Raw genomic sequence first — 56,655 nt, forward strand, 5'->3', positions numbered from 1 at the left:
CGACGCCATCTGGTCCGGGGTTAACCCCGGACCAGATGGCCAACAGCAACGCCGTCAGAAGGGCGGCATAACAACAACCGGGTATAGCTTATCAAGCCCACAAAACTGTCCGAACGGACGGGACCACCTCAAGGCGACCATGATATTGGCGGGCATGCCACTTATATGGGCCTGCGCAATGACCGGCATGGACTGGCGCGCCGTGGCTTCCATGAAGGAATAGATGTCACGGTCCGCCAGCAGCACACGCAGCGCGCAGGCCATCCGGACCGGCTGCGACAGGCGGCGGAAGCTGCTTTCAGCTTCCCGCACCGTATCGGCAATGACCACGCCGGAACCGCCCCAGCTGCGGTCACGCTTGAGCACCCACGGACCGGGCGTGGTCGCGCACCACTGCCGCACATCTTCCACCGTGGCCATGCTGGCGGCGGCCGGGGTCGGGATACCGCGCGCGCGAAGCGCATCGATCAGCCTGAGCCGGGTCCGGGCATAGGCAAAGCAGTCCGGCTGGCCCAGTGAGGTTTCGATGATGGCCCGGCACGCCCGGCCCGCCTGCGTCGTGGGGTCGGCAGCGTCATGGACCTGATGCAGGGCACCCACGACCCGGTCATCGGCGGGTACGATCAGGTCCGGCCTTATTTCCGTAATGATGGTGGACAATGTGGAAATGGCGGCAACGCAGGGGTAGCCGCGCAGGGAGTCCAGCCCCCGGATGCAGCGCAGCGAATGGCCGGGCGGGCAGATTGCATGCACCCTGACCCCGCTTTCCAGAAATTCCAGCGCCGCCCGCGTAATGGCCGACCACCAGACCGAGGAGATGATGAGAACTGTAAAATCATTTTTCATGGGAAGGGACTTTCCAGTTCAGGCCTGGCTGTCACACCAGGACCGGCGGACTGTTCACTGGGCGAAGGCGGGCTGGGACCGGGGCTGCCGCACGGCCGCCGTCTGCCGCCGCAACCGCGCCGACAGGCGGCGCGCGGCAAAGCGTGCGCCATACGCAAAGCGCAGCAGGGGGCCGAAACTGCCTGCCGCCAGCGGCCCGATGAAATACAGTCCCGGCACGCTGGATTCGAAATGGCGCGAGAGCACGGGCATGCTGCCTTCCGTCTGGATGGCGTGCGCCAATGCGGGGTCCACGAACGGGATGCGCGTCACGTCCACCTGCACCCCGGTGCCCAGGAAGACATGGTCTACATCCATCTCCCGCGTCTTGCCCGTGCTGGTTTCAAGGAATTCCAGATGGATGGCCTGCTGGCGCATGCTGGCGCGCTGCAGGTCCAGATTAAGGCGGATGGGTACCTTCTCGCGCACCACCTGCCCGGTCACCCACCCGGCCGCCGGTCCCAGATGGCCGCGTGTTATGCGCAGGCGCAGGCGTGAGGGCAGCATGTGAAAGACATCGGGCAGGTCACATGCCATGCGTGAGCGCCAGCCCGTGCCCAGCCCGGACAGAGGCTTCCTGATGCGCGTCAGCAGCAGTTTGAGCGGCGGGAGCGTGCGCGGCGGGTGGTTGATCCAGATCCTGGGCCGTCGGGTGCAGATAAAGGTTTCCGCCCCCACTTCATGCAGGAAGCAGGCGGTATCCACAGCCGAGGACCCCGCCCCGATCACCGCCACCCGCCTGCCCGCGAAGCGGGTGAAGGTGGTTTCATCAAATGTATGGCTGACCCGTTCGGGTGGCAGGCTGTGCATGGCGGGGGGAACATGGGCAAAATCCCCGATCCCGATTGCCATGACCACCCTGCGCGCCGTCACGCGCCCGCCATTTTCCAGCTCCAGGGCAAATCCGTCCGCCGTGCGGGACAGTCCGGTGACCCGGTCGGTCTGGATCCGGGGCACATGGGCTTTCTGGAAGGCTTCGCCATATTCCCTGAATACATGGGCGGGAATGGGCACGCCGATATGGGCGTAAGGATAGCCCCGTTCCGCGCAGAACTGCCGGAGGGTGAAGCGCTGCTTCGGGTCGAACAGGTTCATAGCAAAACCTTCCGCCTTCAGGCGCAGTTCATCTGGAACATGGTCACGCCAGAAGGCCATCGGTCGCCCGAAAATACGGAAATCCACCCCTTTTTCACGCAGATGGGCTGCCAGGGAAAGACCGTAGGGGCCTGCCCCGATAATGGCTATGTCGGTATTCATGCGAAATCCACCAGCCAGCACGTCATGAGACGGCGCTTTATTTAATGATATTAAGGAAACACACGGTTATTCATTCAGGGTTTTAACTGAATCCACACATGTTGCTTGCTCCATACCAATCAGGAATTGAGGAAACAGGGGGGATGGATGCGTCATCCTGCCACATGTTAACCATACATTTACCTTTGGTCTGACAGCAATCACAAAAAAAACAGTCGTGATGTTGGTGGCGTTATCTTGCAAGAATCACACAGTTTCCTTCATGTGATTTGATATTTGTTTTCAGAAGACGATCTATGTTTAATCAATATCAAAAAGGCATGGAACTTTTTCATCCATATGGAAATCGTTCAGGACACGTTGTGGTTGAATCTGTTTATTTATTGCACGGTTCTGGCGAATGCGTCCGGGTATAGTTCGGCGTGCCTTTATTTTCAAAGTATTTCAGTCCGTTTCATTCAGGCTGTGCCTGTTCGTTTCATACAAAATAAACATCATAGTCATGCGGCGCGTCGGGTGGGGTGGCAATGCGGATTGTGCCGAAGGGCCGCTATCTGGAAGCGCCGCCCCTGCGTGTCGAGGATTTCCGTCACGCCGCCGGTGGCCTGATATTCTTTGGCTTTATTGATGAAAGCCGCATGGGCGTATCGGGTATCTGCGGTGGGGGGATAGGGGGTGAATGCCGCCATGGCCGAACGCTGCTTCAGGGGCACGGTTGCGGCCACCTGTGTGCCGCGAGGATGACCTGACGCCGGGTGCGGCAGGCCGGACCATGAAAGGGGCCTGCTGCCGAAGCCCGTGGCACGGTGCCAGCCACGACCGGCATGCCACTGCCACAGGAGCGGCCCCATCTGGGGGATCAGGGATGTCGATGCGGTTGGTGACCCTGCGGCCCGCGTGGTCATAAGCCCGGTTCTTCCGGCAGGCCACACGCCGTCAGTAGGGGTGAAGCCTTTTTTCAAAAAGGCGGTACCCCCAGGGCCTGCCGCCAGAAGCGGTATCAGGGGCCCTATATTATGATTGCCTGCGGGGGGCCAGCCGGTTCCCTGGAACCGATCGGGCCTGTGTGCTGGTGTCCGCGGCGGGATTCGAACCCACGGCCCCAGGATTCATACCACTTCGGCTTTCACCGCCGCCATGCCGGGCATGACGTTCGTGGTCTGGACTGTCCCTTCACCATAAACCGCGCGCGGTTGACAGGTGCTGCCCATCCAGTCTCTACACCTTGCCGGTCAGGCCGGCCTTGGCTCGGGATTGGCACGGCAACGGATTGCCAGAGCGTTCCCCGAATTTGAGCAGATCCGCCACGCGGTTTCCCATCGTGGCGCCCAATTGAAAACCAGGAATCCTGTGCTCTATCCGGCTGAGCTACGCGGACACACCGGGGTTTTGTAACCGAGCCCACGCGTCGCGGCAAGGGTGTTTCCTGTGGGCCGGGGGGAATATTTTACCGGTCAGCGCCGCCTGCGCGCCTGCTGTGCCAGGCCGCACAGGCGGGCGACATGGCGCAGGCACAGAACGATGTCAGGGCTGCCGGTCTGCCTGCATGCCAGTTCCAGGGCCTGTGTGTCCTGTGCCGCGCGCAGCAGGGCATCGGCCGGCCACAGGCCCAGCGCCTGGCCAAAACTGTCCGTGCGCTTGAAAAAGACCGGCGGCTGCAGCTGGCGCATGGCATCGGCCCGGCTCATGCCCGCATCCATGGCCAGCCGCGCGCGGCGCAGGCGGTGAATGTGGGACATCAGGGCGCGGGTCAGGTTGGAGGGGCTGCTGCCATCCACCGTCAGCGCGCGCTGGGCGGCGGCATCGGCTTCCCGGCGCTGGCCCGCCATGGCGGCAAAGGCCGCGTCCTCCATCGAGACACCGGCCGCATCCCCGACGCAGGCCCGCACGTCCTCCAGCCCCAGCCGCCCGCCACGGCCTGCGAACAGGGCCAGTTTTTCCACCTCGCTGCGGGTCGCAGCCCGGTCGGGGCCCGCGCGTTCGACCATCCAGCCCAGCGCATCGGGGTCTATGCCCACATCCTGCGCGGCCAGCATCTGGCGGATGGCCCCTTCCAGTGCGCGCCCCTCCTCGGGGTAGCAGCCGATCAGGGCGCACTGCGCGTCCTTTTCCACAAAGCCACGCAGCCTGGAGCGGGAGTCAAGCCCCGGTGCCTCCACGATCACCAGCGCATCGGACTGTTGCGCCAGACCGCGCTTCAGCGCTTCCAGCAGGCCCTCATCCGTACCCTCGCGTAGCCAGATCACGCGCCTGCCGCCGGTCAGGGAGAGGGCGGTCATCTCCTCCTCCAGCCGGGCATGGTCCGCACGCCCCAGCATGGCCACGCGGAAGGGGTCGTGCAGGTCGGGGCAGATGGCCTTTGCCGCCGTCGTGGCGCGTTCGCGGATCAGCCCCACATCATCGCCGTGCAGCATGATGACACGCAGGTTGCCCGGTGCCTGAAGCGTGGCGCCGATATTGCGCGGGCTGACTTTCACTGGCTGCCCTGTCCCCCGATGCTGATGCCGGACATGTCGTCCGTGGTGCCGTCACTCTTTTTCGCATCAGGCTGGACATAGCGGGAGGTGGAGGCGGGAATATTGTCGATCGGGCTGCTTTCCGGCGCCGTGTCATCCCCGCCGTGGTTCTGTTCGTTCAACTGCGAATCGGTCCGGCCCGTGGCCATGGCGGGCATGCCATCGGCACCGGGCATCTGGGCGGGCAGCTGGTTGTTGGGATTGACGATGCTGTTGGGGTCGGTATAGCGCGGCTGGTTCTGCCCCGCGACCGATCCGTCCACCGCGGGCTTGGCATGGGTGCGGAACCATACGGCTACCTGCTGGGTGATCTGTTCGGCCAGGTTCCTGGCCACGCGGCCGCGCACGGTCTCCAGGTTCAGGGTCAGCGCAAAATACTGTTCGTATGTATTGTTCACCCCATCCACAACCGAGGCATCGCCACCGGCCAGAAGCTGCGGGCTGTCACCCAGCGTATAGAGCTGCCAGTGGGCAAAGGCGGTGGTGCGCGTGCGGCCGGAGGTATTGTCCGCGTGGATGTCCACTGCCTCGTTCATGATGTAGCTTTTGATCTGCAGCGCGTAGCGGGTCGGTTTTTCCGGCCCCGCCCCGCTCAGGTCCTGCTGCAGGAACTGCCGTAGCTGCTGGCCGTACCGCTCGGGGATGAGCGGGACATAGACCTGCTTCAGTTCAGCCAGCACGTTCGACACCGTGGGCTGCCCGTCCGCGCCGATATGGGTGCCCGTTGTCTTGTACATGGGTGAAAAGCCACATCCCGCCAGCACAAGCAGGCCGCACAGCACGGCGGTATGGCGGACGGGATGGGCCATGGCCTATTTCGCCACCACGAAATTGACGATCCGGCCCGGCACATGGATGCGCTTTACAATCCGCGCCCCGTCCAGCAGGCGGGCCACGTTCGGCTCGGCTTCCGCCATGGCAATGACCTGATCCGCCGGCAGGTCGGGCGCGACCGCGATCGTGCCGCGCAGCTTGCCCATGATCTGCACCGCAATGGTCAGTTCGCTGGCCTTGAGCAGTTCGGGGGTGGCGGTGGGCCATGCACGCTCCACCACCGGCTGGCCGCCGGGTTCCAGCAGCGCCATCATCGCTTCGGCCTGATGGGGGACCATGGGGGCGACCAGCAGGGAGATGATGGTGGCAGCCTCGCGCCGGGCAAAGGCCATGCCGTCTTCCGCCGCCGCCTTTTCGGCCTCGGCCAGGGCGGAGGTCAGTTCGTGCAGGCGGGCTACCGCCACGTTGGCGCTGAAGCTTTCCAGCGCTTCGGTCACGGCGGCGATGGTCCGGTGGGTGGCGCGGCGCAGCGCATCCGCGCTGCGTGACAGCGTTGCGGGGCATGCCGTGCCAGCCGGGACCTGCTCGGCCACCGTGCGGACAATGCGGAACACGCGCTGGAGGAAGCGGGCGGCAGCCGCCACGCCGGATTCCGTCCATTCCATGTCGCGTTCGGGCGGGCTGTCGGACAGCACGAACCACCGTGCCGTATCCGCGCCGAAGCGCTCGATGATGGCGACGGGCGCCACCGTGTTGCGCTTGGACTTGGACATCTTTTCCACACGCCCGATGGTCACGGCCTGACCGTTGTCGCGGCGCACGGCACTGTCGCCCCGGCGCTCGACTTCCTCGGGGTAGAGCCAGTTGCCCTGCGCGTCACGGTAGCTTTCGTGGTTGACCATGCCCTGGGTGAACAGCCCGTCAAAGGGTTCGTCCACATGCAGGTGCCCGGTCTCGTGCATGGCGCGGGTGAAGAAGCGGGCATAGAGCAGGTGCAGGATCGCGTGCTCGATGCCGCCGATATACTGGTCAACCGGCAGCCAGCCATCGGCGGCGGCGGGAAGCGTGGGCTGGTCGGCATGGGGCGCGGTGAAGCGGGCGAAATACCATGAACTGTCCACAAACGTGTCACAGGTATCGGTCTCGCGCAGGGCGGGACCGCCACATTTCGGGCAGGCCACATGCTTCCATGTCGGGTGATGTTCCAGCGGGTTGCCGGGGCGGTCGAAGGTCACGTCCTCGGGCAGCTTTACGGGCAGCTGGTCATCGGGCACGGGCTGGGCGCCGCAATCGGTGCAGTGGATGACGGGAATGGGGCAGCCCCAGTAGCGCTGGCGCGAAATGCCCCAGTCGCGCAGCCGCCAGTTGACCACGCCCCGGCCAATTCCCATGCCTTCCAGACGGGTGATGGCTTCCTTCTTCGCGGCCTCCGTATCCAGCCCGTCAAGGAAGCCGGAATTGAACAGCGTGCCGTGGCCGTCACAGGCCCTGTCGGTCATGGTGAAGGTGGCGGCCTCAGCCCCCGGCGGCAGGATGACGGGCGTGACGGGCAGGTTGTACCTGCGCGCGAAATCAAGGTCGCGCTGGTCCCCGCACGGGCAACCGAACACCGCCCCCGTGCCGTAATCCATCAGCACGAAATTCGCGATCCAGATCGGGAAGGACCTGTCCGGCATGAACGGGTGGGTGACCCGCAGGCCGGTATCGAACCCGCGCTTTTCTGCTGTTTCGATTGCTTCTTCCGATGTGCCCAGGCGCTGGCATTCGGCAATGAATTCGCCTGCCGCCGCGTTTTTCGCCGCAACCTTGGCCGCCAGCGGATGGTCGGCGGCAATGGCGAGGAAAGACATGCCGAACAGCGTGTCGGGACGGGTGGTGAACACCTCCACCGAATCAAGGTCGGTGTCGAAACCGGCGGGCGGTTCATGCAGGCCGAAGCGGACCTTCGCCCCCTCCGAACGCCCGATCCAGCGTTCCTGCATGGTGCGCACGCGTTCAGGCCAGCGCGGCAGGGTGGACAGGCCATCAAGCAGTTGCGGCGCGAATTTCGTGATTTTCAGGAACCACTGCGACAGCTTTTTCTGCTCGATCAGCGCGCCCGAGCGCCAGCCGCGCCCGTCCACCACCTGTTCGTTGGCCAGCACGGTGTTGTCCACGGGGTCCCAGTTGACCCAGCTTTCGCGCCGCTCGACCAGCCCGCCCCTGAGCATGTCCAGGAACAGCTTCTGCTGCCTGCCATAATATTCGGGCAGGCAGGTCGCGATCTCGCGGTCCCAGTTGAAGGAAAAGCCCAGCCGCTTGAGCGTGGCCCGCATGGCGGCGATGTTGTCCATCGTCCACTGGCCGGGATGCACGCCGCGTTCACGCGCAGCATTTTCCGCCGGCAGGCCAAAGGCATCCCACCCCATCGGGTGCAGCACGCTGAAGCCGCGCGCGCGCTTGTAACGCGCCACCACGTCACCCAGCGTGTAGTTGCGCACATGGCCCATGTGCAGCTGCCCTGACGGGTAGGGAAACATTTCCAGCACATAGTATTTGGGCCGGTCGGCGGGCGGCACGTCGGGAACGTCGAAGATGCCGGACGCGGCCCAGCGTTCCTGCCACTGCGGTTCTGCCGTGCTGAAATCATAGGCGGGAAGGGCGCTGTCCGGTGGGGTGCTGGTTTCGGTCATCTTCTTCTGGTTCGGTGTGCGGGGCAGGCGGCTGGGGCCTGCGGACAGGGGGCGCGGGTGGCTGGTGCCACCCGGCGGGCGGAAAAAAGGATCGGGCAGGGCGGTGCTAGTGCTGGCCGCTATCGGTGCGCAGCTGGCGCGCGCGGGTCAGGATGCGGGCCGTGATGTCGGATACCGTATTGGCCGCGACGGGGGTATCGACCCACTGGTTATCCTCATAGGCCTGGCGGAAGACCGACACCCGCACCGCATCCGAGCGCAGGCTGCGTGAAAGGATGAAGCAGGTGATCTTGAAGCGTTCGTCCTTGGTGGCGGGGGGCGTGTACCAGTCCGTCAGGATCACGCCCGCCACGGCATCGGCGGAGGCAAACGGCATGAAGGACAGCGTATCCAGCGCACCGCGCCACAGGAAGGCATTGACCCCGTTGCTTTCCAGCGGGGTCGAGCCACCATTGGCCCCACGGTCTTCCTTGAGCAGGCGATTCTGCGGAATGGCCAGCCCGCTTCTGTCATGCTGCGGCGCGCTGCCGCAGCCCGCCAGCAGGCCGGCGGCCAGTAGGGCAAGGGTCGCGCGCGGCAGCAGGGGACGGCCCGGGGGCGCTGTGGCCAGGGACGCGGCGGAGGGGACTGGATTGGGCGGGCGAAGGGTCATGATGCCTCTATGGACGCCGGGGATGGCCCCCGCAGGTGGTAATCCGGCCACGTGCCCGATCCGCCGGTGGTGCCGGGCAGGGGGGCGTTGCGGCCTGTCGCGTTGTCCGTTCTTCATATCGCGCCCGGCCTGTCCCGCCAAGTCGCACGGGCACTTTACCCTGCCTTGCGTGACAATCCGGGCATTAGGGCGCAAAAATACCCCCTTCCCGCCACAGCAATGGATCGTGATGAAATACGCAAGCCTCCGGTATGGACTGTCCGCGCTCCGTTGCCTGACCGCCCTGTGCATGGGGGGACTGGTCCTGTCCGCTCTGCCCGTGCAGGCCCGGGCCGCGGCGGGGGGCAGCGCGGGGTCCGCCCATGCGGCGGACATGGCGGCCCGCATGCAGCCCGCCGAGCAGCAGGCCGTGCTGCAGGCCCGTCCCATCGGGGGCGGGGAGGGCGCCACGCAGGCGGCGGCGGATGGCCTGCTGGCCTGGCCGGGCGTGGCCCGGCTGGGCCTGCCCGCGCTGCGCATGCCCGATTTTTCCAGCCCGGCCCGGCCCGCCGACGAAGGGGGGCATCCCATGCTGCCGTGGCTGGCGCTGGCCGCGACATGGGACCCTGACCTTGCCCGCCGCGCGGGCGGCGCGCGTGCCCGTGCCGAATGGGAACAGGGGCGTGCCGTGGTGCGGGTGGGGGGGATTGACCTGCTGCCGTCGGGCCGCCTGCAGGCTGGCGAGGACCAGGTGCTTGCGGGTACCATGGCGGGCATGATCGGCGCGGGCCTGCTGTCGGGCCATGTGCTGCCGGTGTTCGGTTCGGTCGCGGGCGATGAACAGGCCCGTGCCGATGGGGCCGTGCCCGGACGCACCGCGCCGGTCCCCGCCGCGTGGCTGGCCGATGGCAGCCTGCTGGGCGTGGCCATGGCGCTTGAGGTCGCGCATGGCAGGCGCCCTGCTGTGCGGTGGCCTGGCGGTCTGCCAGACGGTGACGGGGCTGGGGGCCATGGTGCATGATGCCTGGCATTTCCCCGGCATGGTCATGGCGACGCCCGGCGGCCTAGGCCCGGCACGCCCCGATGACGCCACGCTGCTGCCCGGCGCTCTGGGCACGGGCGTGGATATGGAACAGGTTTCCAGCCGGGAAGGCGGCCACGACATGTTCGGCGCCCCCCTGCGGCAGGCGGTCAGGGATGGCGCCGTCAGGCCCGCCCAGCTTCAGGCCATGGGCATGCATGTCCTTGCCTCCTTCTACATGGCTGGAAGTCTTGACCATCCGCCGGCCTTTACCCCCGCGCACGCGGCCGCGTCGCCGCCGGTGGCCGATACGCTGGTCAGCGATGTGGAAGCGGAAGGGGCGGTCCTGCTGCAGAATGAAAACCGGGTCCTGCCGTTCGATCCCGCCCTTGGCCCGGTGCTGGTGCTGGTGCGGGCGCCCATGCGGCACGCGGCGGACCTGCTGGCCGATGAACTGCGTCATGCGGGGCTTGGCGTCAGTGTGGTGGTGGCGGCGGATGGCGCGAACGCGCCGGGCACCCTGCCGCCTGCCACGGCGCAGGCCGCGCGCACGCTGGTGCTCAGCGGCACGGATGCGGACAACCGGATGATTTCCACCCTGGCGGATCTGGGTGGCCATGTTGTCGTGGTGCTGACTGGCGATGACCCGGACCGGCAGATGCCCTGGCTTGATATGGTGGACAGCGTGGTGCAGGCTTGGGCCTGGCGTGACGCGCATGCCCGCCCGCTTGCGGCGTTGCTGTCCGGGCAGCAGGAGTTTTCGGGCCACCTGCCCGTGACCCTGACCGGCGGTTTCTATCCGCCCGGCATGGTGGATGCGGATTACCGCGCCTTTGAACGCGCGCATGTCGCGCCACTGTTTCCCTTCGGCTATGGCCTGTCGGCACGCGGGCACCTGACGCTGAGCGACCTGCATGTGGTGCGCGAGGGCACGCATCTGAATGCCAGCTTTTCGGTAACCAACCCCGACGGTACCGCCGTGCGGGCCATACCGCAGCTTTATGTCAGCCCGTCATCCGATCAGGCGGCGCCGCGCAGGCTGGCCGCGTGGCGCAGCATCATGGTAGCGCCGGGGCATACGCTGCGGCTGACCCTGCCGGTCAGCCTGCGGCTGCTGGCGCAGTGGAACGCACCGGCCGCCAACTGGGCGGTGGCGGCAGGGGATTATGCGTTCTCGCTCGGGTTTTCGTCGGTCATGCTGGTGCGGCATGCGGATGTGCGCCTGCCCGCCATGCACCTGCCCGCCGCGCTGGACATGGCGGCAGACTGATGCCCCATGCCCGGGCGGTGGCTACTGGCCCGGCCGTATGACCGTGCAGGGCAGCCCCTGTTCCTTGAGTGTGGCGCAGGCCCCTGTTGCGGCCGCCTGTGACAGGCCGGCCAGACGCGCCCGATAGATCACGCCCGTGGGCCTGCTGACCGGAATGACCATGCTGCGCGCGCCCTGCAGGGCCGCGAAATCACCCTGCCGTGCCATGGAATTGGCGAACCGGGCCTGCCCTTCCGCCGAGAAGGCGCCCACCTGCACCATCCATGCTCCGTACCCTGTCCCGGCGCTGGGGGCGGGGGCCGCCGTGGTACGGGTATCGGTGCGGCAGGTGGTGCCGGTCGGGTCGTAGGCCGCGTTGACGTCCTGCACGCAGGCGGTGCGGCGCTGCACGGGGGCCGGCGGGTTGAGGGTGGCGTACTGGACATAGGTATGCCCCGGCTGGATGGTGGGGGTGGGGCTGCCCGTGCCCAGCGGCGGTGGCGTGGCGCTCACGCGCTGGCTGGAGGAGCCATAGACCGCCAGCGGCCCGCTGAGTGCCACTTCGTTGCCCAGGTTGGGGGTGATGATGCGCAGGTAGCGCACGGTCTGGCTGGGCAGGGGGCGGCCGTTTTCCAGATAGTCATTCACGCGCAGGGTGCCCGCATTGTAGGCGGCCAGGAAGCCCGGCGCGCCATACAGCCCGTACAGGATGCGGATATAGGCGGTGCCCGCGAGGATATTGTTGTGCGGGTCATACGGATCGGAGCCGAGATGGTTGCGGCGCCGCATGTCGGCATAGGTGGGCGGCATGAGCTGCATGAGCCCGATCGCCCCGCTAGCCGAACGGGTCAGGTGGCCGTCAATATATTCATTGCCGCCCGATTCCTTCTGGATGACCGCCCGGATCCACTGCTGCGGCACGGCGAAGCGGGCGGAGGCATCGGCAATATAGGGCTGCCACGGGTCACTGGCCGGTCCCGGCGGGCGGTAGGCGGCCTTGCCCTGATAATAGCGATTGTAGTGGGAGGCACTTCCCCCCCCGCCGCCGGAACCGGCACAGGCGGCCAGTCCCAGTCCCACGACCCCCAGCATGAAAAGGCGCGCCATGTCGGCGCGTGTGGGCAGGCTTGGTCGTTTGTTCAGATCAGGCACAGTTCCGCCAGTTTGTTGCGCAGGGTCTCGGGCAGCACGTCGCCACCGTGGCTGCTGGCCCGCAGGTCGGGGGGCGCGTCCTCGGGGCGGAGGTAGCGCCAGCCCTGGAAGGGGCGCATGGCCCGCGGGCTTACGGGAATGATTTCGGGCGCCATGACCACCAGCGCGCAGGGGGTCCCGTCCTCCCGCGTGTCGGGCTGTATGGCGGTAATGCGCTGGCGGCACAGGATGCGGCCGCCAATCACGCGGTAGATCGAACCCCCATCCAGTATTTCGGCCGCCCGCCGGGGATACATGCGGGTGCGGAACCACGGCAGGCCCGTGGGGTCCGTGCCATCCAGGTCATCGACCGGCGGGGTCTGGTGGGACTGGCGGCGGGCCAGGTCCTCGATGGACCCGATGCCAACCGCCAGTTTGACCATATGCAGCATGAAGCGCGCGGCCCGCTTACTGCCCGTGCGCGGGCAGGTCGCTCCGGGCTTCCTGCGCGAAGGTGTCCCGGAAGCGCTGTTCGTCAATACTGCGCACGATATGCATGCGCTGCATCGGGCTGCCATGGGGCACGAGGGCGTCCGGCACCACGAAGGCATGGCCGTAATGCGGGCCACGGCTGGTGTCGATATCCAGATGCGCATCCACCGCCGAGGTGATGAGCGTGGGGTCCGCCGCGATGGCCGTCGTCATTTCATCCCACATGGGCAGCGGATCGTAATAGCTGCCGATATAGCTGGTCAGTGGCGTTTTCCGGTCCGTCAGCTTCGCCAGGTATTCACGCGACAGCATGAGATCGTTCGAGACGCTGCCCACCACCGTGATCGCCTTCCATGGCGCGGTCAGGGTGATGTGGGCGGCTTCGGGATCGAAGATCATGTTGAAGTCGGAGGCGAAATCCGCGTTGCCGGTAACCGACATCATGCTGGTGTCCAGCATGCCGCCCATGAAGATGAGCTGCCTGGCCGTCTCGGCAAAGGTCGGGTCCTGCCGGATGGCCAGGGCCAGGTTGGTCAGCGGTCCGGCCGCCACGATCGTGACCTGGTGCGGGTGGGCATGCACCTGCTCGATCAGGAACTGCGCCGCACTCTGCGCCACCGGGGCCGTGTGGGGCATGCCTTCCTTCATCGGGCCGATGGCGGGCTGGGTGTCCGTTGCCCTGTCGATCGAACCAAGGCCGCCCCACGCCCCCTTCCATGGTATGGTGCCGTACTGCAGTTCATGCAGGCGCATCTCGGCGCGGGTGTTGACCAGCGGGTAGACCGCGCCATCAGCCACCGGCACGTCCGTGCGGCCGATGATTTCCAGCAGGCGGCGCAGATGGGCCGATTCGGCATTTTCCCACCCGTCGCCGCTGGCTACGGTAAAGCCCAGCACGCGCACATGCGGGTTGAACAGGAGCGGGATGATGGAAAGCTGGTCCGACCCGCCGGGGCCCAGAAAGTCGTTATCCTCGATCACCAGTTCCGGCCCGGCCGTGGCGGGGGCCGGTGCAGGGGCCGCATGGGCGGTGGTGGCCAGAAGTGTCAGGCCCGCGGCGCATGCTGCAAGCCGGCGGGACAGCGAAAGGACGGATGAAAACACGCAGCATGCTCCTTGCCATGAATGCCGTGGCGCCATCGTATTGCCTAAATTCCTAAAGCACCAGCGCGGCAAGCAGGCTTTCCAGCCGCAGGCGGCCTTCCGCCGTGGCGCGCAGGGTCTGGCGCGTGGTATCGTGGACCAGATAGCCTTCCTCCACCGCTGCCCGCATCGTGGCGGGGTCCGTGGCCTCCGTAATGGTCATGCCGGTGCGCCGGGCAAAGCGGGGGGTGGCAATGCCCTCCGCCAGCCGCAGGCCCATCAGCAGCATCTCACGCGCGCGGTCGCGGTTGTCCAGCGGTTCATCGGGGTGGGCGCCGGTGCCAGTGCGCTCCACGCGCTCGGCCCATGGCTCGGGTGCCCGGTGGCGGCGGGTGGCCGACGTGACCCCGTTGCAGGTCAGCCGCCCATGCGCGCCGGGACCGATGCCCATGTAGTCGCCATAGCGCCAGTAGGTCAGGTTATGGCGGCTTTCGGCGCCGGGGCGGGCGTAGTTCGAAATCTCGTAGCCCAGCAGCCCATGCCGGGCCGCCACTTCGGCGGTCAGTTCATACAGCTGCGCCGCGTCATCGCCATCGGGCAGGCGGAAGCGGCCCTGGCGGTACAGGCCCTCGAAGCGGGTGCCGGGTTCGATGGTCAGCTGGTACAGCGAGAGATGGTCGGACACCAGCGCAAGGGCCGCCTCAAGCTCTGCCCGCCAGGCACGCGCATCCTGCCCCGGCCGGGCATAGATCAGGTCGAATGAAATGCGATCGAACAGGCCGCGCGCCGTCTCCAGCGCGGCAATGGCCTGGCCTGCGTCATGTTCGCGGCCCAGGAAGCGCAGGGCCTCGGCATCAAGGCTCTGCACACCGACCGAAATGCGGTTGACCCCGGCGTCACGGAAGGCGCGCAGCAGCCCGGTTTCCACACTGGTGGGATTGGCTTCCAGCGTGATTTCAGCCGTGTCCGTCAGGCCGAACAGCGTGCGCGCATCGGCAATCAGCCCCGCCACGGTTTCCGGCGCCATGAGGGAGGGCGTGCCGCCGCCAAAGAAGATCGAGCCGATGCGGGGCCGCTCGGCCGGGCTGTCGCCCATGCGCGCGGCCTCGAACGCCAGCTCGCGCCTGAGTGCCGCGCCAAAGCGCGCGCGCGGGATCACGTCGCGCACATGGCTGTTGAAGTCACAGTACGGGCATTTGGACAGGCAGAACGGCCAGTGCACGTACAGTGCCAGCGGTTCTGCCCTGCCCGTGTCCGGGTGCATGGGGGTCAGATCCCCAGCCGCACACCCAGTTCAACCACCCGGTCGGGCGGGATGCGGAAGAACTCGGTCGCCGGTGTGGCATTGCGCGCCATGAACAGGAACAGCGACATCCGCCAGCGCGACAGCTTGGGCACCGAGGAGCGGACCAGCAGTTCGCGGCTGGTGAAGTAGGAGGCCTGCAAGGCATCGAAATCAAGGCCGTTGGCCTTCAGGTCCTCCAGCGCGCGCGGCAGGTTGGGCATTTCCATGAAGCCGTAGCGCAGGATGATACGGTAGATGTCGGGCGCCAGTTCCTGCAGCGCCACGCGGTGGCCATGGTCGGCTTCGGGCTGGTCCAGCGTCTGCACGGTCACGAACAGCACATGGTCATGCAGCACCTTGTTGTGCTTGAGGTTGTGCAGCAGGCAGGCAGGCACGAAATCGGGGTTGCCGGTCATGTACACCGCCGTGCCCGGCACGCGGATGATGCGGGACTGCGGCAGGCGCGCCAGGAACGAGTTCATCGGCATGCTGTCCTGCTTCTGCCGGTTCATGATCAGCTGGCGGCCCTTTTTCCACGTCGTCATCATCAGTGTCAGCACGATGCCCAGCAGCACCGGCACCCAGCCGCCCTGCGGGATCTTGAGCGCGTTGGAGGCAAAGAACGTCGTATCAAGCAGGAAGAAGCCGCCAAACGTCGCGATCGCCGCGGGGCGCGACCAGTGGTACAGCCTGCGGAAGACCACCATCGCCAGCACGCAGGTGCACATGAACGTGCCCGTCACCGCAATGCCGTAGGCCGAAGCCAGCGCATCCGAACTGCGGAAGGCCAGCACCAGCAGCAGCGCGCCCACCATAAGGAAGCGGTTGAATTCGGGCAGGTAGATCTGGCCTTCCTCCTCCGCGTTCGTATGGGTCACGCGCATGCGCGGCAGGTAGCCCAGCTGGATGATCTGGCGGCACAGCGAGAACCCGCCCGAAATGCCCGCCTGGCTGGCAATGACGGTCGCCATGGTGGACAGGATGATCATCGGTACCTGCAACCAGTGCGGCCCGAGCAGGAAGAACGGGTTTTCCAGCGCCTTGGGGTCGGCAATGATCAGGGCGCCCTGACCAAGGTAGTTGAGCGCAAGGCACGGCAGCACGCAGAACAGCCACGCATAGCGGATGGGCTGGCGGCCGAAATGCCCCATATCGGCATAAAGCGCTTCCGCCCCCGTAACCGACAGCACGACCGAACCCAGCGCGATGAACGAAAGCCAGCCATGGAAGATGATGAACTGCACCGCATAGGTGGGCGATATGGCCAGCAGCACGGCGGGGTGATGCAGTATCTGCAGCCCCCCCAGTATGCCCAGCAGGCTGAACCAGACCAGCATGATCGGCCCGAATATGGTGCCGACCTTGCCCGTGCCGTAGCTCTGCACCGAGAACAGGCCCACCAGCACCAGAAGTGCTATGGGAATGACCAGGTCGCGCGCGGCGGGGAAGCTGACTTCCAGCCCCTCCACCGCCGAGAGCACGGAAATGGCGGGCGTGATCATGCCATCGCCAAAGAACAGGCAGGCCCCCCCGATTCCCACCATGCCCAGGGCAATGCGCATGCGGTTGCTGGGTGCGACGCGCTGGGCCAGTGACATGAGCGAGATGATGCCGCCTTCGCCATTATGGTCGGCGCGCATGATCAGGATGACGTATTTGACCGTCACGATCAGCAGCAGCGACCAGATGATCAGGCTCAGGACGCCCAGCACCTCCCACGGTTCGATCCGGTGATGCTGCGAGACCACCATGATGGTCGAGCGCAGGGCGTAGATCGGGCTTGTGCCGATATCGCCAAACACCACCCCCAGCAGGGCCGCGAAGCCTACGGGGTTGGCCGCGTGTTCGTGCTGGTCCGCCCCGTATTCGGTAATCTTGGGGGGCGTGCTGGTGGCAGGGCCGGCATGGGTGCTGCCATCCGGGGTCGTCGAGGGTCCGGGGGCATCGGGCCCCGTGGGTTGCGTCATGTCGTGACGGCTCCGCGGCAATGAAGACTGAAAACCGGCATTTCGTCGCGGCCGGATAGTTCCGCATTACCGCCTCGCCCCATGCGCAGCAAGGCCCGTATCCGCTCAGGTGCCATTCGGTGCGGTCTGTGGCGTTGCCGGGCGCGCCCCGAAAATGGCGCTGCCCACCCGTACCAGCGTGGCGCCGCAGGCAATGGCGCGCTCGAAATCGGCCGACATGCCCATCGATACGACATCCAGCCCGTGCCTGTGCGCCATGGTGGCCAGCGTGCGGAAATGCGGCGTCGGGTCCCGGTCATGCGGCGGGATGCACATCAGCCCGCGCACGACGGCGGGGCCGAAGCGCTCCAGGCTTGCGTTGATGAAGGCATCCGCCTCTTCCAGCCGCACACCGGATTTCTGGCCTTCATCACCGGTATTGACCTGCACCAGCAGGCCGGGCAGCCGGCCCGCCCTGTCCGCCGCGCGCGCAAGGGCGTCGGACAGGGCGGGGCGGTCGAGGCTTTCGATCATGTCGGCAATGCGCACCGCCTCCAGCGCCTTGTTGGTCTGCAACCCGCCAATGATGTGCAGCCGCAGGTCGGGCCAGCGGGTGCGCAGGGCGGGGAATTTGGCCGCCGCCTCCTGCACCCGGTTCTCACCGAACAGGCGCTGCCCCGCTTCCAGCGCCGCGATGACGCTGGCCTGCGGATGGAATTTGGATACGGCCACCAGGTCCACGCCGGAAGCGGGTCTTCCCGCCGCCCGGGCGCTGGCTTCGATACGGGTGCGGATGCCCGTCAGGGCCTGTGCTATGGAGGATGATGTTGACATGGCTCTAGGCTTGGCATGAATACCTCCCCGGTCAAGCCCCCGTGTGCCCGTGCGTGCCGCAGTTTTCAGGTCAGGATTACATGAAGTCTTCCCCATCACCTTCCCCCACAGGCCGCAGGGCCAGGACTGGCCGCCCCGCGGGCCGCCCGGACCGTCAGGGCGCCAGCGCGGACCCCACGCGCGATATCGCCTTTGATATTGTCGAGGGGGTGATCGCGCACCGGCGCATGCTCGATACATCGCTTGAACACTCCGCCGCCGCCCGCACGGCCGAACCGCGTGACCGTGCCGCCGCCCACAGGCTGGCCGCCACCGTGCTGCGCCACATGGGCACGGCGAATGAAGTGCTGGCCCCCTTCCTCAAGCGTGAACCGCCCGAGCCGGTGCGCGTGGTGCTGCTGATCGGGGTGGCGCAGCTCCTGTTCCTTGATACGCCGCCGCATGCCGCCGTGGCCACATCCGTGGCCCTGGCACGCAGGCGGGGGCTGGTGCCGTTCGCGGGGCTGGTCAACGCCGTGCTGCGCCGCGTGGCCGCGGGCGGCGCGCAGGCGCTTGAGGGGCTGGACCAGCCACGCCTCGATGTGCCGCCATGGCTGTGGCAGTCCTGGGGGCGGCTGGCGCGGCCCATCGCCACCGCCCTTGGCCATGAACCGCCGCTTGACCTGACCATCCGCCCCGGCGGCGAACCGCCGCCGGGGGGCGAACTGATGCCCGGTGGCAGCGTGCGCTTTGCGGCAGGTACGGCAAAGGTTGCCGACCTGCCCGGCTTTGCCGAGGGGGCATGGTGGGTGCAGGACATGGCGGCCAGCCTGCCCGCGCGCCTGCTGGACGTGAAACCGGGTGAGCGCGTGGCCGACCTGTGCGCGGCGCCGGGTGGCAAGACCGCCCAGCTGGCCTGCGCGGGGGCGGAGGTCTTCGCCATCGAGCGCGAAGGCAGGCGGATCGAGCGCCTGCGCGCCAATCTGGCCCGGCTGGGGCTGGGTGGCGTACATGTGATCCATGCGGATGCCGCCACATGGCGGCCCGAAATGCCGCTGGACGCGATCCTGCTTGATGCCCCGTGCTCGGCCACCGGCACCATCCGCCGTCATCCCGATGCCATGTGGATCAAGCGCCTGCGTGACATTGCCACCATGACCGAAGGGCAGGACCGCCTGCTGGCGGCAGCACGCGACATGCTGCGTCCCGGCGGGCGGCTGGTCTATGCCGTGTGCTCGCTCCAGCCCGAGGAAGGCGAGCAGCGTGCCCGCGCGGCCGAAGCGCTGGGCCTGATTGCCGATCCCTTCACGCCAGATGAACTGGCCTTCCTGCCGCAGGCCCGCACGCCGGAGGGCTGGCTGCGCACCCATCCCGGCATGCTGGGGGCACGGGGGGGCATGGACGGGTTTTTCGCCGCCCGTTTCCGCCGGGCCTGATACGGGGCGGGGGTTTCAGGAAATATTGGCGCAAGTCATGGACTTCTGTTAAAAAACAGGCATGGCTGCTCTCAAGACCCCCCTCATCGCACCGAGCCTGCTGGCTGCGGATTTCTCACGCGCGGCAGATGAAGTCGCCGCCGTCGAACGTGGCGGCGCCGACTGGCTGCACCTGGATGTCATGGACGGGCATTTCGTGCCCAACCTGTCCATGGGGCCGCAACTGGTCCAGGCGCTGCGGCCGAAGTCTAAGCTGGCGTTTGACGTGCATCTCATGATCGCGCCGGTCGACCCGTATATCGAAGCCTTCGCAAAGGCGGGGGCCGACCATATCCACCTGCATGTGGAGGCGGGGCCGCACACGCACCGTTCGCTCCAGCATGTGCGTGACCATGGGGTCAAGCCCGGCATCGCCATCTGCCCCGCCACCCCGCCTGAAGCGGTGGGGGAAGTGCTGGACCTGGTGGACATGATTCTGGTCATGACGGTCAACCCCGGTTTTGGCGGCCAGAAATTCCTGACCAGCCAGCTGCGCAAGATCACCACCCTGCGCCGCATGGCGGATGCCACCGGGCGTGACATCCGCATCGGGGTGGATGGCGGCATTACCGCCCACACCGCGCCGCTGGCGGTGGCGGCGGGCGCGGATGTGCTGATCGCGGGCACGTCCGTCTACGGGCAGGATGACTATGCCGCCGCCATAAGGGATTTACGGAGCGGGGCGCATATCCCGGCGTGAGGGATGGCCCCCCGATACAGCGCAGGGGTGATGCGTCATGCCGCTGAAGCGCCTGAAACGCGGGGCGCGGCTGTCCCTGGCGCGGCTGCCGCTACTGGGTGGTGGCAGGCGCCTGCCGCCGTCGCCGGTCCATAATGTGCGCGACCTGTGGCCGGGTGACCCGGCGGCAGGTGCCCAGCTTGCCCGTGGCAGCCTGACCTGGGCGGGCTATACCCATCCCGTTGGGCCGGGAATGTGGGATTCGCCCGAATTCGAACCGGCTTTCCGTGAGGGGCTGCTCGGTTTCCGCTGGTTGCGCGACCTGCGTGCGGTGGGCACCGATGCCGCGCGGCTGAAGGCGCGCGCACTGGTTGATGACTGGCTGCATCACCCCGCCCAGAGCCCGCAGGCACTGGAGTGCGGGGTGATTGGCGCGCGTGTCGCGGCATGGCTGGGGCATTACGATTTTTTTGCCGCATCCGCCAGCGACGCCTTCCGCCAGCGCCTCATGGCCCGCATTCTGGTGGAAGGACGCACGATCGCGGCCCTGATGCCGCCCGAACAGCATGGCTGGCAGGCGCTGGCCGCCCTGAAGGGGCTGCTGGCGGTGGCGGTGGCCATGCCGGAATATACCGGTTTTCTGGCCCGCTACCGCCGCTATATCGATAGCGTGGTGGAAAGCCAGATCCTGCCTGATGGCTGGCATGTCGAGCGCAGCCCGGAGGTGCAGCTGCGCGCCCTGCGGGAACTGGCGGAAATGCGGGCCATGATGCAGGCGGTCCAGCATGCGCTGCCCCATTCGGTGGCGCTGGCGCTGGACAAGATGAGTCCGGTGCTGCGCGCCATGCGCCATGGCGACGGGGGGCTTGCCCTGTTCAATGGCAGCCACGAGCGCAGTGCGGCGCTGGTCGAGATGGTACTCTCCCAGGCCACGCGCACGCGGGTGGTGGCAAGCAGCATGCCCGACGGAGGATTCGTGCGCGTGCAGGCCGGGCGTTCGCTCATGCTGGTGGATGTGGGCGTTCCCGCCCCGGCCGGCCATGACCGCGATGCGCATGCCGGCACGCTGGCGTTCGAGTTTTCCTGCGCGCGCCAGCGCCTGATCGTCAATTGCGGTGGTGGGGTGCTGCCCATCTGGAAAGAGGCCCTGCGGCAGACGGCGGCCCATTCCGTTGTGGTGGTGGAGGGGATGTCCTCCTCCGAATTCGGGGAAGACGGTTCGGTGCGCCGCAGGCCCACGCATGTGGGGGTGGAACATGCCGTGGCCGAGGGGGCGCACTGGCTCAACCTGTCCCATGACGGCTATCATGCCTCTGCCGGGGTCACGTATTACCGCAGGCTCTACCTTGGCGGCGATGGCGAGATCCTGCGCGGGGAGGAAATGCTGGAAGGCGAGCGGGAACTGGCCTTCGTGCTGCGCCTGCACCTGCATCCATCCGTCACCGCCGTGGAAGGGCCTGACGGTTCGGTCCTGCTGGAAGCGGGTGAGCAGCACTGGCGCTTCCGCGCCATGGGCGGCACGGTGGGGATAGAGGAAAGCGTATACCACGGCGGTCCGGCCCCCCGCCGCGCGCTGCAGATTGTGGTGCGGGTGGACCCGGCGGCGCGGGCGGGGGGGCAGGATGCCACCGCACCGCCAGCGGAGGGGGCGGACACGCACGATGTCACGCTGCGCGGCGCGGGAACGCCGGGCCGGGTGCGGCAGGTGGTGCGCTGGGCACTAAGGCGTGAAAAGCTGCTGCTGCTGGCATGAAGATACTTGAAATCACCAATGTCGATTTCTCGATGCGGCAGTTTCTCTTTCCACTCATGCAGGCGCTGCGCGAACAGGGGCATGACGTAACGGGGGCCTGCGCCGAAGGCCCGCTGCTGGATGCCATGCGCGCGGACGGGCTGCGCGTGGTGGGGGTGCCCCTGTCGCGCACCCTTTCCCCGCGCGCGCAATGGCGGGCGTGGCGGGCGCTCGTGCGCCTGATCCGGGCGGAAAAACCCGATCTTGTGCATGCCCACATGCCCATAAGTGGCCTGCTGGGGCGGTTTGCCGCCTGGCGTTGCGGGGTGCCGTGCGTGGCCTATACCTGCCACGGCTTTCTGTTCAACCAGCCCGGGTCGCGGCTGCGGCGGGTCGCGGCCCTGGTGCTGGAATGGCTGGCGGGGAAAGTGACGGATATCTACCTGACCGTGTCGGAGGAAGAGGCCCGCGATGCCCGCAGGCTGGGCATCCACCGCCACGCCACCGGCATTGGCAACGGGCGTGACCCCGCCACTTTCCACCCCGATCCCGCCGCCCGTGCCCGCCTGCGCGCGCAACAGGGGGTGGGCGAGGAGCAGGTGGTCATTCTGGCGGTCTCCCGTCTGGTGCGCAGCAAGGGTTATCCCGAACTGCTGGAAGCCATGCGCGCGGTGCCGGGCAATGCGGTGCTGTGGATTGTGGGCACGCGCCTGCCCAGTGACCGGGGCGCGGATCTGGCGCCATGCTTTGCCGCCGCCCGCGCGGCGCTGGGGCCAAGGCTGGTTTTCCTGGGCTATCGTGAGGACGTGGCGGCGATCATGGCGGCGGCGGACATGTTCGTGCTGCCCAGTCATTTCGAGGGCCTGCCGATGAGCGTGATCGAGGCCATGCTGTGTGGCCTGCCCGTGATCTCCACCGATATTTCCGGCCCGCGTGAACAGGTGGTGGCGGGGGAAACCGGGCTGCTGGTGCCCCCTGCCAACGTGCCCGACCTGGCGGCGGCACTCGACCGGCTGGTAAGGGATGGCGCCCTGCGTCGGCGCATGGGGGCCGCCGGGCGGGCGCGGGCGCTGGCGCGCTATACGCAGGCCGCCGTCATGGCCCGCACGGTCGCCCTGCTCACCGCCTGCAAATAAAAGAAGTTTCTGGTGAAGCTTTTTTCAAAAAGCTTCAGGGAACGCCGCCTTTCTGAAAAAAAGGCGGCACCGGGAAACTTCTGTTTTTTTCGTCAATACGTTGTTCTGTCAGGCGCCATTAGCGACGCGGCGTGGCCTGGGGCTGCATTTCGGGCTGTTCCACGGTCTGGCTGCCACCGCCTTCGCCCCCCATGGCCTGGATCAGCGCCTGGGTCTGGGCTTCATGCGCCTTGATCAGCCGGACATTGTCGGGGTTGAGCGGGGGCATGGAGCGGCTGTCCTGTGCCGGGTGCTGCATGATGGCGGTGGTCATGCCGAATGTGGTGATGCCCATCACGAACTCACGCGCCGACATGCCATATTTCTTCAGGATCGGCTGGAGCTGCGGCATGGCTTCCGTGCGCTTGATGGTGTCCTCCAGCGACATGTTGGGGGTTTCGGGCGGCGAGATGCGCGACTCGCGGATCTGCTCGATCACGGGCGTCATGCGCGTGAAGAAGTCCTTGGGCAGCCTGTATTGCGCCACTGTCTGCATGTCGCGCTGGATTGCGGCCTGCTGGGCGGCGCTGGGGGCCTGCTGCTGGGTGGCGGGCTGCTGGTCCTGTGCCCGCGCCGGGGTCAGGCCCGCGGGCAGGCAGGCCAGTGCCAGCGCGCAGGTGGAGGCGGCAAGCGCCGTGCGGAGGAAGGAAGCATTCATGGCTGGTGACTCCATTCGCCCTGTCGCATCAGGGGTTCGCGGGTGCCATCATGGTTTATGGCATCCACATCGATCTTGCCGGACCCGATCATCCAGTCAATATGGATGAAACTGCTGTTGGCACCCTGCCGGGCCAGATGCGCCTCGGTCAGGCTGTCGGTATCAAGCATGCACTTGGCATAGGACTGGCCCAGCGCGATGTGGCTGGCCGCGTTCTCGTCAAACAGGGTGTTGCGGAACAGGATGCCGCTTTCGGAAATGGGGGAGGAGGCGGGCACAAGCGCCACTTCACCCAGCCTGCGCGCGCCTTCATCGGTATCAAGGATGCGTTCCAGCACCGCCTGCCCGCTGCTGGCACGGGCTTCGACAATGCGGCCTTCCTCGAAGCGTACGGCAATGTCGTCAATCAGCGTGCCCTGATGGAACAGCGGCTTGGTCGCGCGCACCGTGCCGCTGACCTTGCGGGCATGGGGGGTGGTGAACACTTCCTCGGTGGGGATGTTGGGGTTGCAGACAATGCCGTTGCCCGCGGGCTCGGCCCCGCCCGCCCAGGCATGGCCATCGGCCAGCCCCACGGTCAGGTCCGTATCCGGCCCGGTAAAGTGCAGGGCGGCGAAACGGCGGTCATTGAGCCATGTCGCGCGCCTGTGCAGGCGGGCATTATGGGATTCCCATTCCGCCACCGGGTCATCCACCATCACGCGCGATGCCTGGAAGATCGCATCCCACAGGCGGCTGACGGCGTCATCTTCCGGTATGTCGGGAAAGACCTGCGCCGCCCATGCGGGGGTGGCAAAGGCCACGATGTTCCAGTTGATGGCAAAGCGCGTGATCAGTTCCATCGCCGGACGCCCCGCGCGGGAGGCCGCGCGCGCCACGCGGGAGACGCGCTCGGGGTCCTCATTGGCCAGCAGCACGGGGTTGCCGCCGGTAATCGCCATGCGGGCCGCCCCCTTGCGATAGGCGGTGGCCATGCCGTCCTGCAGCCAGTCGGCGGCGGTATCAAGCGTGTCGTCGGCGGCGTGGTGGAAGCGGGCCAGGGTTGCCGCGTCATCGGCATAGAAGGGCGTGACCAGCGAGGCACCGGCCCGGTAGGCATGTTCCGTAATCCGGCGTACCAGCGGCACGGCGTCCAGTGGTGCGGTGATGAGAAGCTGCTGGCCATGGGCGATGTTCACGCCAACGCGCACGGCCACTTCAGCCAAGCGGTCCAGAAGATGTTCATGCTGGGGGGAAAGAGCCATGCGTCATCATATCCTGTAAGAAGCGGGCCATGTGCCGCATGCCCGCGGGGTTGGTGCAGGATAGACGACACGCCCCCTTTAGGTAAGATGATAACCGAAACCCGGCGGGAGCATGCAGTCAATGAAACAGGTGCCCTCAGGTTCCCGTGCCCTGTGCGCGCTGGAAGCCGCGCGCGAGGCCCCGCAGCGCGTGCTGTGCGATGGCCGGGCGCTGGTGGTGTGGATGGTGGATGAGGATCGGCCAGGCGTGATCGATGACCGCTGCCCCCACGGCAATGCCCGGCTTTCCGCCGGTTACGTGCTGTATGGCCGGATTGTCTGCCCGCTGCATATGTGGACATTCGGCCCCGACGGGCGCGCGCAGGCCCCCGGCGGCCGGACCGAGGCGGCAGGCCCCGCCCCGCGCGCCTATGACTGCTGGATCAGCGGGGATCAGGTCTGGGCGCGGGTGTAGGCGCGGGACGGCTGTCCTCGCGCTTCAGCCATTCCTGTATCACCGCAAGGATACGGGCCTGCTGCGCCGCGTCCAGCTTCTGGCCTGCGGGCATGGCATGCCATTTGGCAATGCAGCCCCGGCAGCAGGTGCCCGTGGCATGCTGGGCAATGAAAACCGGGTGGCCGCGCCATGGTGTCTGCCGGCCATCCCTGTCCGGCTGGGCCGGGGCCAGCCGTGTCGCCACGAAATCGGCCGCATGCGCCATGACTTCCGGCAGGCCGCGCGCATCCAGATAGGCGCGCTCCTTCGCCCCCAGATGGAACCGGGCGCGGAACCGCGAATAGCCCAGCCGTTCCCACAGTTCCGCCGGCACGGCGGGTAGCGGCGGCAGGGCCGGGGCCACCCGTGCGGCGGGCTTCGGCGTGGTTGCAGCGGGCAGCTGCGGGGGCGCGAACAGATCCGCCTGCTGGTGGGGGGCAGGCTTCCTGCCCGCGCGCCTGGGGGGCATGGGGCTGCTGTCCGTTCAGCCCGGCTGGACCAGGATGTGGCGCTTGCGGCCCGAGGAGAGCTTGAGCGCGCCATCAATCAGGTCCGCCGTGGAGATGACCTGCGCCTCATCCCCGACGACCACGTCATTCACCCGCGCGCCCCCGCCACGGATCAGGCGGCGGGCTTCGCCATTGCTGGCGGCAAAACCGGCTTCGACAAACAGGCGGAAGGCGGGCACGCCTTCGGCCAGCAGGGCGGCGGGCACCTGCACGGTGGGCAGGGCGGCGGCGGTCACGGCGCCTTCCTCGAACGTGCGGCGGGCGGCGTCGGCGGCTTCCTGTGCCGCCGCGCGGCCATGGCACAGGGAAGTGGCCTCGGTGGCCAGCACCTTTTTCGCCTCGTTGATCTCGGCACCGCCAAGGGCGGCCAGCCGGTCACATTCCGCAAGCGGCAGTTCGGTGAACAGCCGGAGGAAGCGGCCCACATCCGCATCCTCCACATTGCGCCAGAACTGCCAGTAATCGAAAACCGGCAGCCGGGCGGCCGAAAGCCAGACCGCGCCCTGCGCCGTCTTGCCCATCTTGGCGCCGGAACTGGTGGTGAGCAGCGGCGTTGTCAGGCCAAAGACCTGCGCGCCGTTCATCCGGCGCACCAGGTCAATCCCCGATACGATGTTGCCCCACTGGTCCGATCCCCCCATCTGAAGGGTCACGCCATGACGGAGATTGAGTTCACGGAAATCGTAGGACTGGAGGATGGAGTAATTGAACTCCAGGAACGTCAGCCCCTGTTCACGTTCAAGCCGCGAGCGCACCGAGTCGAACGACAGCATGCGGTTGACGGAAAAATGGATGCCCACATCACGCAGCAGGTCGATGTAGGACAGCCGGTCCAGCCAGTCGGCATTGTTGGCCAGCAGCGGGTCCGACGGGCCAGTGCCCAGCGGCAGGAACTGCCGCAGGCAGCCTTCCACCCCGCGCAGGTTGGTGGCAATGGTCTCTGCCGTCATCAGCCTGCGGGCTTCCTCACGGAAGGAGGGGTCACCGATCCTTGCCGTGCCGCCGCCCATCAGGGCAACCGGGCGGTGGCCATGGCGGTGCATGAGCCGCAGCAGCATGATCTGGATCAGGCTGCCCACATGCAGGCTGTCCGCCGTGGGATCAAACCCGATATAGCCCCCGACCGGCCCGGCCTGCATGGCGGTGTCCAGCGCCTCCATGTCGGTGCACTGGAATATGAAGCCGCGTGCTTCGGCCTCCCGGAGGAATTCGCTCTTGGGCATGATCTGTTCCGCGCTATGATGGGCCTGGCTGGCCGGGTTTCCCCGGCGCGGACCAGCCTCTAGCATGTTCACGGCGCGGCAGGGAACCACCCGGCGGCGGGCGGACTGGTCAGTCGGCGGCCAGCGCCAGTGTCTTGCGGTTCATGACCGTGCTGACATGATCTTCCAGCGCCTCGGCCACCTGTTCGGCCTGATTGGCGAAGACGTGGTCGGCACCCTTGAAGATGCGGTAATCCACTCTCACGCCCTTCTGGGTGTTCAGCTTGTCCACCAGCTTGCGTACGGCGGGTTCGGGCACGAGTTCGTCGTTCTCCCCCGCAATCATCAGCCCGCCACACGGACACGGGGCCAGGAAGCCGAAATCATAATGGTTGGCGGGCGGGGCGACACTGATCCAGCCCGTGATTTCGGGCCGGCGCATGAGCAGCTGCATGCCCACGAACGCACCGAAGGAATAGCCCGCAATCCACAGCCCGCTGGCATTGGGGTTGATCATCTGCATCCAGTCAAGGGCGGCGGCGGCATCCGAAATCTCGCCAATGCCCCCGTCATAGCGCCCCTGCGAACGCCCGACGCCGCGCGAATTGTAGCGCATGACCGAAAAGCCCATCTTCTCGAACGCACGGTACATCGCGTAGGTGATGCGGTTGTTCATGGTCCCGCCATGCAGCGGGTGGGGATGGAGCACCAGGGCAAGCGGCGCGTTGGGCGCGCTTGAGTGGTGGTATCGACCTTCCAGGCGGCCATCAGGGCCGGCAAACATGACCTCAGGCATAGGTATCCCGCATTTGCATCTCCCCGTGCATTCCAGGCATTGCATCGGGAACGGTTACTGTAACAGCCTGCCTGACCGGCGATGCCCCGTCAGGTCGGCAGGCGGAGAAAACACTGTTTTTTCGGCACCGCCCCACCGGATGCACGAAGTGCTCCTGTATTCATCCGGTCAGGATGGCACGAAAGACAGAACTGATCCGGTCTGGCGTGCCAAGCCGAAAGTAAACCCATACCAACCCACCTGATAATGGGCATTCCACCTACCGGATAGCAGTGCATCTTCGGCAGGCGTGCCCTGCGTGGGGGGCAGATATGGGATGGGTGGACGGGTCGGCCCGCCATCGGGGGCTGGCGGTTTTCCTGCCAGGGCGGGTGCTGTCGTGCTGGTTCGCTCTCCTTGCCATGCCCGCAGGCGGGCCTGGCGACATTACGGCCACGGCATGGAAACGGTGCAGGCGTTCCCATAACACGTTGCAATAAATATTGTGTTGCGCTGCCTTATAGCGGTGTGGATTCACAAAATGCCAGATAAATCGTAATTCCCATCGCAAATTGACTTGGCGCAACCCATATGGCTGGACAGCATGAGTACTGCACGCGACCGTTTTACATATCTTGACGCGAACGCCTCCGAACCGATCCGGCCGCAGGCGCTGGCGGCCATGATGGATGCGGCCGAAGCGGTGGGTAATCCCGCATCCGTGCACCGTGCGGGGCGCGCCGCGCGGGCGCTGCTTGAAACCGCGCGGGAAGATCTGGCCACCATTTTTGGCGTGCAGGCCGAAAACTGCATTTTCACTTCCGGCGGGACGGAAGCCAATGTGCTGGCCATAACCGGGCAGGGGCAGGGCAGGCGCATCATGGTGGGGGCGACCGAGCATGATGCCGTGCGACAGGCGGCACCCGGCCAGGCCATTCCCGTAACGGCCGATGGCGTGGTCGACCGGGCGGCACTTGAACGCCTGCTGGCGGTGCCGGGCGCGGCCCCGGCACTGGTGTGTGTCATGCTGGCCAATAACGAGACCGGCGTGATCAGCCCCGTGCGCGAAATTGCCGATTTGTGCCACGCCCATGGCGCGCTGCTGCATGTTGATGCGGTGCAGGCGGCAGGGCGGATCGGCTTTGACATGGCGGGGCTGGGGGCCGACAGCATCGCGCTTTCGGGTCATAAATTCGGCGGGCCAAAGGGGGCGGGGGCATTGTTGCTGGCGGGGGAGCGGTTCCGCGCGCTCACGCCGCTGCTGGCGGGCGGTGGGCAGGAACAGGGGCGCCGTGGCGGCACGCCGGCCCTGCCCGCCATTGCCGGCATGGCCGCCGCCGCCCGTGCCGCGCTGGCGGGCCAGTCCGTGCAGGCCGCAAGGCTGGGCGTGCTGCGTGACCGGATCGAGCGCGCCGCCACCCCCCTCGGGGCCGTGGTGTGTGGTGCGACCGCCCCCCGGCTGGCCAATACGACCTGCCTGCTGCTGCCCGGGCGGCGCGCGCAGACCCAGCTGATCGCGCTTGACATGGCCGGATATGGCGTATCGGCCGGTTCGGCCTGTTCATCGGGCAAGGTCGCGCGCTCGCATGTGCTGGATGCCATGGGGCTGGGGGAAGGCGCGGGCTGCGCCATCCGCGTTTCCCTGCCGTGGTCGGTCACAGAGGCGGACGTGGACGGGTTCATCGCCGCCTATGCCGCCATGGTGGCCCGCCTGCCCGCCCGGCCCGGAGTCGTGGCATGAGCGGGACCGACCTGATCTATCTCGACTATCAGGCCACCACGCCCTGTGACCCGCGCGTGATGGCGGACATGCTGCCGTGGTTCACCCAAAGCTTCGCCAATCCGCACAGCCTTGACCACGCGGCCGGCCGCGCCGTGCATGAGGCGGTGGAGCACGCCCGCGCCGAAGTCGCCGCCCTGCTGGGGGCGGAAGCGCGTGAGATCGTGTTCACCTCGGGTGCGACCGAGGCCAACAACCTGGCCATCAAGGGCGCGGTCCGTCACCTGCTGGCGCGCGGCGATGCGCGCAGGCGGGTCATCACGCTGGCAACCGAGCATAAATGCGTGCTGGAATCGGTGCGGGACCTAGCCAGTGAGGGCTGCGAGCCGGTGATCCTGCCCGTCCGCCCCGATGGCACGCTGGACCCGGACGTGCTGGCCCGCGCGCTGGACGTGCCCACCCTGCTGGTCAGCATCATGGCCGCCAATAACGAGACGGGCGTGCTGCAGGACATCGCCGCCCTCGCGCCCCTTGTCCGCCGTGCGGGCGCGCTGCTGCACAGTGACCTGGCGCAGGCGGCGGGCAAGGTGGATGTGGACGTAAGGGCGTGGGATCTGGATCTGGCTTCCGTCTCCGCCCACAAGCTGTATGGACCCAAGGGGGTGGGCGCGCTGTTCGTGCGCCGCAGGCCCCGGGTGCGGCTGGCCCCGCTGTTCTCGGGGGGTGGGCAGGAGCGCGGGCTGCGTTCAGGCACGCTGCCTGCGCCCCTGATCATCGGCTTTGGCGCGGCGTGCCGCATTGCCCGGGCCGAAGGGGCGGCGGAACGCGCGCGCATTGCGGGCCTGCGTGACCGGATGCTCGCGGCATTGCGGGCGGGTTGCGGCGGTGTGCAGGTGCACGGGCGCATGGAGGGGCGGCTTGCGGGCAACCTCAACCTGCGCTTTGCGGGGGTGCGGGCGATGGACCTGCTGGCGGCGGTGCCGCAGTTGTGCCTGTCCACCGGGTCGGCCTGTTCCTCGGCCGATGTGGTGCCCTCCTACGTGCTGACGGCCATGGGGCTGGACGGTGCCGCAGCGGCGGAAGGCTTGCGTCTGGCCGTCGGACGCTATACGTCACCCGCCGATGTGGAGCGCGCGGCGGCGATCCTGTGCCAGGCCGTGGCACGGTGCCGCGCGCAAGGCAGTGTTTCGCCCCATGACGGGCAAACAGCACAGGCAGGATGAAAAGATGGCGCATATAACATTCATCGAGCGTGACGGCAGCCGCCGCGAAGTCGCGGCCCCGCTGGGCCTGTCCGTTCTGGAAATCGCTCATAAAAACGGGATCGACCTTGAAGGCGCGTGCGAAGGCTCGCTGGCCTGCGCCACCTGCCATGTGGTGGTGGACCCCGAATGGGCGCCCAGGCTCACGCCGCCGACCGAGGACGAGGAAGACATGCTCGACCTGGCCTTCGGGCTGGAAAAGACATCGCGCCTGGGCTGCCAGATCGTGATGACCGAGGCGCTGGACGGCCTGGTGGTGCGCCTGCCGCGCACGTCCTGACGGCAGTCGCCATGATACACCGCGCGTCGTGACGTGCGCGCAACATGATGTTTGACGTGCGATGCCCGGGGGCGGATAGTCCTGCGGGCATTGCCTGTCATCGGGAAGTGGAACCAAGCCATGCGCATTCTTGTGGCCATGTCCGGCGGGGTGGACAGTTCCGTCGTTGCCGCCCGTCTGGTGGACGAGGGGCACGAGGTGATCGGTGCGACCCTCCAGCTTTATGATTCACGCGAAAGCACGAAAAAGGGCGCGTGCTGCGCGGGTCGTGACATTCACGATGCCCGCCGCGTGGCCGACCGGCTGGGCATCCCACATTATGTGATCGATGCCGAGCGCCGTTTCCATGACAGCGTGATCGGCACCTTCGCCGATGCCTATGCGGCGGGTGAAACCCCCGTGCCCTGCGTGGCCTGCAATCAGGGCGTGAAGTTTACCGACCTTCTGGGCATGGCGCGCGAGCTGGGGGTGGATGCCATGGCCACCGGGCATTACGTGCGCCGCGTGGAAGGCCCCGATGGCCCCGAGATGCACCGCCCGGTCGATGCCGGGCGTGACCAGTCATGGTTCCTGTTCGCCACGACCCGTGACCAGCTTGATTTCCTGCGTTTCCCGCTGGGCGACATGCCCGACAAGGCCGCCGTGCGGGCGGAAGCCGAACGTTTTGGCCTGAGTGTTGCCGCCAAGCCCGACAGCCAGGACCTGTGCTTCGTGACCGATGGGTCCTATGCCGGGCTGGTGGAAAAACTGCGTCCCGATGTGACAGGGGCGGGTGAGATCGTGGACCAGTCCGGCCACGTGGTGGGCCAGCATGAAGGTGTGACCCGTTACACCGTGGGCCAGAGCAAGCGGCTGGGTAATGCCGCCATGCGCGATGGCGCGCGCCAGATGGTAGTGGGTATCCAGCCCGCCAGCAGGCGGGTCGTGATCGGCCCGCGCGCGCAGGCGGTCACGCGCACGCTCATGCTGCGCGACATGAACTGGCTTGTGTCCCCGCCGGGGCCGGATGGTCTGCGCTGCGCGGTCCAGATCCGCGCGCGGGAGGCCGCGCGCCCGGCCACCATATGGCAGGCCGGGAATGGGGGCGCGCGGGTGGAACTGGATGAAGGGGCCGTGCCCGCGCCGGGGCAGGCCTGTGTCCTGTACGATGGCAGCAGGGTGCTGGGCGGCGGTTTCATCCGCCGGCCCGACAGTGAAGAAAAGGGCGTGTCGGATGCGTGATGGCATGCTGGTGATCGGCACGCGGCGGTATTCCTCATGGTCACTGCGGGGCTGGCTTGCCGTCAGGCTGGCGGGGCTGGATGTACGGGAACAGCTGATCCCGCTGGCCGATAACGGGCAGACGGCGGCCATCGCGACCCTCTCGCCCAATGGCAAGGTGCCCTATCTGGAGCACAACGGCATTGCGGTATGGGAAAGCCTGGCTTTGTGCGAATACTGCGCCGAGCAGGCCCCCGGCCTGTGGCCCGCCGATGCACGCGCGCGTGCCTATGCCCGCAGCATCGCATCCGAGATGCATGCGGGCTTCCGTGCCCTGCGTCAGGCCATGCCCATGAATACCGGGCGCGACAACCGCCCGCTGGCAGGTGGCACCACACCCGATATCGATGCCGACATCACCCGCATCGACGCCATCTGGACCGAGGCGCGGCTGGATTTCGGCAAGGGGGGGGATTTCCTGTTCGGTGCGGAATTCGGCATGGCGGATGCCATGTTCGCGCCCATCGTCTCGCGCTTCCTGTCCTATGGGGTCAGCCCGTCCGCGCCCGCGCAGGCTTACATGGCCGCCGTGCGCGCCCATCCGCTGGTGGCGCAGTGGTACGCGCAGGCGGCGGACGAACCGGTAGCCTGGCAGCAGTCCCGCTTTGAGGATATCGCCTGAACCCGCCCGCGCCCATGCCATGGCGCGTGGCCGTGGTGCTGCCCGCGCGTGAGGGGTTCAGCCCCGGCGCGGTTGGCGCGATCGGCCTGCAGGTGGCGGCCCTTGCCGGGGCGCAGGATGTGATCGTGGGGCCGCCGCCTGCGGGGCCTTCCCTGCTGCCCGACCATGAATACTGCGCCATCCAGCCCGGCCTGTGGCCCCCGGGCAGCCGCAGCCTGCGTTATGCCGCGGCCGCCCTGCGTGCCGTGGCCAGCATCGGCCCCGCCGTGGTGGAGGTGCATAACCGCCCCGATACCGCCCACTACATTGCCCGCCGCAGGCCCGGCCAGCGCGTGCTGCTGGTGCTGCATAACGACCCGCAGGGCATGCGTGGGGCCGACACGCCCGCATTGCGGCGTGACCTGCTGCGGGTGATGGATGTGGCCTGTGTGTCGGGCTGGCTCAGGGCGCGGTTCCTGGATGGCCTGCCGGCCGCGTGCGCGCAACGGGTTGGCGTCTCGCCCAACGGGGTTGCGCTGCCCGAACGGGTAATGCCCATGGCGCAGCGTGACCCGTACGTGCTGTTTGCGGGCCGTGTGGTGGCGGATAAGGGGGCGGACCTGTTCGTGGCCGCCTGCGGGCTGCTGGCCCCGGCCCATCCGGGCTGGCGCTTTGGCATGATCGGGGCCGACCGATTCCGCCCCGATGTACAGCCCACGCCCTTTGTGACCGGCCTTTTGCCGCAGGCCCGCGCGGCAGGGGTGGACATGACAGGCTACCGCCCGCACGCGGATGTGCTGGCGGCCATGGGGCGGGCCGCCATTGTGGTCGTGCCCAGCCGCTGGCCCGAACCCTTTGGCATGACCGCGCTGGAGGCCATGGCGGCAGGCGCGGCCCTTGTGGCCGCCCCCCATGGCGGCCTGCCCGAAGTGGTGGGCGAAGGGGGGATGCTGTGCCCGCCAGAACCCGCATCCGGGCTTGCGCGGGTGGTGGGCGGGCTGATGGCGGACCCGGACGCCCGCGCGGCCCTTGCCGCGCGCGGGCGCCAGCAGGCCGCGCGTTTTGGCATGGCCCACGCCCGTGCCCGCCGCGCCGCATTGCGCATGGCATGCCTGCACCGCCACCCCGGCTGACATTTTTCTGCACCGTCGGGTATGGGACAGGCCGGCCCATGGCCCTATATCTGGTCGGAACACGGCTTACGCCAGCATCCTGCACAGTTGCCAGATAACACTGAAAGACCGGAGGCCCCATGTCCGATACCGCCCAGGCAGCGCCCGATGCCGCAGCCCAGAACGCCCTTGTGCCGGTTACGGTGCTGACGGGCTTTCTGGGTGCGGGCAAGACCACGCTGCTCAACCACATCCTGACCGCCCAGCATGGCCGCAAATACGCGGTGGTGGTGAACGAGTTCGGTGAACTTGGCGTGGACAACGACCTTGTGGTGGATGCCGACGAGGAAGTGTTCGAGATGAACAACGGCTGCATCTGCTGCACCGTGCGCGGCGACCTGATCCGCATCCTTGGCAACCTGATGAAGCGGCGCGCCAAATTCGATGGCATCATCGTCGAGACCACGGGCCTGGCCGATCCCGCCCCCGTGGCCCAGACCTTCTTCGTGGACGAGGACGTGCGCGGCAGGACCCGGCTCGATGCCGTTGTCACGGTGGTGGATGCCTACAACGTCATCCAGACGCTTGAGGAAAGCCCCGAGGCGGTCAACCAGATCGCCTTTGCCGATGTCATCATCCTCAACAAGACCGACCTTGTCGATGAAGCGGGCCTTGAGGCGATAGAAAAGCGCATCCGTTCCATCAATGCCGTCGCCCGCCTCCACCGCGCGCGGCGCGGGGATGTGAAGCTGTCCGATGTGCTGGACCAGGGCGGCTTTGACCTGCAGCGCGCGCTTGAACATGCGCCGCATTTCCTTGAGGACACCAGCCATTCGCATGAGGCGGACGTGACCTCCCTGTCCTATGAGGTGGAGGAACCGCTGGATGCTGCCAAGTTCCAGGCATGGATCGGTGCCGTGCTGCAGGAGCAGGGGGCCGATATCCTGCGCGCCAAGGGCATCCTGAACTATGCGGGCGAGGACCAGCGCTTTGCCTTCCAGGCCGTGCACATGATGGCCGATGGCGGCTTTATCGGCCCGTGGAAGGAAGGCGAGCCGCGTGTCTCGCGCCTTGTATTCATTGGCCGCAACCTCAACCGCCCGCAACTGCGCCGTGGTTTTGAAAGCTGCCGTGCGAAATGAGCGATACCGTGAATGATGCCATGGGCCCCACCCTGCTTGAACGCCGTGGGGCCATCCGCCAGCTTGAAGGCCATGTGACCGGCTGCGCCATTGCGCGTGACAGCCAGCAGGTTGCCTTTGTTACGGGGGAAGGGGACGTGGTGCTGGCCGACCGGGCGGACTGGGGCCGCGCGGATGCATGGAATGTCCAGACCGTGCATGACGGCGCGATCCTGGCCGTGGCCCCGGATGCCGCGCCGACCGGCTTCCTGACCGGCGGGGATGACAACACCCTGCGCCGGATGGCGGCTGATGGCAGCGTAAGCGACCTTGTGCGCGGCCGCCGCTGGATCGAGCACGTCACCACATGGTGCGACGACAAGGGCAAGGGTGGGGTGATCGCGTTTGCATCCGGCAGGCAGGTCGAACTGCGGGATGCGGGTGGCCACGGGACGCTCAAGGTGCTGGAGCACCCTTCCACCGTCAGCGGCATCGTGTTCGATGCCAAGGGCAAGCGCATCGCGGCCTCGCACTACAACGGCGCGTCGATGTGGTTCGTGCAGGCGAAGGTGGATACCGTGCGCCCGCTGGAATGGAAGGGCAGCCATATCGGCATTGCCATCCACCCGGGCGGCGAGGCGCTGGTCACGTCCATGCAGGAATCGGAACTGCATGGCTGGCGGCTGTCGGACGGGCACAACATGCGCATGAGCGGCTACCCGTCCAAGGTGCAGTCCATGGCGTTCACCCGCAATGGCAAATGGCTGGTGACCAGCGGGGCGGACACGATTGTCATGTGGCCGTTCTTCGGTGGCGGCCCGATGGGCAAGCCCCCGGCGGAGGCTGGCGGCATTCCCGGGGTGATGTGCACCCGCGTGGCCTGCCATCCGGTGCATGATATCGTGGCGGCGGGCTTTGCCGATGGCTCGGTGCTCATGGCCGATACCGGGGCGCAGCGCATCCTGCCGGTGTGCATGGGGGGCGGGGAGGCGGTTTCCGCACTGGCCTTCAGCCCCGATGGCTGCGCCCTTGCCTTCGGCACGGAAGACGGCCGTGCGAGCGTGGTGGACCTTTCGGCGCGCTGAAGGTGCCCCGCCACGCGGAAGGGGAAAACACGGTCATGCGGGTACTCCATGTCATGGCGGCACGCGGCAATGGCGGGGCGGAGCTTTACGCCACCGATGCCATGCTGGGCCTGCAGCAGGCCGGGCCTGCGCAATGCGCCGTGCTGCATCCTGCCGCCCCCCGGCTGGCGGAAATGCGCGCCGGGGGCGTGGCGGTGGATACCCTGCCGCTGCGCCTTCCCTTCCGGCCGCTGGCCCGCCACGCCATGCGCCAGCTGATCACGCGCATGCGGCCCGACCTGATCCATTGCTGGCTGCGCCGCGCGGCGGAACTGGTGCCCGCCCATACCGGCGTGCCGGTCATTGGCTGGTTTGGCAATTACAAGGACCTGCGCCCCTTCGCGCATTGTGACTGGTTTGTCGGCTGCACGCCGGACATGGCGCAGTCCATGCGCGAACGCGGCGCCCCGGCGGACCGGGTGGCCTATGTGCCCACCTTTTCCTCCGTCACACCGGCGCCGCCGGTGACGCGGCACGCCCTTGATACTCCGCCCGATGCCCGCGTGCTGCTGGTGCTCTCGCGCCTGCATCCGGCCAAGGGGCTGGAAACCCTGCTCGATGCCCTGCCGGACCTGCCGGACTGCCATGTCTGGCTGGCGGGCGAAGGGGAACTGCATGCGGCGCTTGCGGCGCGGGCGGCAAGGCTGGGGGTGGCGGGGCGGGTGCATTTCCTGGGCTGGCGCACGGATCGGGGGGCCTTGCTGGCGGCGGCCGACATCTGTGTCCTGCCCTCGCGCTACGAACCGTTTGGCACCGTCATCCTGGATGCCTGGTCGATGGATGTGCCGCTGGTGGCCTGTGCCGCCGCAGGCCCGCGCGCCCATGTGCGTGACGGGGAAAACGGCATGCTGGTGCCCATTGACGATGCACCGGCGCTGGCGGCCGCCCTGCGGCGGGTGCTGGATGACCCGGCGCTTGCCGCACGCATCGTGGCGGGCGGCAGGCGGGAGTATGATGCGGGTTTCACCCCGCAGGCGGTGACCCGCCAGTGGCTGGCGCTGTACGACCGCGTGCTGTCAGCGCGCGGCGGGGGCCGGTAGCGGCGGGGCAGGCGGCGGCGCGGCCGCAGGCGCGCGCGGTGCCGTGGCCATGCCATCCAGGAAGGCTTCGGCCAGTGCGGCATAAAGCGGCTGCGAGCAGATCATGCGCGAGACGCCATAGGCCAGGAACGACGTGGCCAGCAGCGCGAGTGTGACCTGCTGGTTATCGCACATTTCCATCACGATGACCGATGCGGTAAGCGGTGACTGCACCACGGCGGAGAAATAGGCCACCGTGCCCAGCAGCACCACCGCGCCGGGCGTGGTATGCGGCAGGAACTGCGCCACCCATCCCCCGAAACCCGCGCCAATGGCCAGCGAGGGCGCGAACAGCCCCCCCGGTATGCCCGAACAGTAGGAAATGATGGTGGCGATGAACTTCAGGATGAAGAAAGACGCGGGATAGTGCGTCCTGCCATCTATGATTTCATGCGCCTGTTCGTAGCCCGTGCCATAGGTGATGCCATCCGACGCAATGCCGATCACGGCCAGCAGCAGCCCGCAGGTGGCGGCGAACGCCACCGGCCTGCCGCGCGCGAACCGGCCCAGTCCCCCCGGCAGCCCACGGGTCGCGCGGATCAGGATGGCGGAGAACACCCCGCCGCCAATCCCGCCCAGAATGCCGCAGGTCGGCACCGCGATCCAGCTTATGCCAATGGGCACGACCACGTCGGTGTGGCCGAAATAACTGTAATTGCCCACCAGCGCGATGGCGGTCACACCCGACAGGATCACGCCGGTCAGCATGGTGCCGCTGGTGCGCTGCTCGAACGAGTGGCTCAGTTCCTCGATGGCAAAGACGATTCCGGCCAGCGGCGTGTTGAATGCCGCCGACACGCCGGATGCGCCCCCCGCCAGGATCAGCCCGCGCCGCATGCTGACGGTGGACAGGTTGAGCCACCGCCCGCAGGCATGCATGATGGCGGCGCCAATCTGCACGCTCGGCCCCTCACGCCCGATGGAGCCACCGGCCACCAGCCCCAGCGTGGTCAGCACGATCTTGCCCGTCGCTACCCGCAGCGAGAGCAGCCGGTCGATGATGGCGAAGTTTTCAAGGTGCAGGGTGGCGATGGTCTGCGGTATGCCGCTGCCCTGCGCGCCGCGGAACCATGTGCGGGTCAGCCATGTGGAAAGCGCCAGCCCCGCAGGGGTAAGGCCCAGCATGATCCATGGGCTTACGGCAATGATATGGCCGCGCACGGTGGCCGCGGCATCGGCCGCCATGGCAAAGCCCACGGCCACCACCCCCACCACCACGGCGGCCGCCCAGCAGGCAAGCTTGCGCCGCCACTGTTCGGTGGTGATGCGGGCGGAACGGCGCAGGTGGCGCATGTGCCGTCGGCGGATCTCGGTTAGGTCGGTTCGCATGACCGGCAGGGAACTTTCAGCAACAGCACTGACTGGTAAACCGGGGGGTAGCAGCCCGGTTGCGCGACAAGGGGGGTTTTTATCGCAGGCCAGCCGGGCATTTTCATAATGGCGGCCGGGTCGGCCGCAGGTTCAGGGCAGGACCAGCACGCCGGTATGCTTGGCCTTGCGTTCGGGTTCGACGTGGATGTTGATCAATGCGTCCCCCACGCCCGCGCGCAGCCCTTCCTCCACACGGTCACAGATGTGGTGGGCGTCCTCCACGCTCATCGTGCCGGGCACGACAAGATGGAATTCGATGAAGGTCATCGCCCCCACGATGCGCGCGCGGATGTCATGGGCTTCCATCGCGCCGGTGGCGGTGTGGGAGATGATGGAACGGATCTCGGCCAGGGTCTCGGAATTGGGGGCCTCATCCATAAGCCCCGCGATGGAGGTACGCATCATGTCCCACCCCGTGCGCAGCACGTTGAGCGAGATCATGGCCGCCAGCAGCGGGTCAAGCCACAGCCAGCCGGTCAGCGGGATCAGGATGAACCCGCAGATCAGCACGGCGGATGTCCATACATCGGACAGGACATGGTGCCCGCTTGCCACCAGGGCTGGCGAATGGTGCGCGCGCCCAAGGCGCAGCAGCACCAGCCCCCACCCCAGGTTGAGCACTCCCGCCCCGCCATTAAGGCTTATGCCCAGCAGCGAATCCTCGGGCGCGTGCATGTGGGCAAAGCCGATCCATGCTTCATGCGCGATGGTGATGGAGGTGATGACAACCAGCACCCCTTCGGCCACGGCGGACAGGTATTCGGCCTTGTAATGGCCATAGGTGTGGTTGTGGTCGGGCGGCAGGCTGGCCACCCGCAGCGCCCACAGTCCCGCCACGGCGGAAACCACGTTGATGATCGTCTCCACCGCGTCGGAATACAGCGCGATGGAATCCGTCACCCGCCACGCCGCGTATTTCATGCCCAGGGCCACAAGGCTTATGGCAACGCTGCACCATGCAGCCAGGATCTTGGTATCGGGTTCTGCTGACATGCCGGCCGGGCGGTCCTTGTTTTCAGATGGTGTGGGCACTGGCAAGGATGCAGCTGTCGGCATCGCTCAGGGTCTCGATCTGGAAAGTGGGATGCACGATGCCAAAGCGTGCGTCCAGTTCGCGCGCGGCCAGGTTCAGCAGCCCTTCGGCCGGGTGGCCGCTTTCACGCGCGTCACGCACCAGATGGACGGTCAGCGCCGTCTCGGTCGTGCTGATCGGCCAGATATGCAGGTCATGCAGGTCGCACACGCCGGGCAGCGTGCGCAGGAAGGCGGCCACCTGTGCCGGGTCGATGCCGCGCGGCACGCGGTCCAGCGCCATGTCCAGCGAATCCCGCAGAAGCGACCATGTGGCCAGGATGATGGACAGCGAGACGACAAGACAGATGACAGGGTCGATTCGCAGCCATCCCGTCAGCAGGATCACGCCACCGCCCGCCACCACCGCCAGTGACATCACCGCGTCCGACGCCATGTGCAGGAACGCGCCATGCAGGTTGAGGTCCTTCCTGCCCCCGCTGGCGAACAGCAGCGCGGTTGCGCCATTCACCACGATCCCGATGCCCGCCACCACCATGACCGCCACCCCGGCCACCGGGTGCGGGTGGATCAGGCGCAGCACGGCTTCCCACATGATGCCCCCCGTCACCACCAGCAGGGCGATGGCGTTGCCAAGGGCGGCCAGGATGGAGGACCGGCGCAGCCCGTAGGTGAAATTGGTGGTGGGCGCGCGGCGTGAGAGCGCTTCGGCCAGCCATGCCGCCCCCAGCGCCAGCACGTCGGACAGGTTATGCCCCGCATCCGCCAGCAGCGAGAGCGCATGGCTGCGCACGCCCCATGCCGCTTCCCCGATGACATAGACAAGGTTGAGGGCAATGCCGATGGCGAATGCCCGCCCGTAGGACGCAGGCGTGTGCACATGGTGGTGGCCGAACAGCCCGCCATGGCCGTGGTCATGCCCGCAGTCATGGCCCGCATGGTTGTGGCTGTCCCCCTCATGCCCGTCATGGTCGTGCCCCGTATGGCCATGGGCCGCGTGGCCGTCATGCGCGTGGTTGTGCGCGGCCATGTGGGCATGGCCGTCAGGGCCATGATCGTGTTGGCATTCGCCCATGGGGCTGTGTCCGTCTGCAGGGAAGACAAGGGTCGCGTGCCTTCCTAGCAGAAGGTCAGGCCCTGTCACCACCACTTAGCACGTTTTGCGCGGGGCGGGGGCGTGATAAGTCACCTCCACCCGCCTCCTGCCAGCAAGGACACGCCCCATGATCCGACTGACCGAACTGCGCCTGCCCCTTGGCCATGCGGAGGACGCGCTGCGTGGCGCCGTGGCCGGACGGCTGGGCGTGGCGGTGGAGGACGTGGGGCAGATCACCATATTCCGCCGGGGGCACGATGCCCGCAGGCGGGGGCGGATCGTGCTGGTCTATACCGTTGACTGTACCGTGCGGGACGAGGCCACTGTCCTGGCCGCCCATGGCGGCGCGCGGGATATCATGCCGGCCCCCGATACCGCCTACCGCTTCGTCATCGATGATGGCGCGCGGATCGCCGCCCGGCCCGGTTTTACGCGGCCGGTGGTGATCGGGGCCGGGCCGTGCGGGCTGATGGCAGCCCTGGTGCTGGCGCAGATGGGCCTGCGCCCGCTGGTGCTGGAACGCGGCAAGGTGGTGCGTGAGCGCACGGTCGATACCTTTGCCCTGTGGCGCAGATCCATCCTGACACCGGAAAGCAACGTGCAGTTTGGGGAAGGGGGGGCGGGTACCTTCTCGGATGGCAAGCTGTACAGCCAGGTCAGTGACCCGCGCCATTACGGGCGCAAGGTGCTGGCCGAATTCGTGCGTGCCGGCGCGCCGGAGGAAATCGAATACCTCTCCCGCCCGCATATCGGCACGTTCCGGCTGGTCTCGATGGTGGAGCATATCCGGGCCGAGATCGAATCCCTTGGTGGCGAATACCGCTTTGGCGCGCATGTGCGTGACTTCGTGATGCGCGATGACGGGGCGGGCGGCCAGCGCATCGCCGCCCTGCTGCTGGCGGACGGGGCGGAAATCGTGACCGGCCATGTGGTGCTGGCCATAGGCCACAGCGCGCGGGATACGTTTGAGTCGCTGCATGCGGCGGGGGTGGCCATGGTGGCCAAGCCGTTCTCGATCGGGGTGCGGATCGAGCATCCGCAATCCGTCATCAATACCGCGCGCTACAGCCAGCCCGAGCCGATTCCCCTGCTGGGGGCGGCTGATTACAAGCTGGTGCACCATGCTGGCAATGGCCGCGCGGTCTATTCCTTCTGCATGTGCCCCGGCGGCACGGTGGTGGCCGCCACGTCCGAGCCGGGGCAGGTGGTGACCAACGGCATGAGCCAGTATTCCCGTGCCGAGCGCAATGCCAATGCGGGCATCGTGGTGGGCGTGACACCGGAACAGGATTACCCCGGCGGCCCGCTGGCGGGCATTGCCTTCCAGCGCGAGTGGGAACGCAAGGCGTATGAAGCCGGTGGCGGCGCCTATTTCGCCCCGGCCCAGATGGTGGGGGATTTCCTTGATGGCAGGCCGTCCACCGCACTGGGGGATGTCGTGCCGTCCTATCGCCCCGGTGTTACCCCCACCGACCTTGCGCGCTGCCTGCCCGGTTTTGCCATCGATGCCATACGCGAGGCCCTGCCCCATTTTGATCGCAAACTGGCCGGTTTTTCCATGCGCGATGCGGTCATGACCGGGGTGGAGACGCGTACCTCCTCGCCGCTGCGCATTCCGCGCGGGGCGGATGGGCAGGGCATCAACGTGCGCGGCCTGTTCCCGGCGGGTGAGGGGGCGGGTTATGCCGGTGGCATCCTGTCCGCCGGGATTGACGGCATCCGCATTGCCGAGGCCGTGGCCCTGTCGCTTGCGGGCCGCAAGGTGGAACAGGCGCTCCAGCGCGGCATGACGCACGCGACGGAAGCGCAGTAATAAAAACGGATAAAAGTTTTTGGTGAAGCTTTTTTCAAAAAGCTTCGAAGAACACCGCCTTCTTGAAAAAAGGCGGCACCCGGAAACTTCTGTATTTTAAATCGTCTGGTTTCTTACAGGAACGAGACCGGGTCGATATCCACATCAATCCGCGCCCCGCGCTCGGGTTTCACGCGTGAGAGCCATTCGCGCATGATCGGCTGCACCGCAATGTTGCGCCGCGCGCGCAGCAGCAGGCGGAAGCGGTGCCGCCCGCGCAGGATGGCAAGCGGCGCGGGTGCGGGACCAAGTACCTGCACGCCATCCAGCCGGGGCGCGTTCTGGCCCAGCGCGCGGGCGGTCAGGTCGGCCGCATCCGGTGCCTCCGCACTGACAATCACGGCGGCCAGCCGGCCATAAGGGGGCCAGAAGCCGGGGCGGCGCTGTTCGGCCTCCTGCTGCATGAAACTGGCAAAGTCGCCCGATACCAGCGCCTGCATGACCGGGTGGTCGGGCACGTAGCTCTGCAACAGCACGCGCCCCGGCGCCTCCGCCCGCCCCGCGCGGCCCGCCACCTGGTGGAGCAGCTGCACCGTGCGCTCGGATGCCCGCAGGTCGCCACCCCCCAGCCCAAGGTCCGCATCCACGATGCCCACCAGTGTCAGATGCGGGAAATGCCAGCCCTTGGCCACGATCTGGGTGCCGATCACAAGGTCGATCTCACGCCGGGCTATGCGCTCCACGGCAGCGGCGGTGGCGGCGGGACCATTCAGGGTGTCACTGGCCATGACCAGTATCCGCGCATCGGGGAAGGTGGCGCGCGCTTCCTCGGTTATGCGTTCCACGCCGGGGCCGATGGGGGTCAGGCTGTCGGCATCGGCGCATTTGGGGCAGGTCTGGGGAATGGGTTCGTCATACCCGCAATGGTGGCAGGTCAGGATATGGCGCGCGCGGTGTTCCACCAGCCACGCGGTGCAGTTGGGGCATTGCATGCGGTGGCCGCAGGTGCGGCACAGCGTAAGCGGCGCATAGCCCCGGCGGTTGAGGAACAGCATGGCCTGTTCGCCGCGCCCGATCGCGTCATTGATCGCGCCGGTCAGCATGGGGGAGAGGAACAGCCCGCGCTCGGGCGGGTCGGCGCGCATGTCCAGCGTTTCCACATCCGGCATGCTGGCGTTGCCATGACGGGCGTTCAGCTTCAGGTGCCGGTATCGGCCCGCGCCCACATTGGCCAGGCTTTCAAGGCTGGGGGTGGCCGAAACCAGCACGATGGGCGCCTGGCTCATGCGCGCGCGCACCACCGCCATGTCGCGGGCATGATAGGTTACGCCATCTTCCTGCTTGAAGGCGGTTTCGTGTTCCTCATCCACAATGATCAGGCCAAGCTGGTCAAACGGCAGGAACAGCGCCGAGCGCGCGCCCACTACCACGCGCGCCGTACCATCGGCCACCGCCCGCCACGTCACCCTGCGCAGGCGGGCGCCCAGATCGGAATGCCACAGGGCCGGTTCCGCGCCAAAACGGCGGGCGAAGCGGCCCGTCCACTGGGCGGAAAGGGCGATTTCAGGCAGCAGCACCAGCGCCTGTCGCCCTGCCGCCACACAGGCGGCAATCGCCTCCATGTAGATTTCGGTCTTGCCCGACCCGGTTACCCCTTCGAGCAGGGTGATGGAAAAACCGTTTTCGTCCACCCGTGCGCGCAGCTGGGCTGCGACCTCGGCCTGCTCGCCCTCCAGTTGCGGGGGGCAGTGGGCGGGATCGGGCAGGGCGAAGGGGGGAGGGGGCAGGATCTCCACCGCCGTCAGTGCCCCGGCCTGCGCAAGCCCGCGAATCACGGCGGCCCCGACCCCGGCACGGCGCGCCAGTTCCGCCGTGGGCAGGGCGGTGGTGGCCAGTTCCAGCACCTTCTGGCGCGCAGGGGTCAGGCGCAGCCCGGACGGCACGGTGGGGGCGGCGATCCAGCCCGTGGCCGGTCTGGGCAGCGGTGCGAGTGCATTGGCCCGCAGCGCCATGGCCAGCACCATGCCCGGCGGCGAGAGGGTATAGGCCGCCACCCAGTCCACAAACTGGCGCAACTGGGCGGGCAGGGGCGGCAGGTCAAGCCGTGCGGCCACGGGTTTGAGGCGGCTGGTGGGCACGTCCTTTTGTGGGGGCGGCGTGAATTCCGGCGGCAGGCGGGATGTGGCGTCCCATATCACCCCCGTTTCCGTGCGGCGGCCCAGCGGCACGGTAACAATATCCCCCGGCATCGCCCCCGCCAGCCGGGGCGGCAGCATATAGTCCAGCGGCCCGGCAAAGGGCAGGGTCAGCATGACCCGCACGCGCGCGCTTCCGGCAGGGGGGGGCAGCAGGTCCGTCTGTATGGGATTGCGGTCGGGCATGCGTTTTTCTACCGTCATGCATCGCCCGTGTCTTGTCCATTGGTCATGTGTGGCGCGCACATGGCCCCGGCAGTCCGTGACAGGGGCATGAAAACGGGGATCGGGCAGGCAATGGCAGACATGACGGCAACCGGCGCGCGGGACGCCTTTCTGCACTGGATGGAAACCGAACGCCGGGCATCCCCCCTTACGCTTGCGGCCTATCGGGGTGACCTGGACCGTTTCCTTGCCTTTCTGGTCGGGCACCTGGGGGCCGGGCCGGATCTTGCGGCACTGGCCGGCCTGTCGCTGGCCGACCTGCGGGCATGGCTTGCGCATGAACATGCCGCCGCCCTGAGCGGCCGCCGCGCCACCACGCAGGACCGCGCGGCCCGCACGCGCGCGCGCCGGGTTTCGGCCCTGCGGTCTTTCTACCGCTACCTTGCCCGCTACCATGGGGTGGACAATCCGGCCCCCGGCCTGCTGGCAACCCCGCGCACGCGCCGCCCGCTGCCGCGCCCGCTGCCAACCGCGCAGGCGCTGGAGGTGCCCGAAGGTGTTGCCGACATTGCCCATACCCCGCTTGCCCGCGTGCGCGATGGCGCGCTGTTCATGCTGCTGTACGGCTGCGGGCTGCGTATTTCGGAGGCGCTGGGACTGGACGTGCGCGATCTTGACCGGGCGCAGGCGCTGGGGGAAGGCACAAAGGGCGATGGCGTGCTGCGCATACAGGGCAAGGGCGGGCGTGAGCGCATGGTGCCGGTGCTGCCGCAGGTCATGGCGGCGCTCCGGCGCTGGCGCGGTGTCCATCCGCTGCCGCAGGCGGATGCGCCGCTGTTCGTGGGCGTGCGCGGCGGGCGGCTGCAGGCGGGCATTGCCCAGCGCGCCATGCGCACCTGGCGGCACATGGCGGGCCTGCCGGAGCATGCAACCCCGCACGCCCTGCGGCATTCATTCGCCACCCACCTGATGGAAGGGGGGGCTGACCTGCGGGTGATACAGGACCTGCTGGGCCATGCCAGCCTGTCCACCACCCAGCGCTATACCCTTGCCGATGAGGCGCGGCTCATGGATGTCTGGACACGCGCCCATCCCCATGCCACCGATACCCCGCCCGATACAGTACGTTGAACAGGAATGCCCATGGCCCAGCGGTTCGCCTATCCCCCGATCGACCCATATGACCATGGCTGGCTTGATACGGGTGAGGGGCATCGCGTGTACTGGGAACTGTGCGGCAATCCCGACGGCATTCCGGTCGTGTTCCTGCATGGCGGCCCCGGCGGCGGGTGCTCGGCCTTCCAGCGCCAGATGTTCGACCCCGCGCGCTACCGTATCCTGCTGTTCGACCAGCGTGGCTGCGGGCGTTCCACCCCGCATGCATCGCTTGAGAACAACACCACATGGCATCTCGTGGCCGATATCGAGCGGCTGCGCGAACTGACGGGGGCCGGGTCATGGATGGTCTTTGGCGGTTCATGGGGGTCCACGCTGGCGCTGGCCTATGCGCAGGCGCACCCGCGGCGGGTGACGGCACTGGTCATGCGCGGCATCTTCACCCTGCGGCGGTCGGAACTGCTGTGGTACTATCAGGATGGCGCGTCATGGCTGTTCCCCGACCTGTGGGAGCAGTTCGTGGCCCCCATCCCCCCCGAAGAACGTGCCGACCTGATGGCAGCCTACAGCCGCCGCCTGACCGGGCATGACGCGGATGAGCAGATGAAGGCGGCCATCGCCTGGAGCATGTGGGAAGGGCGCACCATAACCCTGCGTACGGTCGAGGGCACGCTCACGCGCCATGCCGACCCGCGTTACGCGCTGGCGTTCTCGCGCATCGAGAACCACTACTTCGTCAATGCCGGCTGGCTGGCGGAAGGCCAACTGATCCGTGACGTGGCGCGCATCCGGCATGTTCCCGCCGTGATCGTGCAGGGGCGCTATGATGTGGCCACCCCGGTGCGGACCGCATGGGACCTGCACCGTGCCTGGCCGGAGGCGGATTTCCAGCTTGTGGAGGACGCGGGCCATGCCATGACCGAACCCGGCATCCAGTCCGCCCTGCTGGCGGCGACGGATGCCATGGCCCGGCGTCTTGCCTGATGGCAGGTGCCCCCGCCCGGTTTTCCTGCCGCCTGCTGGCCCTGCTGGCGGGCGGCATGCTGTGCATGGCCAGTGCCATGGCGCAGGAGGCGCCGCGTCTGTGCAGCCACGAACGTGTGGCCCAGGTGCCGCTGCGCGATGACGGGGGGTACCTGTCCATCGTGGTCAGTATTGCGGGCCACAGCCTGAGCGCGCTGGTGGATACGGGTTCCGATGGCGGCCTGCTTACACCGGAAATGGTGGGTTACCTGCGCCTGAGGCTGGACCCCGAGCACGAGACGGTCGTGCACGGAACCGGCGGTGTCGCGCAGGCCACCCCCAATGCCATCGTGCCCGACCTGCGGGTGGGCGGCGTGGATTTTGGCGCGCGCTCCGTGCCGGTGGGCGAACTGCCGGGCCAGCCGATGATCCACCCGCCGGTCGCGGGGCTGCTGGGGGGGGATATCCTGTCGCGCTTCGACCTGGACATGGATGTGGCGGGCGGCACGCTGGCGCTTTGGGACATCCGGCACGCGTCAGTCGCCTGCGCGCGGCTGCCGGCATGGGACGGGCCGTATGAAACGCTGCCGCTGCGCAGGCAGGACAACCGCTTCCTGCTGGAAGTCCAGCTTGCGGGCCGGCCGGTCACGGCCCTGCTGGACAGTGGCGCGCGTTCACGCATCGTCTCGCCCGAAATCGCGCATCGCGCGGGTATCACCCAGTCGGAACTTGCGCGTGACCCCGGCGGGGTCACGGCGGGGGTGGACGGGCATCAGGATATCTATCACTGGCACCGTTTTGCCACCCTGCAGGTCGGCCACGAGCTTGAGCGCAATGTCACGCTGACCGTGGCCCCGCTGCGCGAGCATCTGGAAATGCTGCTCGGCTCGGACTGGTTCGCGGGCCACAGGGTCTGGATCTCCTATGCCACGAACCAGGCCTTCGTCCGCCCCGCGCGCAGGCCGGGCGGCTGACCCGTCCGGCCCGGGGTCATGGGGCCGGATGAAAGGCCGTTCAGCCCTTGAGCTTCGCGTTGCACACGCTGTAGTAGCCGCCGCCTGCCTGAATCCAGCGCAGGCCGCCATTGGCGTTGGTGGCCTTGTTGGCGTTGTACTGGTCAAGGCAGGTGTGCATGCGGGCCTTGCCTGCCGATTCCTTGCTGTATTTCTCGGCAATGGCGCTGGGCATGGTGGCGTTTGTCGCTGTGGCGGGCGCTGCTGCCGCTACGGGTGCGGCAGGCTTGGCCGCCGGGGCGCTCGGGGCCGCGGCAGGGGCTTCGGCCGGCTTGGCGGTGGTGTCGGCGCTGGCGGTGTCACCGCACTGGGCGGTCTTGAATTCCTTGTAGCTCTGGCCATTCAGGCTGCCCGCGGTGCGGGCGGCCACGAATTTCTGGTGGCAGGCCTTGGATGTATCGCGGGCCTGCGCCGCACCGGCGGAAAGGGTCAGCGCCAGAACCGACGCGGCTGCGATCTTGAAGCGGAGGGATGAAGTCATGTTGCGGTATCAATCCTGAAATGACGGAAAAAAAGAAGGCTCAAAGTGCGCTGTCACCCGTCTCGCGCGTGCGGATGCGGATGACGCTGTCCAGCGGGGAGATGAAGATCTTGCCATCGCCGATCTTGCCGGTATGGGCGGCTTCCAGAATCGTTTCCACGGCCTGTTCGACCATTTCGTCGGTTACGGCAACCTCGATCTTGATCTTGGGCAGGAAGCTTACATGATATTCCGCGCCGCGATAGATCTCGGTCTGTCCCTTCTGGCGGCCAAAGCCCTTGACTTCCGATACGGTCAGTCCCTGTATCCCCAGGGGGGTCAGGGCCTCACGCACGTCGTCGAGCTTGAAAGGCTTGATGATGGCTGTGACAAGCTTCATCGCACCGGGTCTCCATTTTGCTGTACCGGCCGGCTGACCGTGTGTGAAGGATAGGGTAACCGCTCCGTCTATACCCTGATCGGATGATGCATGTCATCCGCCTTCGCACCGTCCGGGCAGGCGGCCATGCTTGTGCGCTGCCACCGGGGGGGAGTAAATCCGGTGGGCTTGCCGCCCGCACTGGGTCCAGAACAGGAAACGACATGAACGCGAACACGCCATCCTCCACCGCATCCGGGGCCATATCCGGGGCCATCGGGGTCGATGTCTGCATTGTGGGGGCCGGGCCCGTGGGGGCGACACTGGCCTGCCGCCTGGCGGCGGCGGGGCTGCAGGTTGCCATTATCGACCGTGCGGCCCTGCCCCCCATGGAACATCCGGCCTTTGATGGCCGGGCCTATGCCATTGCCGCAGGCTCGCGCCGCCTGCTGGAGGAAGCGGGCGTGTGGCAGCGCCTGCCCATGGAGTCGTGCGACATACGCGAAATCCGCGTGACCGATGGCAGGCCGGGGCGGCCGCCCTCACGCCTGTTCCTTGAATTCGGCCCCGATGATGCCGACCAGCCCTTTGGCGCCATGATCGAGGCGCGTGCCCTGCGCGTGGCGCTGAATGCCAGCCTGTATGCCACGCCCGGCGTGCATGTATTCGCCCCCGATGAAGGGACCGTGACCCGCAGGCCCGAAGGGGCGGAAATCCGCACCGCCAGCGGGCGTGTGATCCATGCCCGCCTTGTGGTCGCGGCCGAAGGGCGGCGCAGCCCGCTGCGTGAACAGGCGCGCATTGCCGTCACCCGCCTGCCCTATAACCAGTGCGGCATCGTGTGCGCCGTGGCGCATGAACGCCCGCATGGCGGGCGCGCGCTGGAGCATTTCCTGCCCGCCGGCCCCTTTGCCCAGCTGCCCATGGCGGGCACGGCGGAATATCCCAACCTGTCCGCCCTGGTCTGGACCGAGGGCGAGAAGGTGGCCCATCGTCTGGCCGAACTGCCGCATGAAGCCTTTGCCCATGAAATTCGCCGCCGCATGGGCGATGAATGGCTGGGCGCCGTCACCCCCGTGGGGCAGCGCTGGGTGTATCCGCTTTCCGCGCAGTACGCGCAGCGTTATACTGATGTCCGGCTGGCGCTGGTGGGGGATGCGGCGCATGGCATTCACCCCATTGCGGGGCAGGGGCTTAACCTTGGCTTCCGCGATGTCATTGCCATGGCCGATATCCTGATGGACGTGCATGCACGCGGGGGCGATGTGGGCGCGCCCGACGTGCTGCGGGCCTATCAGGCGCGCTGCCGGCCGGCCAACATGCTCATGCTGGCCGCAACCGATGCGCTGGAGCGGCTGTTTGGCAATGACAACCCCGTGCTGCGGCTGGCGCGCGACGTGGGGCTTGCGGCCGTTAACCGCATCACGCCGCTGCGCCGCAGCTTTGCCCGCCACGCCATGGGGCTGTAGGCGCCAGCCACACCGCCCGCACGTATTCAACTGGGCCAAATGGCCGGAACGGATCTGTCATGTCTGAAAAGCAGCCCGCTGCCCTTTCCATGCCGCCTCGCCGGCAGCCCGTCATGCCGCCAACGCTGGGGCATGTGGACCCCCATGCCCTGTGGCAGGAAATCGTCAGTGGCGCGTGTGGCTGCAATGACCCGCTGGTCAAGGGGCTGCTGGCTACCGGCATCCGCAACCATGGCTCGTTCCGTGGCGCGCTGGCGGCCCTGATCGGGCGCAAGCTGGGTGACCGTTCGGTGGCGGATGACGCGCTGGCCGAACTGGTGACGGAAGTATTCGACGCGGACCCCGATATCGTGTCGGCTGCCGCCGCCGATCTTGTGGCCATCCGTGAGCGCGACCCCGCCACGGCGGAATACGTCACGCCATTCCTGTTCTTCAAGGGCTACCACGCCGTGCAGAGCTACCGCGTGGCGCACTGGCTGTGGCATAACGGGCGGGGCTACCTTGCCCTGCACCTGCAGAGCCGGTGTTCCGAACTGTTCGCGGTGGATATCCATCCCGCCGCCCGGCTGGGGCGGCGCATCCTGCTGGACCATGGCACGGGGATCGTGATTGGCGAGACCTCGGTGCTGGAGGATGATGTCTCGCTGCTGCAGGGGGTAACGCTGGGCGGCACCGGCAAGAACGTGGGCGACCGCCACCCCAAGGTGCGCCGTGGCGTGCTGATCGGGGCGGGGGCCAAGATCCTGGGCAATATCGAGATTGGCGAGGGGGCGAAGGTGGGGGCGGGGTCCATCGTGCTGGAATCCGTCTCCCCCTACACCACGGTGGTGGGCAACCCGGCCCGGCCGGTGGGCACGCGGCATTCCGGCCTGCCCGCCTTCACCATGGACCAGATGCTGCCGCCCATTGACTATATTATCTGACGTATGACCGAATTCGTTTTCAGGCCGCATGTCGCGGTTATTGGTGGCGGCCCCGCCGGGCTTGCCTGTGCCGAGATCCTGTCCGCCCGGGGGTGTGCTGTCAGCGTGGTGGAGCAGATGCCCACCATGGGCCGCAAGCTGCTCATGGCCGGGCGTGGCGGGCTGAACCTGACCCATGGCGAGGCGGCCGAACGGTTCGCCACCCGCTACGGCGCGGCACGGCCCATGCTGTCGCGCGCCCTGGCCGCCTTCACCCCGCAGGACATGGTGGCCTGGGCCGAAGGGCTGGGCCAGCCCTGCTTTACCGGCAGCAGCGGGCGGGTGTTCCCGCGCGCCATGAAGGCATCCCCCCTGCTGCGCGCATGGCTGGCGCGGCTGGCGGGGCGGGGCGTGCGCCTGCTGACCCGCCACCGCTGGGAAGGATGGGACGCGGCGGGCAGGCTGCGCGTCACCGGCCCCGGTGGCCCGGCCTGCTGGCGGGTCAACGCCACCGTGCTGGCCATGGGGGGCGCAAGCTGGGCGCGACTGGGGTCGGATGGTGCGTGGCGTGAGCGTCTGCTGGGGCTGGGTGTGGATGTTGCGCCTTTTGCCCCCGCCAATTGTGGCTTCGTGACCGACTGGGGCACGGATTTCACCACCCGGTTCGCGGGCACGCCCCTGCGCGGCATAAGCCTTGCGCTGGAAGGCGGCCCGTCCGTGCGTGGTGAGGCCGTGGTGACACAGGCGGGGATTGAAGGCGGTGCGGTCTATGCCCTGTCGGCTGCGATTCGTGACCGGATTGCCCGTGATGGGCACGCGCTGGTTCATGTTGACCTGCGGCCCGCGCTGGATGTGGCGGATATCGCCACCCGTCTGGCCCGCGTGCGGGCGCGCGAAAGCCTGTCCAATACCCTGCGCAAGGCACTGCGGCTTGCACCGGAAGCCATTGCCCTGCTGCGCGAAGGCGGTGATGGACCGCCGCCACGCGACCCGACAGCCCTGGCCCGGCGGGTCAAGGCCGTGCCGGTCGTGTTGCGTGCGCCGGCTGCGCTGGACCGCGCCATATCGGTTGCGGGCGGGATTGCATGGTCCGCGCTGGACGAACGGCTCATGCTGCGCGCGCGGCCCGGTGTGTTTGCCGCGGGCGAGATGCTGGATTGGGAAGCGCCTACCGGCGGTTATCTGCTGCAGGGCTGCATGGCCACCGGGCGGCTGGCGGGTGAGGGCGCATGGGAATGGTTGCGGGACTCGCTGCGCGGGCGGTATCCGTCAGCGCCATGAGTGTTGCAATCACGATCGGGGACCGGCGCGGGGCCGTGGCGGGCGATGCCCCGGTAACCATGGATCTGGCCGAACTGCTGTCCACCCGCCTGCTGGTGCAGGGCAATTCCGGTTCCGGCAAGTCGCACCTGCTGCGCCGCCTGCTGGAACAGTCGGCCCGCATGGTACAGCAGGCGATCATTGACCCCGAAGGCGATTTTGTAAGCCTGGCAGACCGCTTCGGCCATCTGGTCATTGATGCCGCCGAACATACCGAGGCTGCCCTGCAGGCGGCGGGCGAGCGCATGCGCATGCATCGTGCCTCCGTCGTGCTGAACCTTGAGGGCGTGGATGCGGAGGTGCAGATGCGCCGCGCCGCAGCCTTTCTGGGCGGCATGTTCGAGGTGCCGCGCGATTACTGGTACCCCGTGCTGGTGGTGGTGGATGAAGCCCAGCTTTTCGCGCCTGCGGCGGCGGGCGAGGTCTCGGATGAGGCACGCCGGGCCGCGCTGGGGGCCATGACCAACCTCATGTGCCGTGGCCGCAAGCGCGGGCTTGCGGGTGTGATCGCCACCCAGCGCCTGGCCAAGCTGGCCAAGAATGTGGCCGCCGAAGCGTCCAATTTCCTCATGGGCCGGACCTTTCTCGATATCGACATGATGCGCGCGGCCGACCTGCTGGGCATGGAGCGCAGGCAGGCCGAAAGCTTCCGTGATCTGGAGCGGGGGTATTTCGTGGCCCTTGGGCCCGCCGTATCGCGCAGGCCGCTGGCGGTGAAGATCGGCCCGGTCGAGACCGAAAGCCGCTCGGCGGGTCCCACCCTCATGCCGTTCGAACCGGCGGCGGTGGGGGAGGAAATCCGTGAACTGATCCTGACCCCGGTGCCCGAACGTGAGATGGCCCCCCGCCCGCCACGCAGCTTCAGCCCGCCGCCCGATATCCTGGCCCAGCTTGCCGCCCATGCCGGGACCGCGGCGGTGGAGGCCGGGACGGCGGAAATGGAAGAGGCACCCCCGGTGGATGCGGCTGCCCAGAAACAGCGCTTTCTGGAAATCCTGACCGACATATTGCGCGATGAGGATGCGGGGTTCCGCCCCGTGCATGTGCTCTATCAGGATTTTCTGGTGCGCTGCCGCATAGAGGGCATGGGCCGCGATGCGCTGGACATGCCGCGCTTCCGCCGCCTGCTGGCGGTGGCGCGTGCGGGCGTGGATGCCCGCACGGCGGAAACCGGCCAGTGGCAGCAGGCCGAGCAGATGGCCGCCGTGCTGCCCGATGACGTGCAGGGCATCTTCCTGCTCATCGCGCGTGCCGCACTGCAGGGGCAGCCCTGCCCGTCGGACAGCCTGATCGCGCGCACTTACGGTACCCATTCCCTGGGCCGGGCCCGCCGCCAGCTGACCTATCTGGAGGAGCAGAACATGATCGTGCTCCGCCATGACGGTCTGGGCCGCCGCAGCGCCGCCATTATCGGCCCCGGCTGGGAGACCGCGCCCGCCATGCCCGATGGTGGCAATGGCGGCCAGAGTGTTCCGTGATGAGATGGCCGCATGCCCTGAGTTCCTGAGGTAACTGGCACATTCGTGTGGTGGCAGGTAATTGAGGGGCGAGCCGATGCGTTTCCATGTCGCCTCGACGGATCGTTCTGCCGCTTTTCGCAGCAGGGGCCTGGGTGCGGCAAGGATATGTTCGATCGGATTGGGGCCCGGCGCGGCCGGTGCCGGCCTTCATGGGGCGTGCGGAAGGAACCGCTGATCCGGCAAGCAGCCCTTGTCGGGTGAACCTTCAATCGTCCGGGGCGACCGGGAACCTGCCAGATTGCGTCTGGCCGGATTGTGCCAGGGTCCCGTTCTTCCCCGCATCCTGCATCGTCATCGATGGGACGGCGGCACGTCCGTGTAAAACAGCGTGGCATCATGGACGGACCAGAAGGCCGGGTTCCAGAAAGGCGGATATTGCAGGCAGGGCAGGTGCCTCACGCTGCATCGGGTCGCGGGCATGAAAAAACCTGCCTTCTTGCGAAGGCAGGTTTTTTACTGGTCAGGCTATGGACCTGCGCTTCAGCGCTTCCACCAGCCCGTGCGGCGGCGGGGTGCCGGTGTGGCGTCCGCTTCGGCTGATGCGGCAGGCTGTGCCGTGTCATCCGCGGCCGTTTCCGCTGTTTCATCCGCTTTCTTGCGGCGGCGGGCACGGGTGGCGGCTGCGGGCGTGGCCGTTGCCGTCTTGCGGGTGGTGGCCCGTTTGCGCGGCGCGGGCTTCGGCGCGGCTTCAGCTGCCGTGTCCACCGTTTCGGCTACGGTTTCCGCCACAGGCGCCTCGGCTTCGGGTTCAGCCTTCTTGCGGCGCGTCACACGGCGGCGCTTGGGGGCTTCTTCCGTAGCTTCGGCGTCCGGGGTCGGGGCCGGTGCTTCCGCCACGGTTTCGGCGGGTTCGTCCGCCTTGGCCGTCTTGCGGGTGGTGCGGCGGCGTGTGGTGGCCGTCGTGCCCGTGGCCTTGCTGCTGGCGCGCTTGCGGGCAGGCTTGGCTTCCGTTTTGGCGGCTGGCTCCTCGGCCGGTGCTTCCGCAGCGGGTGCCTCGGCGACCGGGGCCGGGGTTGCTTCCGCCGTTTCAGTGGCCGCCTTGCTACGGCTAGCGGTGCTGCGGCGTGCGGTCGTCGTGCTGGTGGCACGGCGGCGGCGCGGCTTGGGCGCTTCCTCCACGGTTTCGGCCGGTGCCGGTGCGGCTTCCGGTTCTGGTGCCGTTTCGGCCACCGGCGCCGCTGCGGGGGCCGGGGCCACCTCAGCGGGTGCGGCGGTTGCGGCCTTGCTTTCCACGGCACCGGTTTCCGTCACGCTGCTTTCGGACGGGGTGCGGCGGCGTGAACGGCGGCGCGAACGGCGCGGCCTGGGCGCGGCATCTTCCGCCACGACCGCATCGGGGGTTTCCACCACCTCAACCACGACGGGATCGGCTTCCACCACATCTTCCACCACCTGTTCGGCGGGGGCGGTGGTCTGTTCGATCACATCGAAGATGTCGATGATCGCATCCCCATACGGGTCGGCCGGGGTCGGGCCACGATAGGCCTCTGGCGCGGGGGCTGCCGGTACGGGAGCCACGACGTCCGTGTCCGCTGCGGCCTGTGTTGTGTCTTCCGTGCCTTCCTGCGCGGCGGTCTGGCCGGTCTGGGAACCGCCACGGCGGCGGCGACGACGACGGCGGCGGCGGTGGTCGGTCCCCGATGCGATGTCCTCGTCCTCCTCCGTGCCGGTGGCGTGCTCGTCGGGGGTGGCCTCGGCGGCAGGCGGCTCGGCCTGGATCTGGATTTCGCGCACATGGCTGCCCTCGGCCGGGGCATGTTCGATGACCGGGGCCTCGAAGCGGGCCGTCTGCGGGCGCACGCGCTCGATGGTGCAGTCCTGCGGCTGCAGGGCGGCATCGGGGGCAAAGACGACATGCATCTTGTGCCGGGCCTCGATCTCGCCAAGCCAGCTACGCTTGTTGTTGAGGATGTAGAACGCGATTTCCGGCGCGACGGCAACCGAGATCTCGGCGGCCTTGCGCTGCATGCCTTCGTCCTCGATCGCGCGCAGTACGTGCAGCGCCGAGCTTTCGATCCCGCGCACGATGCCGGTGCCCTGGCAGTGCGGGCAGGGCATGAAGGCGGATTCGGCAATGGAGGGGCGCAGGCGCTGGCGCGACATTTCCAGCAGGCCGAAATGCGAGATCTGGCCAACCTGGATGCGCGCGCGGTCGTTGCGCAGCGCGTCCTTGAGCTTGCGCTCGACCATGCCGTTGTGCTTGCGGCTTTCCATGTCGATGAAGTCGATCACGATCAGCCCGGCCAGGTCACGCAGGCGCAGCTGGCGGGCGACTTCCTCGGCCGCTTCCAGGTTGGTGCGCAGAGCCGTTTCCTCGATATTGCGCTCACGCGTGGCGCGGCCCGAGTTCACGTCGATCGCGACCAGCGCCTCGGTCTGGTTGATGACCAGATAGCCACCGGACTTGAGCTGTACGGAAGGCGAGAGCATGGAATCCAGCAGCCCCTCCACCTTGTAGTGCGAGAACAGGGTCTGCTCGTGGTCCTGCCACAGGCGCACCTTCTGCGCGTTCTGCGGCATGAGCATGCGCATGAACTCGCGCGCGGACTTCCAGCCCGGCTCGCCATCGATCAGGATCTCGCTCACCTCGCGCGTGTAGATGTCGCGGATGGCGCGCTTGATCA

The 56,655-nt window shown here is 67.4% G+C and carries 49 protein-coding genes (1 of these 49 only partly in view); 24 read left to right on the plus strand and 25 right to left on the minus strand.

Translation table 11 applies throughout. The features are described 5' to 3' along the window. Positions 1-54 precede the first annotated feature (54 nt). The 7 genes from CFR78_RS05715 to CFR78_RS05745 all read right to left on the minus strand — a co-directional run bounded on the left by CFR78_RS05715 (position 55) and on the right by CFR78_RS05745 (position 8,756). On the minus strand, positions 55-846 hold the full coding sequence (locus CFR78_RS05715) for a hypothetical protein (protein ID WP_258365966.1): 792 nt from the start codon (positions 844-846) through the stop codon (positions 55-57). A gap of 54 nt (positions 847-900) precedes the next feature. Further along, positions 901-2,142 (minus strand): NAD(P)-binding domain-containing protein, encoded by a 1,242-nt coding sequence (locus CFR78_RS05720; RefSeq protein WP_084149622.1) that lies wholly within the window; start codon positions 2,140-2,142, stop codon positions 901-903. 500 nt (positions 2,143-2,642) lie between these two features. Continuing rightward, positions 2,643-3,047, minus strand: a complete 405-nt coding sequence (locus tag CFR78_RS05725; RefSeq protein WP_034928851.1) for a hypothetical protein — start codon at positions 3,045-3,047, stop codon at positions 2,643-2,645. A 549-nt stretch (positions 3,048-3,596) separates the two neighbouring features. Further along, the gene (holA, locus tag CFR78_RS05730; RefSeq protein ID WP_034928854.1) at positions 3,597-4,619 is read right to left on the minus strand and encodes a DNA polymerase III subunit delta; all 1,023 of its coding nucleotides are present in this window, start codon (positions 4,617-4,619) and stop codon (positions 3,597-3,599) included. After that, on the minus strand, positions 4,616-5,467 hold the full coding sequence (locus tag CFR78_RS05735; protein WP_034928856.1) for an LPS assembly lipoprotein LptE: 852 nt from the start codon (positions 5,465-5,467) through the stop codon (positions 4,616-4,618). Before CFR78_RS05735 ends, holA begins: the two co-directional genes overlap by 4 nt. Positions 5,468-5,470: 3 nt before the next feature. Then, positions 5,471-8,104, minus strand: coding sequence for a leucine--tRNA ligase (gene leuS, locus CFR78_RS05740; protein WP_034928859.1), 2,634 nt, complete (start codon positions 8,102-8,104; stop codon positions 5,471-5,473). A 106-nt stretch (positions 8,105-8,210) separates the two neighbouring features. Continuing rightward, a complete protein-coding gene (locus CFR78_RS05745) occupies positions 8,211-8,756 on the minus strand; it encodes a DUF3576 domain-containing protein (protein WP_007398916.1) in 546 nt (181 codons plus the stop codon). A 229-nt stretch (positions 8,757-8,985) separates the two neighbouring features. Between CFR78_RS05745 and CFR78_RS16570 the strand changes: the two genes are divergently transcribed. Both CFR78_RS16570 and CFR78_RS05750 read left to right on the plus strand, forming a co-directional pair. Then, positions 8,986-9,756, plus strand: coding sequence for a hypothetical protein (locus CFR78_RS16570; protein WP_258365967.1), 771 nt, complete (start codon positions 8,986-8,988; stop codon positions 9,754-9,756). Beyond that, the gene (locus CFR78_RS05750) at positions 9,683-11,026 is read left to right on the plus strand and encodes a glycoside hydrolase family 3 C-terminal domain-containing protein (protein WP_258365968.1); all 1,344 of its coding nucleotides are present in this window, start codon (positions 9,683-9,685) and stop codon (positions 11,024-11,026) included. The genes CFR78_RS16570 and CFR78_RS05750 overlap by 74 nt, the downstream gene beginning before the upstream one ends. Before the next feature lie 21 nt (positions 11,027-11,047). Here the strand turns inward: CFR78_RS05750 and CFR78_RS05755 are convergent, their stop codons facing one another. The 6 genes from CFR78_RS05755 to CFR78_RS05780 form a co-directional block, all read right to left on the minus strand. Continuing rightward, on the minus strand, positions 11,048-12,112 hold the full coding sequence (locus CFR78_RS05755) for a lytic transglycosylase domain-containing protein (RefSeq protein WP_034928861.1): 1,065 nt from the start codon (positions 12,110-12,112) through the stop codon (positions 11,048-11,050). A 32-nt stretch (positions 12,113-12,144) separates the two neighbouring features. Continuing rightward, positions 12,145-12,588, minus strand: a complete 444-nt coding sequence (locus tag CFR78_RS05760) for a DUF1489 family protein (protein WP_034928863.1) — start codon at positions 12,586-12,588, stop codon at positions 12,145-12,147. Positions 12,589-12,604: 16 nt separating this feature from the next. Continuing rightward, positions 12,605-13,732, minus strand: coding sequence for a nucleoside hydrolase (locus tag CFR78_RS05765; protein ID WP_084149623.1), 1,128 nt, complete (start codon positions 13,730-13,732; stop codon positions 12,605-12,607). 52 nt (positions 13,733-13,784) lie between these two features. After that, positions 13,785-14,975, minus strand: coding sequence for a radical SAM family heme chaperone HemW (gene hemW, locus CFR78_RS05770; RefSeq protein WP_007398923.1), 1,191 nt, complete (start codon positions 14,973-14,975; stop codon positions 13,785-13,787). A 5-nt stretch (positions 14,976-14,980) separates the two neighbouring features. Next, positions 14,981-16,963, minus strand: coding sequence for a potassium transporter Kup (locus CFR78_RS05775; protein ID WP_110581035.1), 1,983 nt, complete (start codon positions 16,961-16,963; stop codon positions 14,981-14,983). A gap of 105 nt (positions 16,964-17,068) precedes the next feature. Further along, on the minus strand, positions 17,069-17,776 hold the full coding sequence (locus CFR78_RS05780; protein ID WP_034928866.1) for a YggS family pyridoxal phosphate-dependent enzyme: 708 nt from the start codon (positions 17,774-17,776) through the stop codon (positions 17,069-17,071). Positions 17,777-17,856: 80 nt separating this feature from the next. Between CFR78_RS05780 and CFR78_RS05785 the strand changes: the two genes are divergently transcribed. From CFR78_RS05785 to CFR78_RS05800, 4 genes are all read left to right on the plus strand, one after another. Next, positions 17,857-19,191, plus strand: a complete 1,335-nt coding sequence (locus CFR78_RS05785) for an RsmB/NOP family class I SAM-dependent RNA methyltransferase (RefSeq protein ID WP_034928869.1) — start codon at positions 17,857-17,859, stop codon at positions 19,189-19,191. Between the two features lie 61 nt (positions 19,192-19,252). After that, positions 19,253-19,930, plus strand: a complete 678-nt coding sequence (gene rpe / locus CFR78_RS05790; protein ID WP_007398928.1) for a ribulose-phosphate 3-epimerase — start codon at positions 19,253-19,255, stop codon at positions 19,928-19,930. 37 nt (positions 19,931-19,967) lie between these two features. After that, the gene (locus CFR78_RS05795; protein ID WP_110581036.1) at positions 19,968-21,662 is read left to right on the plus strand and encodes a heparinase II/III family protein; all 1,695 of its coding nucleotides are present in this window, start codon (positions 19,968-19,970) and stop codon (positions 21,660-21,662) included. Further along, positions 21,659-22,777, plus strand: coding sequence for a glycosyltransferase family 4 protein (locus CFR78_RS05800; RefSeq protein ID WP_110581037.1), 1,119 nt, complete (start codon positions 21,659-21,661; stop codon positions 22,775-22,777). Before CFR78_RS05795 ends, CFR78_RS05800 begins: the two co-directional genes overlap by 4 nt. Positions 22,778-22,895: 118 nt before the next feature. Here the strand turns inward: CFR78_RS05800 and CFR78_RS05805 are convergent, their stop codons facing one another. Both CFR78_RS05805 and CFR78_RS05810 read right to left on the minus strand, forming a co-directional pair. Continuing rightward, entirely contained in the window at positions 22,896-23,474 is a 579-nt protein-coding gene (locus CFR78_RS05805) for a hypothetical protein (RefSeq protein ID WP_034928878.1), read from the minus strand. After that, entirely contained in the window at positions 23,471-24,718 is a 1,248-nt protein-coding gene (locus CFR78_RS05810) for an aminopeptidase (protein WP_034928879.1), read from the minus strand. Before CFR78_RS05810 ends, CFR78_RS05805 begins: the two co-directional genes overlap by 4 nt. Positions 24,719-24,839: 121 nt before the next feature. Here CFR78_RS05810 and CFR78_RS05815 point away from each other — a divergent pair, with 121 nt between their 5' ends. Next, positions 24,840-25,172 carry a Rieske (2Fe-2S) protein gene (locus tag CFR78_RS05815; RefSeq protein WP_034928881.1) on the plus strand — a complete coding sequence of 111 codons (333 nt, stop codon included), beginning with the start codon at positions 24,840-24,842 and terminating at the stop codon, positions 25,170-25,172. Here the strand turns inward: CFR78_RS05815 and CFR78_RS05820 are convergent. The 3 genes from CFR78_RS05820 to CFR78_RS05830 form a co-directional block, all read right to left on the minus strand. Next, on the minus strand, positions 25,141-25,662 hold the full coding sequence (locus CFR78_RS05820; RefSeq protein ID WP_181417498.1) for a DUF4186 domain-containing protein: 522 nt from the start codon (positions 25,660-25,662) through the stop codon (positions 25,141-25,143). The genes CFR78_RS05815 and CFR78_RS05820 overlap by 32 nt on opposite strands. Positions 25,663-25,677: 15 nt before the next feature. After that, on the minus strand, positions 25,678-26,925 hold the full coding sequence (gene tyrS, locus CFR78_RS05825; protein WP_034929281.1) for a tyrosine--tRNA ligase: 1,248 nt from the start codon (positions 26,923-26,925) through the stop codon (positions 25,678-25,680). 109 nt (positions 26,926-27,034) lie between these two features. Beyond that, on the minus strand, positions 27,035-27,700 hold the full coding sequence (locus CFR78_RS05830; protein ID WP_034928882.1) for an alpha/beta hydrolase: 666 nt from the start codon (positions 27,698-27,700) through the stop codon (positions 27,035-27,037). 583 nt (positions 27,701-28,283) lie between these two features. Here CFR78_RS05830 and CFR78_RS05835 point away from each other — a divergent pair. The 9 genes from CFR78_RS05835 to CFR78_RS05875 all read left to right on the plus strand — a co-directional run bounded on the left by CFR78_RS05835 (position 28,284) and on the right by CFR78_RS05875 (position 37,199). Then, positions 28,284-29,420, plus strand: a complete 1,137-nt coding sequence (locus tag CFR78_RS05835; RefSeq protein WP_034929283.1) for a cysteine desulfurase family protein — start codon at positions 28,284-28,286, stop codon at positions 29,418-29,420. Beyond that, positions 29,417-30,622, plus strand: coding sequence for a cysteine desulfurase family protein (locus tag CFR78_RS05840; protein ID WP_034928883.1), 1,206 nt, complete (start codon positions 29,417-29,419; stop codon positions 30,620-30,622). The genes CFR78_RS05835 and CFR78_RS05840 overlap by 4 nt, the downstream gene beginning before the upstream one ends. Before the next feature lie 4 nt (positions 30,623-30,626). Then, positions 30,627-30,941, plus strand: a complete 315-nt coding sequence (locus CFR78_RS05845; RefSeq protein ID WP_034928884.1) for a ferredoxin family 2Fe-2S iron-sulfur cluster binding protein — start codon at positions 30,627-30,629, stop codon at positions 30,939-30,941. A 120-nt stretch (positions 30,942-31,061) separates the two neighbouring features. Further along, complete coding sequence (gene mnmA / locus CFR78_RS05850; protein WP_034928886.1) at positions 31,062-32,162, plus strand: tRNA 2-thiouridine(34) synthase MnmA; 1,101 nt, start codon at positions 31,062-31,064, stop codon at positions 32,160-32,162. Next, the gene (locus tag CFR78_RS05855; RefSeq protein WP_007398943.1) at positions 32,155-32,823 is read left to right on the plus strand and encodes a glutathione S-transferase family protein; all 669 of its coding nucleotides are present in this window, start codon (positions 32,155-32,157) and stop codon (positions 32,821-32,823) included. The genes mnmA and CFR78_RS05855 overlap by 8 nt, the downstream gene beginning before the upstream one ends. A gap of 14 nt (positions 32,824-32,837) precedes the next feature. Next, the gene (locus tag CFR78_RS05860) at positions 32,838-33,935 is read left to right on the plus strand and encodes a glycosyltransferase family 4 protein (protein ID WP_034928890.1); all 1,098 of its coding nucleotides are present in this window, start codon (positions 32,838-32,840) and stop codon (positions 33,933-33,935) included. A gap of 119 nt (positions 33,936-34,054) precedes the next feature. Next, positions 34,055-35,056 (plus strand): CobW family GTP-binding protein, encoded by a 1,002-nt coding sequence (locus CFR78_RS05865; protein ID WP_034928894.1) that lies wholly within the window; start codon positions 34,055-34,057, stop codon positions 35,054-35,056. After that, a complete protein-coding gene (locus CFR78_RS05870) occupies positions 35,053-36,120 on the plus strand; it encodes a WD40 repeat domain-containing protein (protein ID WP_034928896.1) in 1,068 nt (355 codons plus the stop codon). Before CFR78_RS05865 ends, CFR78_RS05870 begins: the two co-directional genes overlap by 4 nt. Positions 36,121-36,155: 35 nt before the next feature. Continuing rightward, positions 36,156-37,199 carry a glycosyltransferase gene (locus CFR78_RS05875; protein ID WP_034929286.1) on the plus strand — a complete coding sequence of 348 codons (1,044 nt, stop codon included), beginning with the start codon at positions 36,156-36,158 and terminating at the stop codon, positions 37,197-37,199. Here CFR78_RS05875 and CFR78_RS05880 read toward each other — a convergent pair. The 3 genes from CFR78_RS05880 to CFR78_RS05890 form a co-directional block, all read right to left on the minus strand. Then, positions 37,176-38,531 carry a chloride channel protein gene (locus CFR78_RS05880; protein ID WP_034928899.1) on the minus strand — a complete coding sequence of 452 codons (1,356 nt, stop codon included), beginning with the start codon at positions 38,529-38,531 and terminating at the stop codon, positions 37,176-37,178. The genes CFR78_RS05875 and CFR78_RS05880 overlap by 24 nt on opposite strands. A gap of 168 nt (positions 38,532-38,699) precedes the next feature. Further along, complete coding sequence (locus CFR78_RS05885) at positions 38,700-39,602, minus strand: cation diffusion facilitator family transporter (RefSeq protein WP_007398948.1); 903 nt, start codon at positions 39,600-39,602, stop codon at positions 38,700-38,702. 22 nt (positions 39,603-39,624) lie between these two features. Continuing rightward, on the minus strand, positions 39,625-40,716 hold the full coding sequence (locus tag CFR78_RS05890; RefSeq protein ID WP_034928902.1) for a cation diffusion facilitator family transporter: 1,092 nt from the start codon (positions 40,714-40,716) through the stop codon (positions 39,625-39,627). A gap of 148 nt (positions 40,717-40,864) precedes the next feature. On the opposite strand from CFR78_RS05890, the gene CFR78_RS05895 reads away from it, so the two are divergent. Continuing rightward, complete coding sequence (locus CFR78_RS05895) at positions 40,865-42,550, plus strand: NAD(P)/FAD-dependent oxidoreductase (protein ID WP_034928905.1); 1,686 nt, start codon at positions 40,865-40,867, stop codon at positions 42,548-42,550. Between the two features lie 113 nt (positions 42,551-42,663). Here the strand turns inward: CFR78_RS05895 and CFR78_RS05900 are convergent, their stop codons facing one another. Next, complete coding sequence (locus CFR78_RS05900; protein ID WP_034929289.1) at positions 42,664-44,910, minus strand: primosomal protein N'; 2,247 nt, start codon at positions 44,908-44,910, stop codon at positions 42,664-42,666. A 120-nt stretch (positions 44,911-45,030) separates the two neighbouring features. Between CFR78_RS05900 and CFR78_RS05905 the strand changes: the two genes are divergently transcribed. The 3 genes from CFR78_RS05905 to CFR78_RS05915 are packed head-to-tail and all read left to right on the plus strand — an operon-like array spanning position 45,031 to position 47,942. Continuing rightward, the gene (locus CFR78_RS05905) at positions 45,031-46,020 is read left to right on the plus strand and encodes a tyrosine recombinase XerC (RefSeq protein WP_034929293.1); all 990 of its coding nucleotides are present in this window, start codon (positions 45,031-45,033) and stop codon (positions 46,018-46,020) included. Positions 46,021-46,032: 12 nt separating this feature from the next. Continuing rightward, positions 46,033-46,989, plus strand: a complete 957-nt coding sequence (pip, locus tag CFR78_RS05910) for a prolyl aminopeptidase (RefSeq protein ID WP_007398954.1) — start codon at positions 46,033-46,035, stop codon at positions 46,987-46,989. 56 nt (positions 46,990-47,045) lie between these two features. Continuing rightward, a complete protein-coding gene (locus CFR78_RS05915; protein WP_050800728.1) occupies positions 47,046-47,942 on the plus strand; it encodes a retroviral-like aspartic protease family protein in 897 nt (298 codons plus the stop codon). Between the two features lie 40 nt (positions 47,943-47,982). Here the strand turns inward: CFR78_RS05915 and CFR78_RS05920 are convergent, their stop codons facing one another. Together CFR78_RS05920 and CFR78_RS05925 are read right to left on the minus strand one after the other, a co-directional pair. Then, on the minus strand, positions 47,983-48,462 hold the full coding sequence (locus CFR78_RS05920) for a hypothetical protein (RefSeq protein ID WP_034928908.1): 480 nt from the start codon (positions 48,460-48,462) through the stop codon (positions 47,983-47,985). Positions 48,463-48,502: 40 nt separating this feature from the next. Beyond that, positions 48,503-48,841: a P-II family nitrogen regulator gene (locus CFR78_RS05925; protein WP_007398958.1), complete on the minus strand. Its 339-nt coding sequence runs from the start codon at positions 48,839-48,841 to the stop codon at positions 48,503-48,505. 203 nt (positions 48,842-49,044) lie between these two features. Here CFR78_RS05925 and CFR78_RS05930 point away from each other — a divergent pair, with 203 nt between their 5' ends. From CFR78_RS05930 to CFR78_RS05945, 4 genes are all read left to right on the plus strand, one after another. After that, positions 49,045-50,289 carry a UbiH/UbiF/VisC/COQ6 family ubiquinone biosynthesis hydroxylase gene (locus tag CFR78_RS05930; protein WP_034928913.1) on the plus strand — a complete coding sequence of 415 codons (1,245 nt, stop codon included), beginning with the start codon at positions 49,045-49,047 and terminating at the stop codon, positions 50,287-50,289. Between the two features lie 113 nt (positions 50,290-50,402). Next, positions 50,403-51,212: a serine O-acetyltransferase gene (gene cysE, locus CFR78_RS05935; protein ID WP_007398962.1), complete on the plus strand. Its 810-nt coding sequence runs from the start codon at positions 50,403-50,405 to the stop codon at positions 51,210-51,212. Positions 51,213-51,215: 3 nt separating this feature from the next. Next, positions 51,216-52,472: a BaiN/RdsA family NAD(P)/FAD-dependent oxidoreductase gene (locus tag CFR78_RS05940; RefSeq protein WP_034928921.1), complete on the plus strand. Its 1,257-nt coding sequence runs from the start codon at positions 51,216-51,218 to the stop codon at positions 52,470-52,472. Beyond that, complete coding sequence (locus CFR78_RS05945) at positions 52,469-53,989, plus strand: ATP-binding protein (RefSeq protein WP_034929297.1); 1,521 nt, start codon at positions 52,469-52,471, stop codon at positions 53,987-53,989. Before CFR78_RS05940 ends, CFR78_RS05945 begins: the two co-directional genes overlap by 4 nt. Before the next feature lie 522 nt (positions 53,990-54,511). Here the strand turns inward: CFR78_RS05945 and CFR78_RS05950 are convergent. Then, on the minus strand, positions 54,512-56,655 hold the 3' portion of the coding sequence (locus CFR78_RS05950; protein ID WP_034928924.1) for an Rne/Rng family ribonuclease. 847 nt of this gene lie beyond the right edge of the window; 2,144 of the gene's 2,991 nt are visible here — the last part of the coding sequence; the start codon falls outside the window, past its right edge; it ends in the stop codon at positions 54,512-54,514.

Origin of the sequence: Komagataeibacter rhaeticus (assembly GCF_003207855.1) — a bacterium.
In the GTDB taxonomy this organism is placed as follows: domain Bacteria; phylum Pseudomonadota; class Alphaproteobacteria; order Acetobacterales; family Acetobacteraceae; genus Komagataeibacter; species Komagataeibacter rhaeticus.

What these genes read in the sequence shown, in the direction of transcription:
- CFR78_RS05820 (WP_181417498.1), bottom strand. Translation starts at nt 25,662, where the DNA reads ATGCCCCCCAGGCGCGCGGGCAGGAAGCCTGCCCCCCACCAGCAGGCG.
- CFR78_RS05905 (WP_034929293.1), top strand. Translation starts at nt 45,031, where the DNA reads ATGACGGCAACCGGCGCGCGGGACGCCTTTCTGCACTGGATGGAAACC.
- rpe (WP_007398928.1), top strand. Translation starts at nt 19,253, where the DNA reads ATGGCTGCTCTCAAGACCCCCCTCATCGCACCGAGCCTGCTGGCTGCG.
- CFR78_RS05760 (WP_034928863.1), bottom strand. Translation starts at nt 12,588, where the DNA reads ATGCTGCATATGGTCAAACTGGCGGTTGGCATCGGGTCCATCGAGGAC.
- CFR78_RS05810 (WP_034928879.1), bottom strand. Translation starts at nt 24,718, where the DNA reads ATGGCTCTTTCCCCCCAGCATGAACATCTTCTGGACCGCTTGGCTGAA.
- CFR78_RS05720 (WP_084149622.1), bottom strand. Translation starts at nt 2,142, where the DNA reads ATGAATACCGACATAGCCATTATCGGGGCAGGCCCCTACGGTCTTTCC.
- CFR78_RS05780 (WP_034928866.1), bottom strand. Translation starts at nt 17,776, where the DNA reads ATGTCAACATCATCCTCCATAGCACAGGCCCTGACGGGCATCCGCACC.
- CFR78_RS05830 (WP_034928882.1), bottom strand. Translation starts at nt 27,700, where the DNA reads ATGCCTGAGGTCATGTTTGCCGGCCCTGATGGCCGCCTGGAAGGTCGA.
- CFR78_RS05715 (WP_258365966.1), bottom strand. Translation starts at nt 846, where the DNA reads ATGAAAAATGATTTTACAGTTCTCATCATCTCCTCGGTCTGGTGGTCG.
- CFR78_RS05900 (WP_034929289.1), bottom strand. Translation starts at nt 44,910, where the DNA reads ATGCCCGACCGCAATCCCATACAGACGGACCTGCTGCCCCCCCCTGCC.
- CFR78_RS05890 (WP_034928902.1), bottom strand. Translation starts at nt 40,716, where the DNA reads ATGGGCGAATGCCAACACGATCATGGCCCTGACGGCCATGCCCACATG.
- CFR78_RS05775 (WP_110581035.1), bottom strand. Translation starts at nt 16,963, where the DNA reads ATGACGCAACCCACGGGGCCCGATGCCCCCGGACCCTCGACGACCCCG.
- CFR78_RS05745 (WP_007398916.1), bottom strand. Translation starts at nt 8,756, where the DNA reads ATGACCCTTCGCCCGCCCAATCCAGTCCCCTCCGCCGCGTCCCTGGCC.
- CFR78_RS05735 (WP_034928856.1), bottom strand. Translation starts at nt 5,467, where the DNA reads ATGGCCCATCCCGTCCGCCATACCGCCGTGCTGTGCGGCCTGCTTGTG.
- mnmA (WP_034928886.1), top strand. Translation starts at nt 31,062, where the DNA reads ATGCGCATTCTTGTGGCCATGTCCGGCGGGGTGGACAGTTCCGTCGTT.
- CFR78_RS05795 (WP_110581036.1), top strand. Translation starts at nt 19,968, where the DNA reads ATGCCGCTGAAGCGCCTGAAACGCGGGGCGCGGCTGTCCCTGGCGCGG.
- CFR78_RS05870 (WP_034928896.1), top strand. Translation starts at nt 35,053, where the DNA reads ATGAGCGATACCGTGAATGATGCCATGGGCCCCACCCTGCTTGAACGC.
- CFR78_RS05945 (WP_034929297.1), top strand. Translation starts at nt 52,469, where the DNA reads ATGAGTGTTGCAATCACGATCGGGGACCGGCGCGGGGCCGTGGCGGGC.
- hemW (WP_007398923.1), bottom strand. Translation starts at nt 14,975, where the DNA reads ATGCACCCGGACACGGGCAGGGCAGAACCGCTGGCACTGTACGTGCAC.
- CFR78_RS05860 (WP_034928890.1), top strand. Translation starts at nt 32,838, where the DNA reads ATGCCATGGCGCGTGGCCGTGGTGCTGCCCGCGCGTGAGGGGTTCAGC.
- CFR78_RS05925 (WP_007398958.1), bottom strand. Translation starts at nt 48,841, where the DNA reads ATGAAGCTTGTCACAGCCATCATCAAGCCTTTCAAGCTCGACGACGTG.
- tyrS (WP_034929281.1), bottom strand. Translation starts at nt 26,925, where the DNA reads ATGCCCAAGAGCGAATTCCTCCGGGAGGCCGAAGCACGCGGCTTCATA.
- CFR78_RS05875 (WP_034929286.1), top strand. Translation starts at nt 36,156, where the DNA reads ATGCGGGTACTCCATGTCATGGCGGCACGCGGCAATGGCGGGGCGGAG.
- leuS (WP_034928859.1), bottom strand. Translation starts at nt 8,104, where the DNA reads ATGACCGAAACCAGCACCCCACCGGACAGCGCCCTTCCCGCCTATGAT.
- CFR78_RS05865 (WP_034928894.1), top strand. Translation starts at nt 34,055, where the DNA reads ATGTCCGATACCGCCCAGGCAGCGCCCGATGCCGCAGCCCAGAACGCC.
- CFR78_RS05835 (WP_034929283.1), top strand. Translation starts at nt 28,284, where the DNA reads ATGAGTACTGCACGCGACCGTTTTACATATCTTGACGCGAACGCCTCC.
- CFR78_RS05840 (WP_034928883.1), top strand. Translation starts at nt 29,417, where the DNA reads ATGAGCGGGACCGACCTGATCTATCTCGACTATCAGGCCACCACGCCC.
- CFR78_RS05940 (WP_034928921.1), top strand. Translation starts at nt 51,216, where the DNA reads ATGACCGAATTCGTTTTCAGGCCGCATGTCGCGGTTATTGGTGGCGGC.
- CFR78_RS05785 (WP_034928869.1), top strand. Translation starts at nt 17,857, where the DNA reads ATGAAGTCTTCCCCATCACCTTCCCCCACAGGCCGCAGGGCCAGGACT.
- CFR78_RS05805 (WP_034928878.1), bottom strand. Translation starts at nt 23,474, where the DNA reads ATGAATGCTTCCTTCCTCCGCACGGCGCTTGCCGCCTCCACCTGCGCG.
- CFR78_RS05895 (WP_034928905.1), top strand. Translation starts at nt 40,865, where the DNA reads ATGATCCGACTGACCGAACTGCGCCTGCCCCTTGGCCATGCGGAGGAC.
- CFR78_RS05845 (WP_034928884.1), top strand. Translation starts at nt 30,627, where the DNA reads ATGGCGCATATAACATTCATCGAGCGTGACGGCAGCCGCCGCGAAGTC.
- CFR78_RS16570 (WP_258365967.1), top strand. Translation starts at nt 8,986, where the DNA reads ATGAAATACGCAAGCCTCCGGTATGGACTGTCCGCGCTCCGTTGCCTG.
- CFR78_RS05930 (WP_034928913.1), top strand. Translation starts at nt 49,045, where the DNA reads ATGAACGCGAACACGCCATCCTCCACCGCATCCGGGGCCATATCCGGG.
- CFR78_RS05725 (WP_034928851.1), bottom strand. Translation starts at nt 3,047, where the DNA reads ATGACCACGCGGGCCGCAGGGTCACCAACCGCATCGACATCCCTGATC.
- CFR78_RS05855 (WP_007398943.1), top strand. Translation starts at nt 32,155, where the DNA reads ATGCGTGATGGCATGCTGGTGATCGGCACGCGGCGGTATTCCTCATGG.
- CFR78_RS05885 (WP_007398948.1), bottom strand. Translation starts at nt 39,602, where the DNA reads ATGTCAGCAGAACCCGATACCAAGATCCTGGCTGCATGGTGCAGCGTT.
- CFR78_RS05880 (WP_034928899.1), bottom strand. Translation starts at nt 38,531, where the DNA reads ATGCGCCACCTGCGCCGTTCCGCCCGCATCACCACCGAACAGTGGCGG.
- CFR78_RS05815 (WP_034928881.1), top strand. Translation starts at nt 24,840, where the DNA reads ATGAAACAGGTGCCCTCAGGTTCCCGTGCCCTGTGCGCGCTGGAAGCC.
- CFR78_RS05800 (WP_110581037.1), top strand. Translation starts at nt 21,659, where the DNA reads ATGAAGATACTTGAAATCACCAATGTCGATTTCTCGATGCGGCAGTTT.
- CFR78_RS05920 (WP_034928908.1), bottom strand. Translation starts at nt 48,462, where the DNA reads ATGACTTCATCCCTCCGCTTCAAGATCGCAGCCGCGTCGGTTCTGGCG.
- pip (WP_007398954.1), top strand. Translation starts at nt 46,033, where the DNA reads ATGGCCCAGCGGTTCGCCTATCCCCCGATCGACCCATATGACCATGGC.
- cysE (WP_007398962.1), top strand. Translation starts at nt 50,403, where the DNA reads ATGCCGCCAACGCTGGGGCATGTGGACCCCCATGCCCTGTGGCAGGAA.
- CFR78_RS05750 (WP_258365968.1), top strand. Translation starts at nt 9,683, where the DNA reads ATGGCAGGCGCCCTGCTGTGCGGTGGCCTGGCGGTCTGCCAGACGGTG.
- CFR78_RS05755 (WP_034928861.1), bottom strand. Translation starts at nt 12,112, where the DNA reads ATGGCGCGCCTTTTCATGCTGGGGGTCGTGGGACTGGGACTGGCCGCC.
- CFR78_RS05915 (WP_050800728.1), top strand. Translation starts at nt 47,046, where the DNA reads ATGCTGTGCATGGCCAGTGCCATGGCGCAGGAGGCGCCGCGTCTGTGC.